The 53726-nt window shown below is 70.7% G+C and carries 56 protein-coding genes and 1 pseudogene (1 of these 57 running past the window's edge); 30 read left to right on the forward strand and 27 right to left on the reverse strand.

Going from position 1 to position 53726, the window contains the following annotated elements; all coding sequences use genetic code 11:
- Positions 1 to 336 precede the first annotated feature (336 nt).
- Positions 337 to 1367, forward strand: a pseudogene (locus FHS44_RS33685) (IS5 family transposase).
- A gap of 332 nt (positions 1368 to 1699) precedes the next feature.
- Positions 1700 to 1924, forward strand: coding sequence for a hypothetical protein (locus FHS44_RS33690; protein WP_184722435.1), 225 nt, complete (start codon positions 1700 to 1702; stop codon positions 1922 to 1924).
- Between the two features lie 113 nt (positions 1925 to 2037).
- Here FHS44_RS33690 and FHS44_RS33695 read toward each other — a convergent pair whose 3' ends face one another.
- Entirely contained in the window at positions 2038 to 2754 is a 717-nt protein-coding gene (locus FHS44_RS33695; RefSeq protein ID WP_184722438.1) for a TetR/AcrR family transcriptional regulator C-terminal domain-containing protein, read from the reverse strand.
- Between the two features lie 111 nt (positions 2755 to 2865).
- Between FHS44_RS33695 and FHS44_RS33700 the strand changes: the two genes are divergently transcribed.
- The 8 genes from FHS44_RS33700 (at position 2866) to FHS44_RS33735 (ending at position 10381) form a co-directional block, all read left to right on the forward strand.
- Positions 2866 to 3447 carry an NADPH-dependent FMN reductase gene (locus tag FHS44_RS33700; protein WP_184722441.1) on the forward strand — a complete coding sequence of 194 codons (582 nt, stop codon included), beginning with the start codon at positions 2866 to 2868 and terminating at the stop codon, positions 3445 to 3447.
- 6 nt (positions 3448 to 3453) lie between these two features.
- Positions 3454 to 4965 carry an MDR family MFS transporter gene (locus FHS44_RS33705; RefSeq protein ID WP_184722445.1) on the forward strand — a complete coding sequence of 504 codons (1512 nt, stop codon included), beginning with the start codon at positions 3454 to 3456 and terminating at the stop codon, positions 4963 to 4965.
- Positions 4962 to 5324 carry a hypothetical protein gene (locus FHS44_RS33710; protein ID WP_221461636.1) on the forward strand — a complete coding sequence of 121 codons (363 nt, stop codon included), beginning with the start codon at positions 4962 to 4964 and terminating at the stop codon, positions 5322 to 5324. Before FHS44_RS33705 ends, FHS44_RS33710 begins: the two co-directional genes overlap by 4 nt.
- A complete protein-coding gene (locus FHS44_RS33715; protein ID WP_184722448.1) occupies positions 5321 to 6430 on the forward strand; it encodes an epoxide hydrolase family protein in 1110 nt (369 codons plus the stop codon). The genes FHS44_RS33710 and FHS44_RS33715 overlap by 4 nt, the downstream gene beginning before the upstream one ends.
- Before the next feature lie 293 nt (positions 6431 to 6723).
- Positions 6724 to 7650, forward strand: a complete 927-nt coding sequence (locus FHS44_RS33720; RefSeq protein WP_312863918.1) for a tyrosine-type recombinase/integrase — start codon at positions 6724 to 6726, stop codon at positions 7648 to 7650.
- Positions 7651 to 8182: 532 nt separating this feature from the next.
- Positions 8183 to 8743, forward strand: coding sequence for a hypothetical protein (locus FHS44_RS33725; protein WP_221461637.1), 561 nt, complete (start codon positions 8183 to 8185; stop codon positions 8741 to 8743).
- Between the two features lie 601 nt (positions 8744 to 9344).
- Complete coding sequence (locus tag FHS44_RS33730) at positions 9345 to 9647, forward strand: hypothetical protein (protein WP_184722454.1); 303 nt, start codon at positions 9345 to 9347, stop codon at positions 9645 to 9647.
- 167 nt (positions 9648 to 9814) lie between these two features.
- Positions 9815 to 10381: an HAD domain-containing protein gene (locus FHS44_RS33735; protein WP_221461638.1), complete on the forward strand. Its 567-nt coding sequence runs from the start codon at positions 9815 to 9817 to the stop codon at positions 10379 to 10381.
- A gap of 18 nt (positions 10382 to 10399) precedes the next feature.
- On the opposite strand, the gene FHS44_RS33740 is transcribed toward FHS44_RS33735, so the two are convergent.
- A complete protein-coding gene (locus tag FHS44_RS33740; RefSeq protein ID WP_184722458.1) occupies positions 10400 to 10774 on the reverse strand; it encodes a hypothetical protein in 375 nt (124 codons plus the stop codon).
- Positions 10775 to 11010: 236 nt separating this feature from the next.
- Here FHS44_RS33740 and FHS44_RS33745 point away from each other — a divergent pair, with 236 nt between their 5' ends.
- Entirely contained in the window at positions 11011 to 12207 is a 1197-nt protein-coding gene (locus FHS44_RS33745; RefSeq protein WP_184722461.1) for a coiled-coil domain-containing protein, read from the forward strand.
- Here the strand turns inward: FHS44_RS33745 and FHS44_RS33750 are convergent.
- Positions 12196 to 12999, reverse strand: a complete 804-nt coding sequence (locus FHS44_RS33750) for an NmrA/HSCARG family protein (RefSeq protein ID WP_184722464.1) — start codon at positions 12997 to 12999, stop codon at positions 12196 to 12198. The genes FHS44_RS33745 and FHS44_RS33750 overlap by 12 nt on opposite strands.
- The gene (locus tag FHS44_RS33755) at positions 12996 to 13361 is read right to left on the reverse strand and encodes an SgcJ/EcaC family oxidoreductase (RefSeq protein WP_184722481.1); all 366 of its coding nucleotides are present in this window, start codon (positions 13359 to 13361) and stop codon (positions 12996 to 12998) included. The genes FHS44_RS33750 and FHS44_RS33755 overlap by 4 nt, the downstream gene beginning before the upstream one ends.
- An 88-nt stretch (positions 13362 to 13449) precedes the next feature.
- Between FHS44_RS33755 and FHS44_RS33760 the strand changes: the two genes are divergently transcribed.
- Together FHS44_RS33760 and FHS44_RS33765 are read left to right on the forward strand one after the other, a co-directional pair.
- Positions 13450 to 14091, forward strand: coding sequence for a TetR/AcrR family transcriptional regulator (locus FHS44_RS33760; protein WP_184722484.1), 642 nt, complete (start codon positions 13450 to 13452; stop codon positions 14089 to 14091).
- Between the two features lie 97 nt (positions 14092 to 14188).
- Positions 14189 to 14512 carry a hypothetical protein gene (locus tag FHS44_RS33765; RefSeq protein WP_184722487.1) on the forward strand — a complete coding sequence of 108 codons (324 nt, stop codon included), beginning with the start codon at positions 14189 to 14191 and terminating at the stop codon, positions 14510 to 14512.
- Between the two features lie 43 nt (positions 14513 to 14555).
- Here FHS44_RS33765 and FHS44_RS33770 read toward each other — a convergent pair whose 3' ends face one another.
- Positions 14556 to 14981 carry a MarR family winged helix-turn-helix transcriptional regulator gene (locus FHS44_RS33770; protein WP_184722490.1) on the reverse strand — a complete coding sequence of 142 codons (426 nt, stop codon included), beginning with the start codon at positions 14979 to 14981 and terminating at the stop codon, positions 14556 to 14558.
- Between the two features lie 108 nt (positions 14982 to 15089).
- On the opposite strand from FHS44_RS33770, the gene FHS44_RS33775 reads away from it, so the two are divergent.
- Positions 15090 to 15953: an MBL fold metallo-hydrolase gene (locus FHS44_RS33775; protein ID WP_184722493.1), complete on the forward strand. Its 864-nt coding sequence runs from the start codon at positions 15090 to 15092 to the stop codon at positions 15951 to 15953.
- Positions 15954 to 16159: 206 nt separating this feature from the next.
- Positions 16160 to 19357, forward strand: a complete 3198-nt coding sequence (locus tag FHS44_RS33780; protein WP_184722496.1) for an AfsR/SARP family transcriptional regulator — start codon at positions 16160 to 16162, stop codon at positions 19355 to 19357.
- A gap of 239 nt (positions 19358 to 19596) precedes the next feature.
- On the opposite strand, the gene FHS44_RS33785 is transcribed toward FHS44_RS33780, so the two are convergent.
- The 5 genes from FHS44_RS33785 to FHS44_RS33805 form a co-directional block, all read right to left on the reverse strand.
- Positions 19597 to 20355, reverse strand: a complete 759-nt coding sequence (locus FHS44_RS33785) for a MerR family transcriptional regulator (RefSeq protein ID WP_184722499.1) — start codon at positions 20353 to 20355, stop codon at positions 19597 to 19599.
- A gap of 10 nt (positions 20356 to 20365) precedes the next feature.
- Entirely contained in the window at positions 20366 to 21250 is an 885-nt protein-coding gene (locus tag FHS44_RS33790; protein WP_184722502.1) for a DUF2268 domain-containing putative Zn-dependent protease, read from the reverse strand.
- Between the two features lie 34 nt (positions 21251 to 21284).
- On the reverse strand, positions 21285 to 22508 hold the full coding sequence (locus tag FHS44_RS33795; protein WP_184722505.1) for a serine hydrolase domain-containing protein: 1224 nt from the start codon (positions 22506 to 22508) through the stop codon (positions 21285 to 21287).
- Positions 22509 to 22896: 388 nt separating this feature from the next.
- A complete protein-coding gene (locus FHS44_RS33800) occupies positions 22897 to 23703 on the reverse strand; it encodes a nuclear transport factor 2 family protein (RefSeq protein ID WP_312863919.1) in 807 nt (268 codons plus the stop codon).
- A 60-nt stretch (positions 23704 to 23763) separates the two neighbouring features.
- Entirely contained in the window at positions 23764 to 24729 is a 966-nt protein-coding gene (locus FHS44_RS33805; protein ID WP_184722508.1) for an NADP-dependent oxidoreductase, read from the reverse strand.
- Positions 24730 to 24778: 49 nt separating this feature from the next.
- Between FHS44_RS33805 and FHS44_RS33810 the strand changes: the two genes are divergently transcribed.
- Positions 24779 to 25414, forward strand: a complete 636-nt coding sequence (locus FHS44_RS33810; protein ID WP_184722510.1) for a TetR/AcrR family transcriptional regulator — start codon at positions 24779 to 24781, stop codon at positions 25412 to 25414.
- Between the two features lie 56 nt (positions 25415 to 25470).
- Positions 25471 to 26688, forward strand: a complete 1218-nt coding sequence (locus tag FHS44_RS33815) for an erythromycin esterase family protein (protein ID WP_184722513.1) — start codon at positions 25471 to 25473, stop codon at positions 26686 to 26688.
- Here the strand turns inward: FHS44_RS33815 and FHS44_RS33820 are convergent.
- The 8 genes from FHS44_RS33820 to FHS44_RS33855 all read right to left on the reverse strand — a co-directional run bounded on the left by FHS44_RS33820 (position 26645) and on the right by FHS44_RS33855 (position 33830).
- Entirely contained in the window at positions 26645 to 28972 is a 2328-nt protein-coding gene (locus FHS44_RS33820) for a penicillin acylase family protein (protein WP_184722516.1), read from the reverse strand. The two genes, FHS44_RS33815 and FHS44_RS33820, sit on opposite strands and share 44 nt — an antisense overlap.
- A complete protein-coding gene (locus tag FHS44_RS33825; RefSeq protein ID WP_184722519.1) occupies positions 28969 to 31260 on the reverse strand; it encodes an FtsX-like permease family protein in 2292 nt (763 codons plus the stop codon). Before FHS44_RS33825 ends, FHS44_RS33820 begins: the two co-directional genes overlap by 4 nt.
- The gene (locus FHS44_RS33830) at positions 31257 to 31967 is read right to left on the reverse strand and encodes an ABC transporter ATP-binding protein (RefSeq protein WP_184722522.1); all 711 of its coding nucleotides are present in this window, start codon (positions 31965 to 31967) and stop codon (positions 31257 to 31259) included. Before FHS44_RS33830 ends, FHS44_RS33825 begins: the two co-directional genes overlap by 4 nt.
- On the reverse strand, positions 31964 to 32491 hold the full coding sequence (locus FHS44_RS33835) for a PadR family transcriptional regulator (protein ID WP_184722525.1): 528 nt from the start codon (positions 32489 to 32491) through the stop codon (positions 31964 to 31966). The genes FHS44_RS33830 and FHS44_RS33835 overlap by 4 nt, the downstream gene beginning before the upstream one ends.
- 52 nt (positions 32492 to 32543) lie before the next feature.
- Positions 32544 to 32825: an MGMT family protein gene (locus FHS44_RS33840; protein WP_184722528.1), complete on the reverse strand. Its 282-nt coding sequence runs from the start codon at positions 32823 to 32825 to the stop codon at positions 32544 to 32546.
- Complete coding sequence (locus FHS44_RS33845; protein WP_184723347.1) at positions 32822 to 33022, reverse strand: hypothetical protein; 201 nt, start codon at positions 33020 to 33022, stop codon at positions 32822 to 32824. The genes FHS44_RS33840 and FHS44_RS33845 overlap by 4 nt, the downstream gene beginning before the upstream one ends.
- A 68-nt stretch (positions 33023 to 33090) precedes the next feature.
- On the reverse strand, positions 33091 to 33618 hold the full coding sequence (locus FHS44_RS33850) for a DUF488 domain-containing protein (RefSeq protein WP_221461639.1): 528 nt from the start codon (positions 33616 to 33618) through the stop codon (positions 33091 to 33093).
- A 2-nt stretch (positions 33619 to 33620) separates the two neighbouring features.
- Entirely contained in the window at positions 33621 to 33830 is a 210-nt protein-coding gene (locus FHS44_RS33855) for a hypervirulence associated TUDOR domain-containing protein (protein ID WP_184722533.1), read from the reverse strand.
- A gap of 114 nt (positions 33831 to 33944) precedes the next feature.
- Here FHS44_RS33855 and FHS44_RS33860 point away from each other — a divergent pair, with 114 nt between their 5' ends.
- From FHS44_RS33860 to FHS44_RS33870, 3 genes are all read left to right on the forward strand, one after another.
- A complete protein-coding gene (locus FHS44_RS33860) occupies positions 33945 to 34370 on the forward strand; it encodes a four-helix bundle copper-binding protein (protein ID WP_184722536.1) in 426 nt (141 codons plus the stop codon).
- A gap of 339 nt (positions 34371 to 34709) precedes the next feature.
- The gene (locus FHS44_RS33865) at positions 34710 to 35495 is read left to right on the forward strand and encodes a sulfite exporter TauE/SafE family protein (RefSeq protein ID WP_184722539.1); all 786 of its coding nucleotides are present in this window, start codon (positions 34710 to 34712) and stop codon (positions 35493 to 35495) included.
- Between the two features lie 143 nt (positions 35496 to 35638).
- Complete coding sequence (locus FHS44_RS33870) at positions 35639 to 36034, forward strand: Rid family hydrolase (protein ID WP_184722542.1); 396 nt, start codon at positions 35639 to 35641, stop codon at positions 36032 to 36034.
- A 61-nt stretch (positions 36035 to 36095) separates the two neighbouring features.
- Here FHS44_RS33870 and FHS44_RS33875 read toward each other — a convergent pair whose 3' ends face one another.
- The 3 genes from FHS44_RS33875 to FHS44_RS33885 all read right to left on the reverse strand — a co-directional run bounded on the left by FHS44_RS33875 (position 36096) and on the right by FHS44_RS33885 (position 38625).
- Positions 36096 to 36404 (reverse strand): hypothetical protein, encoded by a 309-nt coding sequence (locus FHS44_RS33875; RefSeq protein WP_184722544.1) that lies wholly within the window; start codon positions 36402 to 36404, stop codon positions 36096 to 36098.
- A 216-nt stretch (positions 36405 to 36620) separates the two neighbouring features.
- Positions 36621 to 37304 carry a response regulator transcription factor gene (locus FHS44_RS33880; protein ID WP_184722547.1) on the reverse strand — a complete coding sequence of 228 codons (684 nt, stop codon included), beginning with the start codon at positions 37302 to 37304 and terminating at the stop codon, positions 36621 to 36623.
- Positions 37305 to 37476: 172 nt separating this feature from the next.
- Positions 37477 to 38625, reverse strand: coding sequence for a HAMP domain-containing sensor histidine kinase (locus tag FHS44_RS33885; RefSeq protein WP_184722550.1), 1149 nt, complete (start codon positions 38623 to 38625; stop codon positions 37477 to 37479).
- Positions 38626 to 38712: 87 nt separating this feature from the next.
- Here FHS44_RS33885 and FHS44_RS33890 point away from each other — a divergent pair, with 87 nt between their 5' ends.
- Genes FHS44_RS33890 through FHS44_RS33905 form a run of 4 tightly spaced genes read left to right on the forward strand, consistent with a single transcriptional unit; the run spans position 38713 to position 42734 of the window.
- Complete coding sequence (locus tag FHS44_RS33890; protein WP_184722564.1) at positions 38713 to 39630, forward strand: ATP-binding cassette domain-containing protein; 918 nt, start codon at positions 38713 to 38715, stop codon at positions 39628 to 39630.
- Positions 39627 to 41162: a DUF1349 domain-containing protein gene (locus FHS44_RS33895; protein WP_184722567.1), complete on the forward strand. Its 1536-nt coding sequence runs from the start codon at positions 39627 to 39629 to the stop codon at positions 41160 to 41162. Before FHS44_RS33890 ends, FHS44_RS33895 begins: the two co-directional genes overlap by 4 nt.
- Positions 41159 to 41911 carry an ABC-2 transporter permease gene (locus FHS44_RS33900; RefSeq protein ID WP_184722570.1) on the forward strand — a complete coding sequence of 251 codons (753 nt, stop codon included), beginning with the start codon at positions 41159 to 41161 and terminating at the stop codon, positions 41909 to 41911. The genes FHS44_RS33895 and FHS44_RS33900 overlap by 4 nt, the downstream gene beginning before the upstream one ends.
- 49 nt (positions 41912 to 41960) lie before the next feature.
- Complete coding sequence (locus FHS44_RS33905; RefSeq protein ID WP_184722574.1) at positions 41961 to 42734, forward strand: SDR family NAD(P)-dependent oxidoreductase; 774 nt, start codon at positions 41961 to 41963, stop codon at positions 42732 to 42734.
- A 75-nt stretch (positions 42735 to 42809) separates the two neighbouring features.
- Here FHS44_RS33905 and FHS44_RS33910 read toward each other — a convergent pair whose 3' ends face one another.
- Together FHS44_RS33910 and FHS44_RS33915 are read right to left on the reverse strand one after the other, a co-directional pair.
- Positions 42810 to 43574: a methyltransferase domain-containing protein gene (locus tag FHS44_RS33910; RefSeq protein WP_184722577.1), complete on the reverse strand. Its 765-nt coding sequence runs from the start codon at positions 43572 to 43574 to the stop codon at positions 42810 to 42812.
- Positions 43571 to 44215 (reverse strand): cysteine hydrolase family protein, encoded by a 645-nt coding sequence (locus FHS44_RS33915; RefSeq protein ID WP_184722580.1) that lies wholly within the window; start codon positions 44213 to 44215, stop codon positions 43571 to 43573. Before FHS44_RS33915 ends, FHS44_RS33910 begins: the two co-directional genes overlap by 4 nt.
- A 103-nt stretch (positions 44216 to 44318) precedes the next feature.
- On the opposite strand from FHS44_RS33915, the gene FHS44_RS33920 reads away from it, so the two are divergent.
- Entirely contained in the window at positions 44319 to 44915 is a 597-nt protein-coding gene (locus FHS44_RS33920) for a TetR/AcrR family transcriptional regulator (RefSeq protein WP_184722583.1), read from the forward strand.
- Between the two features lie 13 nt (positions 44916 to 44928).
- Complete coding sequence (locus FHS44_RS33925; RefSeq protein ID WP_184722585.1) at positions 44929 to 45750, forward strand: NAD(P)H-binding protein; 822 nt, start codon at positions 44929 to 44931, stop codon at positions 45748 to 45750.
- On the opposite strand, the gene FHS44_RS33930 is transcribed toward FHS44_RS33925, so the two are convergent.
- Positions 45747 to 46964 (reverse strand): cysteine desulfurase family protein, encoded by a 1218-nt coding sequence (locus tag FHS44_RS33930; protein WP_184722588.1) that lies wholly within the window; start codon positions 46962 to 46964, stop codon positions 45747 to 45749. The genes FHS44_RS33925 and FHS44_RS33930 overlap by 4 nt on opposite strands.
- 175 nt (positions 46965 to 47139) lie before the next feature.
- Between FHS44_RS33930 and FHS44_RS33935 the strand changes: the two genes are divergently transcribed.
- Positions 47140 to 48420: an APC family permease gene (locus FHS44_RS33935; protein ID WP_184722591.1), complete on the forward strand. Its 1281-nt coding sequence runs from the start codon at positions 47140 to 47142 to the stop codon at positions 48418 to 48420.
- Here the strand turns inward: FHS44_RS33935 and FHS44_RS33940 are convergent.
- The 3 genes from FHS44_RS33940 to FHS44_RS33950 are packed head-to-tail and all read right to left on the reverse strand — an operon-like array spanning position 48413 to position 49892.
- Positions 48413 to 48862, reverse strand: coding sequence for an SRPBCC family protein (locus FHS44_RS33940; protein ID WP_184722594.1), 450 nt, complete (start codon positions 48860 to 48862; stop codon positions 48413 to 48415). The genes FHS44_RS33935 and FHS44_RS33940 overlap by 8 nt on opposite strands.
- Positions 48859 to 49194 carry an ArsR/SmtB family transcription factor gene (locus FHS44_RS33945; protein WP_184722597.1) on the reverse strand — a complete coding sequence of 112 codons (336 nt, stop codon included), beginning with the start codon at positions 49192 to 49194 and terminating at the stop codon, positions 48859 to 48861. Before FHS44_RS33945 ends, FHS44_RS33940 begins: the two co-directional genes overlap by 4 nt.
- Before the next feature lie 50 nt (positions 49195 to 49244).
- Positions 49245 to 49892, reverse strand: coding sequence for a nitroreductase family protein (locus tag FHS44_RS33950; RefSeq protein WP_184722599.1), 648 nt, complete (start codon positions 49890 to 49892; stop codon positions 49245 to 49247).
- Positions 49893 to 50038: 146 nt separating this feature from the next.
- Between FHS44_RS33950 and FHS44_RS33955 the strand changes: the two genes are divergently transcribed.
- From FHS44_RS33955 to FHS44_RS33965, 3 genes are all read left to right on the forward strand, one after another.
- Entirely contained in the window at positions 50039 to 50491 is a 453-nt protein-coding gene (locus FHS44_RS33955; protein ID WP_184722602.1) for a MarR family winged helix-turn-helix transcriptional regulator, read from the forward strand.
- An 801-nt stretch (positions 50492 to 51292) separates the two neighbouring features.
- Complete coding sequence (locus FHS44_RS33960) at positions 51293 to 52855, forward strand: pyridoxal phosphate-dependent decarboxylase family protein (protein ID WP_184722604.1); 1563 nt, start codon at positions 51293 to 51295, stop codon at positions 52853 to 52855.
- A protein-coding gene (locus tag FHS44_RS33965) for a phenylacetate--CoA ligase family protein (RefSeq protein ID WP_184722607.1) crosses the window boundary here: on the forward strand, positions 52852 to 53726 show its 5' portion. The gene runs 667 nt beyond the window's last position; 875 of the gene's 1542 nt are visible here — the first part of the coding sequence; its start codon is at positions 52852 to 52854; its stop codon lies off the right edge, out of view. The genes FHS44_RS33960 and FHS44_RS33965 overlap by 4 nt, the downstream gene beginning before the upstream one ends.

Below are 53726 nucleotides of genomic sequence, written 5' to 3' on the forward strand. Positions count from 1 at the left end.
GGGGCCGACGACCAGAGAGATTCAGCAGCGGCGGCCGCGATCTCGCTGCCCGGTGTGCGGGCGAACATGGTGGGCGGGTCTGCAAAAGCGCGCCGATGCCAAGTACTGCAGCCGGCGTTGCCGCACCGCGGCCTGGCGGGAGCGGCGAGGCGAGGTGCCCAAGTGGCTGGCCGATCTGCGGGCGCGCGCGAGCCGGTAGCGTTCGTGATCCGTCACGCGTTCAGGAGGCGTCACGGTGTGACGCCCGGACGTAACGGCTATCTCCTAGGAGCTGTTTGGGGTTCGGATCTAGGTGAGGCCGGAGAGCGGGCCGGCTGTGGCTGGTAGAACTCGGACGTGGCGCGCTTTGATGTGACGGATGCCGAGTGGGTGTTGATCGAGCCGTATCTGCCGGTGGCGGCTACCGGGCCGTTGCCGCGGCGGGTGCGCGATCAGTTCAATGGGATCCTGTGGCGCTTTCGCACCGGATCGGGCTGGCGTGATGTCCCGGAACGCTATGGGTCTTGGTCCACGCTGTATTCCCGGTTCAACGGCTGGGCCAAGGCCGGGGTGTTCCAGGACCTGATGGACGCGCTGATCGCCGAGGCCGCCTCGCGCGGGCAGGTTGGGCTGGAGGTGGTCAGCGTGGACTCCACCATCGTGCGGGCCCATCAGGACTCGGCCGGGCTGGCGGTGGCCGGGGAGACCCTGGATGCTCTGGAACAGGCACTGACCGAGGAAAAAGGGGCTCCCCTTCCGGAGCAGCCGCCGGTGCTGCGGGTAATGCGCCGCAGGTCACCTCCAGCGCGGACGATGCGGATAATGCGGACGCGTCGCCGGGCCGGGATCGTGCCGCCGTACGGCGACGCCGCAGGGCCCGGGCAAAGGCTGCCGGGCTTGGCCGATCCCGGGGCGGGCTGAGCAGCAAGATCCATGCCGCAGTCGATGCCACCGGGCTGCCGTTGGCCTTCATGCTCACGCCCGGCCAAGCCGCCGACTGCCCGCGCTTCGTCACCGTCCTGAACAAGATCCGTATTCCCGGCCGGGTCGGGCGGCCGCGTACCCGCCCTGCCGCGGTGGCGGCGGACAAGGCCTACTCCTCCCGCGCCAACCGCTCCTATCTGAGGAAACGCCACGTCAAGGCGGTCATTCCCGAGAAGAGGGACCAGGCTGCCAACCGCAGGAGGAAAGGCAGCCAGGGCGGTCGGCCCGTCAGCCACGACTCCGATCTCTACAAGGAGCGCAACACCGTTGAACGATGCTTCCAGAAGATCAAGTCCTGGCGCGGTCTGGCCACCCGTTATGACAAAGCCCCGGAAAGCTACGAAGCTGGACTCCACCTCCAAGGCTCGATCATGTGGCTGAAGCTCCTCACCTCAACCACATGATCCGAACTCTGAACAGCTCCTGGGTCCGATGCCCGAGCCGCCGGACGACGACGGCGCATAGAAGGTGGCGATCAGGCCGGAGCGGCTTCGGTCAGGGGGGACGGCCATGGTGAAGGACGCGGAGAGCCCGCGCTCCAAGTGGCGGGGATCGGTCGGCCTGAGCGAGTCGCCCTACCGGGCATGATCATCCGCGCACGGGCAGGCCATAGGACGCTGCCAGGCGACCGAGGGCCGCGCTCAGCGCGGTCAACTGGGATGAGGTGAGCTCGGCGGCGAGTTTCTCGTCGAGAGCGAGCGCCATGGCGGTGCATTCCGCAAGGAGGTCGCGCCCCTTGGCGGTGAGACTCAGGACCTGGCGGCGGCGAGGATGCCCCCAGGAGCGCGAGCCGCAGGAGCCCAGATCCCGCGGCTCTTCCCCTGCGGGCCGGGACTGGCGCGGCGTCGACCTCGGTGTCCGTGACGAAAAGATCGAGGATGTCCTCGATCTGTTCGCGCGGCTGATGACCACCAAGTTGATCGGCCCGGCCCGCTGCAAGTCCGCCGACAAGCGCCTGTGAATGCTGACGCAGGGGGCTGGAGCGGGCCTCCACGCTGGTGCCCCAAGACTGGACGCGGCCGGGGTCATCGCGGCGGGGTTGGTGGTGATGTCGGATTCGCCGTCGGGGGCACCTCAGATGCCGAGGCGGGTGGCGATGCCGTCGAGGAGGCAGTCGAGGCCGAGGTCGAACTGCCATGCGGCGTCGTCTTTACGGGTGGCGGTGCGCAGGTAGTCCTGGAAGGTCGGATAACGGCCGGTCCGCATGTGCCACATCATGAGCGGGGCGAGGTCGTCGCGCAGTTCGGCTCCGCCGGACAGGCTCTGCTCGCTCACGAGAGTGCTGACGGCGCTTTCGTGGCTCATAGCGCCGTGCACGTAGGCGTCCACGGCGCGAAAGACGCTCATCATCGTGTCGGCGTCCAGGCCGAGACCGTCGAGTGCCGCCAGAGCCTGTTCGGCCACGGTCATCCGGTTCGGCGTGAGGGAGAGTTTGGCCTGCGGGGGCAGCTGGGCCAGCCATCGGTGGCGGAGCATCAGCTCGCGGGTCAGCACGGCCAGGGTGCGCAGGCTCGGCCGCCAGCCGAGGCCGGAGGGTAGCCGCAGGTCGGCGTAGACGTGATCGACCATGAGTTCCAGCAGGTCGTCCTTGCCGGACACGTGACGGTAGGGCGCCATGGGGGCCACGCCCAGGTCGGTGGCCAGGCGGCGCATGGTGATGGCCTCCAGGCCCTCGGCGTCGGCGATTGCGACAGCCGTCGTGGCGATGCGCTGCGGCGACAGTGTCTGGCGGGGAGCAGGTGAGGGGCGCTCCAGCCGCTCCCAGAGAAATGCGTTCTTCTCAGCCGCCATACCGTCCGTCCCTTCCTCGCGTTCGTGTACAACGTATCAGCAGTAGACAATGTACACATCCATGTGTACGTTGTCTCTCGCTCGATACGTTGTACACATCTGAGGAGTGTCATGCTGAACATCGCGGTCATTCTCGGCAGCACCCGTGACGGCCGTTTCGGCCCCGCCGTGGCCGGCTGGGTCATGGATCACCTGGACCGGCGCGGCGACATGAGCGCCGACCTGATCGACCTGGTCGAGACCCCGCTGCCGACCGTCTTCCCGGTGCTCGGCCAGCCGCCCGCCACGCAGGAGGCCAAGGACCTGCTGGCGGCCGTCTCCCCGCGGATGGCGGCGGCCGACGCCTTCGTCATCGTGACCCCCGAGTACAACCACAGCTTCCCGGCAGTGTTGAAGAACGCCATCGACTGGCACACCACCGAGTGGCACGCCAAACCTGTCGCGTTCGTCTCCTACGGCGCCTTCTCCGCCGGGCTGCGCGCCGTCGAACACCTGCGGCTGGTCCTGGCAGAACTGCACGCCGTCACCATCCGCGACAGCGTCGGCCTGCAGCACCCCTGGGCGCAGTTCGACAGCGACGGCAAGGCCGTGGACCTGGCCGCCGACGCCGCCGCCAAGGTTATGCTGGACCGGCTCGCCTGGTGGGCGCAGACGCTGCGCGAGGCCAGGACCGCCCGCCCCTACGCCGCCTGAACCGCCATGACCCGTTCCGGTGTCTTCGGACTGCTCATCGGCATGTTCCTGGCCATGCTCGACGGACTGATCGTGGGCACCGCGCTGCCCACGATCGCCGGTGAACTCGGCGGCCTGGACCTGCTGCCCTGGGTGGTGACCGCGTACATGCTCGCCGGCGCGGCCACCACCCCCCTGTGGGGCAAGCTCGGTGACCTGCTCGGCCGCAAGGCCACCTTCATCGCCTCCATCACGGTCTTCCTGGCCGGGTCCGCGCTCTGCGGCCTGGCCCAGGACATGGCCCAGCTCATCGCCTTCCGCGCCGTCCAGGGCCTAGGCGCGGGCGGGCTCATGGTCGGCGCGCTGGCCATCATCGGCGTGCTGGTCCCGCCCCGCGACAGCGGCCGGCTGCAGTCGATGATCGGCGTCATCATGCCGGTCGCCTACGTCGGCGGGCCGCTGCTGGGCGGCCTGCTCACCGACCACCTCAGCTGGCGCTGGACCTTCTACGTCAACCTGCCCCTCGGCGCCCTCGCCCTGCTGCTCATCCTCACCCGCATCCACCTGCCGCCCGCCGAACGCCACCGTCCCCGCATCGACTACGCCGGAGCAGCCCTGTTGACCGTCGCCATCGTGGCCCTGACCCTGCTGGCGGGCGGGACCTCCTGGCTCCTCGGCGCGATCGGGCTGCTCGCCCTGGCCGCCTTCGTGGCCGTGGAACGCCGGACGGCCGAGCCGATCATCCCGCCCCGGCTGTTCGCCGACCGCGACTTCACCATTGCCCAGGTGCTCAGCTTCCTGGTCGGCGCGGTGATGCTCACCGTGACCACCTACCTGCCGCAGTACCTGCAGTTCGTCCAGGGATCCTCCCCGGCGGCCAGCGGCATGCTGCTGCTCCCGCTGATGTTCGCCATGCTCGGCGCCCAGTTGGTCACCGGCCGTCTCATCAGCGCCAACGGCCGCTACCGGATCTACCCGATCCTCGGCGCAGCGCTCACGGTCGCGGGTGCGCTGGCCCTGCTCCGGCTCGACGCCGACACGCCCGCCGCCCTCGCCTCCGCCCTCACCCTGCCCATCGGGGCGGGGATCGGCTTGGTGATGCAGAGCACCACCCTGATCACCATGAACAGCGCCGACCCCCGCGACATGGGCGCCGCCAGCGGCACGCTCACGCTGCTGCGCACCATCGGCGGCTCACTCGGCATCGCCCTGCTGGGCACCCTGTACGCCGCCCGCATGCACACCGGCCTGACCTCCCACCTGGGGTCGGCCACGGCCGACCGGCTGGCCGCAGGCGGCGAGCTCACGCCCGCCCTCCTGCCGGATCTGCCCGCGCAGACCGCCGACGCCGTCCGGCTCGCCGTCACCGACGGCCTGCACGTCATCCTGGCCGGCGTCGCCGCGCTCGCGGTGATCGCCTTCGCCCTCTCCTGGCTCATCCGCGAGACCCCGCTGCGGGCCGTCACCACCCCACAAACCGCCTCCGAGCATGAAGCGGACGGGCGCTCACCCGAAATCCGGCAGCACACCCCGAGATGACGAAACGAGACACCAACATGCGCGTGATGATCCGCTACACGGTCCGGGCCGACGCGGTGGACCGGAGCCTGGACCTGCTCCGCGCCGTCTACGACGAACTGGCGCAGACCCGCCCCCACGGGTTGCACTACGACACCTACCAACTCGACGACCAGGCAAGCTTCGTCGCCATCATCGACTCCGACGGTCACCCGGCCTCCGCGCCACACCATCGCCTGGCCTCCTTCCAGCGCTATCGGGCCGCGCTGTCAGCGATCTGCGTCGACGGCCCCACCGTGCACGTCCTCAGCGAAGCCGGCTCCTACCACTGCGACCGGACCGCGCCCACCGCCTCCAGCGACACCGAGAGAACATCATGATCAAGCCTTTCCGCATCGACATCCCGCAAGCCGATCTGGACGATCTGGCCACCCGACTGGTCCGCATCCGATGGCCCGACGAACTGCCGGACGCGGGCTGGGACTACGGCATCCCCCTGCACCGGGTGAAGGCACTGGCCGAACACTGGCGCACCTCCTACGACTGGCGCGAGCACGAGGCTCTGCTGAACCAGCACGCGCACTTCACCACGACCATCGACGGGCAGCACCTCCACTTCCTGCACCAGCGCTCGCCCGAGCCGGACGCGCTGCCGCTGATCCTCACCCATGGCTGGCCAGGCTCCTTCGTGGAATTCCTCGACGTGATCGGCCCGTTGACCGACCCGCGCGCCCACGGCGGCGACCCCGCCCAGGCGTTCCACCTGGTCATCCCGTCCATTCCCGGCTTCGGCCTGTCCGGACCCACCCTCCAGCGAGGCTGGGACGTCCATCGCATCGCCCGCGCCTGGGCCGAACTCATGCATCGGCTCGGCTACGACCACTACGGCGCCCAGGGCGGAGACTGGGGAGCCGCCATCTCCCGCGCGCTCGGCGCGACCGCCCCCGACCACGTCGTCGGCGTCCACCTCAACTTCCTGCCCACACCCCCACCCCCCGGCGCCGTACCCGAACTGTCCACAGCCGACCTCGCCCGCCTCGACCGGACCAGGCACTACCTCGCCCACCGGCCCGGCTACCACGTGCTGCAGTCCACCCACCCGCAGACCCTCGCATACGCGCTGACCGACTCACCCGCCGGCCAACTGGCCTGGATCGCCGAGAAGTTCACCGAATGGAGCGACCCGGCCTCCAGCATCAGCGACGATCGCCTGCTCACCAACGTGATGCTCTACTGGCTCACCGCCACCGCGGGTTCCTCCGCACGCATCTACCACGACAGCCCTGCCGGCCCACTGCCATGCCCGACACCGATCGGGGTGGCGGTCTTCGCCCACGACATCATCCTGCCCGTCCGCCCGATCGCCGAACGGACCTACCACGTCACGCACTGGAGCGAGTTCGACAGCGGCGGTCACTTCCCCGCCCTGGAAACGCCCACCACGTTCGTCGACGACGTCCGGGCATTCTTCCACGACCTGCGCTGACACGAAGGAGAGCCAGAGGACAGGCAGCCGTTGGCGCTGCAAATGATCGCGATACTCGCTACGGCGGCCGCGCTCCCTTTGGGGTAGGCGGGCCGCCCATCCTGTGCGCCTCAGCACACGTGCGATTCGACTCTGGAAAGTAGTGACTAGGGACGAGGCGATGAGTTCCTAGATAACCTTCGTTATCTGGCAAGAACAAGATCATATGGCGATGGTGAGCTGCGGATCGCCCCCTCCGTAAAGCCGGTTCGATTCCTGGTTATCTGGCAACTTGCTGAATGGGAGGCGTTGCGGTGGACCCGGTGATCGTCGAACAGCTCGGCAGGGAGCATCCCTTGTCGGTCCATCTGGACGACTTCCTCACCGACCAGAAAACCGCGGGCGCCTCCCAGCACACCGTGCGCGCCTACCGTGGCGACCTTCTCCAATTCACCGCGCACCACGATGGGGAGGTCGGCGAGATCACCACCGCGCCGATCCGGGCCTTCCTGGCAGAGATCGCTGAGCTGTCGGCTGCAACTCGCAAGCGCAAGCGCGCCGCCGTCTCCTCCTTCTGCAGATGGGCCGTGCGCCAAGACCGGCTCGACATCAACCCCATGGACAAGATCGACACCATCAAGGTGCCCAGGACCCTGCCGCGCCCCGCCAAGGCAGTCGATGTCGCCAAGGTCCTGGGCTCGATCTGCAGCCGGCGCCCCCGCAAGGACGTGCCCCTGGATCGGCTCCGCGACCGGGTCCTGTTCGAGACGATCTACGTGTGCGGAGCGCGGGCCGCCGAAGTCTGCGGCCTCGACCTGGACGACTTCGACCTGCGCCAGGACGACGAACATGTCCGCATCCACGGCAAAGGCGGAGCTGTCCGCACGGTGCTCCTCGATGACCGCGGCTATGTCGCGCTGCTCAAGCTCTACCTGGCCCGGGCCGGCTACCGGCACGGGCCCGCCTTCCGCGCCAGCATCAACGGCTCAGGCGGGTCGCTGTCCTACGACGCCGCCCACCACCGCTGGGAGAACTACTGCCACGCGGCCGGGGTTGAGATCGACATCCACCAGCTCCGCCACGCCCACGCCACCGAACTCATCAACGCCGGCGTCTCCATCGAAGCCGTCCGCCGCCGCCTCAGCCACGCCTCCACCGAGACCACCCAGCTGTACACCCTGCTGGCCGACGAGGTCGCTGACGCCGAAATTCGCGCCGCCCGCCGCCGGGACCGCCACTGACCTACACTCCACCGCGCACATCTCGCCCTCCTCAATCAAGATCAATCTCAGCGATAACTACTGTCCGTAGGTTCCCCAACCCCGGTTCACACACGGCTTTTCGCTGTCCAGCCTCTATCGCCTGTCCGTGACGTGTGGAAGGAAAGTCATGACTACCTCCGTACGTGCCCGTTCGCGCCGCCGCCGGCGTACGAAGAGATCCGCGAACAAGAGCCGGTCTCGCGGGTTTGTCTGCCCGACGGCGGGTGGGCCTGGGTGGTCAGCCGCCACGAAGACGTGCGAACCGTGTCGAACGACCGGAGGTTCAGCGCCGACCGGCAGCATCCGGATTTCCCAGCGCTGGTCGAGGGCGAGGCGGCGTCTCGGCGGCCGGGCGAAGAGCGCTTCCTGATCGCCATGGACCCGCCCGAGCACGGGCCGACACGCAGGGCCTGGACAGCACCCTCAGCCAAGAGACCGTTCGCGACTTCCTTCAGCGGGTTCTATCTCCTGACGGCAACCCTCCGAAATCAGCGTGACCTTCCATAGCGCGATGGCCCCGCTCGGAGTCTCCGACCTCCAGTCGGGGATTAGCGCCACCGGCAACGCCGGAAGGACCACCCCCATGCCGAAGAAGACCGGTGATGATCCATACGGCTATGACCCCAAGACCGACACCGTGCGGGTGAGGCGGCACGACCTGGCACGACTCCTGCTTGAGTTCCGGAGCCTGGCCGAACGTCAGGAGCCGCAGAGCTGGTCGCACATGCATGACTACGACCGCTCGTTCGAGCGCTTGGCCGACGCCGTCGATGCCGGAGACCAGGTGTTCCACGGCCACCGCTACAAGGGCCCTGACTACCGGATGCGGTGCAGCCTGTCCCCGGCCTACGAGTGGCCTGAGAAGGCGCCCTACGACGGTGGCGAGGTGAGCACGGTGCAGGTCATCGGCCACGGCTCGCACTATGTGCCCAACGCCGCCGGTGGCCGACACCAGGCCCTGTGCGGCTTGTGGTGGGCGCCGGAAGAAGGAAAACCGATCGAGGGCGAACCAAGCTGCCCCGAATGCCGCCGCGAGCCTCTCCTGGTCCGGTTCCTGCGCTCTCCGGCATAGCAGCAGGACACCGTCGGTGGGTGATGACCGCACCGCCCATGCACCGTCACCTCACCGGAGGCGATCGCCTCCGGCAAGGGATGGAAGTAGCGGCGCAGGTTCTCCGGCTTCCTGTGCCGGGACTTGGCCATCAGCATCAGCAGGCTCGCCCCACCCTCACCCAGGTGCGTCAGTGCCGAGTGGCGGAACTCGTGCAGATCCCAGCCGATGCCCGGCCCACCGAGCGCGGTGTGGGCGTCCAGCAGCGCGCGGGCCTGCCCGTACGACAGGCGGGCGAACCCGGTGTCCGGGCACACATCCCGCGGGCCGACGACCTTGCCCGGGCCAGGGCGGCGATGGGTGACGAACACCGACCCACGCGTACGGCTCTTCAACAGCCGGGCGGCGCTGGCGTCCCAGTAGACGGCCTCCAGCACGAAGTCCTCCCGTGCCTGGCCGCGTCGGCGTGACTTGGAGGTCGCTCCCTTCGCCTTCACCCGCCGTCGGGGCCTGACCGATCGCTGTATCGTCGTGATCGGGTTACACGTCTGGAGGTGATCACGGTGCATTCGATCTTGTGACGGCCCCAACCTGGGGCGTCGCGGAGCCGAAAGGTGACCGTATGAGCAAGACCGACAAGACCCGTCCCTGGTGGGTGCGGATGGCCGAGACGCCGATGGTGACCTGCCTGCCCGTGCACGACCACCGGTTCGGGCCGTGCACGCTGCCGGACAGGATCACCGCCGTCAGCGCTTCCAGGAGCGCCCGCACAGCCGGCTGTTACTGGGGTGCCCCCGCAGGCCGCTGGTTCGGCCACCTCGGCAGAGGCGGATACCTGGAGCGGTACCACCTCCTGCGGGAGGAGCGCCGCAGCAGCCGCCGCCTGGCACGCCGTGAGCTACGCGCCTATCTCGACACGGACTGAGGGCCGACGTCGCCCCTTCCGGTGCGAAGGCGGGACGGTCCCGGCCGTTCCGCCCCCACTCCCCCGGCCCTGCCGGTGAAGCCCCACGACCCCGCCTTCCCGGAGTCCTCAGGAACCTTCAGGAGACAGAACATGATCTTCGCCGCGCGTGAAGGACGCACCGGCTCATGAACCGGCCGGTGTGGTTACTCGATGTCGACGGTGTGATCAATGTCTCCCGGCCCGGCTGGGGAGACGCTCCACGCAGCGGGATCGCCTACTCCGACGGCGAGGCCTATCGCATGCGCTGGGCACCGGCTCTGATCAACCGTGTCCGCGCGCTGCACCAGGCCGACATCGTCGAGATCCGCTGGTGCAGCACCTGGTGTGCCGACGCCGATCAGGTGGAACGACTGTTCGGTCTGCCTTATTTGACCCGCGCCTGGTCAGACCACCTTTCCGGCACCGCCGCCGCGGCGGCCAAACTCGCCGCCGCACGCTTGGTTCTGGCGCGTGGGCGGTGGCTCATCTGGACCGATGACGTCGAGGTGCCCACCGACGGGCCAGTGCATGACGAGCTGACCGAAGGCGGCCGGGCCCTGCTGATCGCGCCGTCACCCCGCGAAGGACTGCGGCCCGAGCACATGGACACGATCGAGGCGTTCGCCTCTGCCGTGAACACCGCCGCGGTGGACGAAAGCCCGTCGGGCACCACCGGCCCGCTCGACGGACACCGTCCATTTGACCTGCGGTGATCTCGGAAAGTCAGGTGTTCACCGCTCGCGAGCGGCGGTCTGCAGTACCGCTCCGGTAGGAAAGAGGAGAGAGATCAGGGCACCGGTGAGGATGGGGGCACCGTGCTCGTCCCCGATCAGGGCAAGCACGGCGGCGGCAATCCTGGGGCTGCGGGGCAGTCCGGTCTGGCCGCGCACCACCCAGACGGTCAGTCCGCCGAGCAGGCCCGCAACGGCGACGGAGGAACCGGCGCTGTAGTCGCCCACGGCGTAGCTGTAGACCTCTCCGGCCAGGTAGAAGCGGCCGTACACCCGCTCGGCGTACGTGCCGAGGAGGAGCAGCGCGGCCCCGTTGAAGAGGATCTGGTACCTGCCCTTGGGGTGAGCGTGTCGGCGGGGCTCCTTGCGCGACAAGGCCGACCGGCTCCTGCGACTTCAGGTAGGCGGCGCAAGCTCACCGAGACCAAAAGTGCCTCTGAGCTGCTCACTGACGCCCCGGTGCGATGCCTCCGGTACCGGTTAGCCGGACCCTCATCCGCCTACTTGTGGGAATTGTCATTCCCGGTAGTAGGCGACATGTGCCGTCGGCGCAACGAAGCTTTATTTCTGATTTTGAATTTCTAGAAAATAGAAAATGCTACCCTGGAACGGTGAGCGAGAAGGCTGGTGTGGTCACGCCGTGCAAGCACTGTGGGATGCCGATCGAGCAGCGGCCGGGGAGGGGGCGTCCCAAGGCGTACTGTCCGCAGAGCGACTGCCAGGCGGCGGCGAAACGGGAACGGGAGCTGAAGCGCGCGACCCCCGGGCTGGAAGGCACGCTCGCCCGCGCGGAGGAGTTCTACGAGCGCATGGAGAAGGGCATGACGGCGGTGATCGCGCCGCTGGCGCAGATCCTGGCCGACGAGCTGAGCCCCGCGGGAGTCGAGGCGAAGCTGAGCGCGGTGCAGGCTGAGGCCCACACCCGCGTGGCGATCGCCCGCACCGAGCGTGAGCAGGCCTTCGAGCAGGTACGGCTGGCACGCGAGGCCACCGGACACGCCCGCCGCGAACGGGACGCGATGGCCCGCCAGGTCGAGGAGGCCAACGCCGAACGGGACATCGCCCTGACCGACGCCGAGACCGCCAGGGAACAGGCGCTGGCCGCCCTGCACGAGGCCGCGGCCACCGAACGGCTCGCCAAGCACGCCGAGCAGGAGGCCAGACGACGGGCCGACCAGGCGGAGGCCGCCAGGGACGCCACGCTGAGGGAGACGGCCGAGCAGATCGAGGCGGCCGAGACCGCCGCGGAGCAGGCGCGGGCGCTGGCCGTACAGGAACGGGAGCGGGCGGAGCGGGCCCGCGCCGAGCGGGACCAGGCGGAACAGGTCGCGGAGGTCGCGCAGCGGACCAGGACGGAGGCCGAACGGGCCGCCGCGGCCTCCGACGCCCGGGCCAGGGCGGCAGAGGCCGAGCGGGACAGGGCCCTGGCCAGGGCCGACACCGAGGCCCAGGGCCGGGCGCAGGCCCTGGCCGAAGCCGCCGAGGCCCGGGCACAGGCGACCCGTGCCGACCGGCAGGCGGCCCAGGCGGACAAACGGGCGACGCGCCGGATCACCGAGGCCGAGGAACGGGCTACGGCGAAGATCGCGGAGGCCGAGGAGCGCGCCGTGGTGAAGGTCACCGAGGCGCAGGCGGAGCGGGACAGGGCGCTCATGCAGCTGGCTATGGAGCAGATGAGACTTTCCGACCTTCGGGAACAGATCGAAGCCCTACGCCTGGAGGCCGCCCAGCTCAGGGAACGCGCGGTGACGGCGGAACTCCGCGCCGCCACCCCTCAGACACCAGATCCCCAGAGATCAGACACCTAGGAGCCAGTCCTCGAAGGTGAGCAGGCCGGGGAAACGGTCGCGGAGTTCGACGAGGTCGGCCTGATAGCCGCTCTCGGCGAACCACTCGAACATCCTGCCCTCGACCGGCAGGGGAACGAGGCGCGTGGGCACCCCGCTGACCTTCTCGTAGATCCGGGCCACCTCGGAGAAGGACAGCTCGTCACCGGCGATCTCGAGTTCCGCGCCCAGGTAGTCGTCGCGGTGGTCGATGACGTGGGCGGCGATACGGCCGATGTCGTCGGTGGCGATCAGCTGCATCGGCCGGTCGGGGAGCACCGGGAGCTCCATCACCCTTTCGCCCGTGGCGTCGGCGTAGTGCAGCAGATTGTCCATGAAGAACACCGGCCGCAGGATGGTCGCGGGCAACCCCAGGGCGCGGATGTAGGACTCGATCGCCGCCTTGCTCTCGAAGTGCTCGATCCCGGTGCGCCGCTCGGCACCGCCGACCGAGCTGTAGACCAGGTGCCCCACCCCGGTGTCCAGGGCGACGTCGGCGACGAGCATGCCCTGCCGTACCTCCGCCTTGAGGGTTTCCGGCTCGTAGGCGAGGGCCTGCATGCTGAACACGGCATCGACACCGCGCATGGCCCGCTCCAGCGAGGCGCGGTCTCCCAGGTCACCGACCGCGAGTTCGGTGCCGGTCAGGCCGCGTGCGGCGGGGCTCTCCGGGTCACGGACCAGGGCGCGGACCCGCCAGCCACGGCCGAGCAGGTGCCGTACGGTGGCCCCGCCCTGCTGACCGGTGGCGCCGACGACCAGGGCGACGCTCACGACGTCACCACCGGGGTGGTCTGGGCCAGCGCGATCCGCCAGGTGCCGTCGTCCTTGACCAGCACGAACGTCAGCGCTCCCGTCCTGCCGTCGTTGACGTGCTTGATCAGGCTGGCCAGTGCCACATCCGGTCGCAGGAACGTGACGTCGAGCAGCTCGTTCCTGGTCAGGACGTCCTTCAGCGGGGTGCGCAGCGCCTCGGCCATGACCTTCTCGACCTGGGCGCGGCCACGCAGCCGGATCCCGGTGAAGTTGACCAGGCTCACCTCCTCGGTCAGCAGCCCGGTGAAACCGGCGACGTCACTCTGTAGCGCTTCGGCGTCGCGGACGACCTGCTCGATCGCCTCGATATCGGGGTTCATGTCGTGTCTCCTCAACTCACGGAGCGATTCGCTCCGCTTTGAGACTATGCCGGAGCGATTCGCTCCGCAACTGGTAGGGTCCGTGGTGATGACCACACGCAGAGACATCACAGAACGCAACGACCGCGCGCTGCTCCAGGCCGCCCGCGACGTGCTCGCCGAGGACGGGGCGCACGCGTCCGTCGCGGCGGTCGCGGCCAGGGCGGGCGTCGGCATCGGCAGCCTCTACCGGCGCTACCGAACGAAGGAGGAACTGTTCCAGCGGCTCAGCCTGATGTCCCTCGACCACTGGAACGAGGCGGCCGAACAGGGTCTGGCCGATCCCGATCCGTGGGCGGGGCTGGCGACGTTCGTCCGCCGCTGCGTCGAGTTCGGGCAGGGCACGCTCGCGCCCATCGCCGGTGCCATCGAAGTGACCCGGGAGATGAGCGACAAGGCCCGCCACGGTGACGAGCTTCTCGACGAGCTGGTACGGCGAGCGCGCGAGGCCGGTGCCCTCCGCGCGGATGTGACCACGGTCGACATCTCCCTGCTCATCGAGCAACTCGGCCGTTTCCCCGCGGCTGACCAGCTCCGCAAGCAGGGCAGGGACGACCTGCTCCCCGGGGCCGCCGAGGCGCGTCGGCGGCTGATCGCCATAGCCCTCGACGGCCTGCGGGCGGGACACGCCCCGCTGCCCGGTTCTCCCCCGGACAACGAACTCTTCACGGGCCGCTGGTCGAACCCGTAGGGGTAAGGCTTATGTGTCCCCGGGGCCAGTAGGCGCGTCTCCCGTGGGTCTCGATCATGAGGCGATCACGGTCGATTCCGCACGGAAGGTGCAAAGTATGAAGAAATCAGTCATCGCCTTAGCCATGGGCGCCGTCGTCACCGGCGCCCTGCTCACGTTGCCCGCGACGTCGGCGAACGCCGCTGCCGGGTGTCAGTACAACTACGGCACTCCCACCCCCTCCGGCAGCACGAACGGGTTCGCCGCCAAGTGCGACGCGGTCGGCCCGGCGTACGAGTACCGCGCGTGGGTGCAGTGTGAGAACGGCCGTCGCGACGGGGGCTGGGCCCGCACCAACTCCGGCCAGTGGTCGACCGCCAGCTGCGGGCCGTACTACATCATGCGCCTGAGCTACGGCCTGGACACGCGTCCCGTCGCCTGACGACCGGAAGATCACCCGGCCCGCCATGCCGGGCCGGGAGAGGTCAGTGGACCACGGCGCGGGCGAGGAGATGGTGGAGGGCGTCCTGCTCCTGGGAGGACAGCGGCGCCAGCGGGGAGCCCTCGGAGAGCAGGCCCAGCAGGCGTTCGCGGAGCTCGGCGCCCGAAGGGGTGAGGACGAGCTGCTTGGCGCGGCGGTTTCCCGGGTGGGGATGGCGTTCGAGATAGCCCTGTTCCTCAAGGCGGTCGGCCACAAAGGTGGCGTTGGACGGCTCGCAGCTCATCCGTTCGGCCAGCTCGCGCAGGGTCATGGGGCCGGTGAGCTCACGGAGCGCGACCCCCTGCGAGGCGGTCAGGCCGAGGGTGGCCGCGCGGGCCCTGACGTGCGCCTCGATCTGTTTGGCCAGGCCGTTGATCAGTCCGCAGAGCTCGCGGTCGGCCTGGACTCGGTTCTCTCGCTCGTCGGTCACGGCAGGATTCTACTGCAGTTAGAACGATTGCAATTAGAACTATTGCAGTTGTAATGTTCCCTCCGTGCCGCCGCCCGGCGGCCTCCTCCCGAGCACGAGGTGGGAACCATGACCACGACGACCGACTTCGACCGCACGCGACTGAGCCGCACGCCACGCGTCCGCTCGCTCCGGCTGGGCGATCTGACGGTCACTTACGTCCCCGACGGTGCGGTACGGCTCAAGCCACACGGCTGGCTGCCCGCCGCCACCGCCGACGACTGGGCGGACAACCGTGACCACCTCGACCAGGACGGTCTCCTGGTGGCCGGGATCGGCGGGCTGCTGGTCGAGCGGGGTGACCGGGCGCTGCTCATCGACGCCGGATTCGGCCCCGAGTCCCACCCTGACGATCCGGGCAACCCGCTGATCGGCACGCTGCACGGCGGTGAGCTCCTGGAGAGCCTGCGACGGCTTGGCCGTACGCCGGAACAGATCGAGGCCGTCGCCATCACCCACCTGCACCCCGACCACCTGGGCTGGACCTGGAGCGACCTGCTTCCCTTCGCGCACGCCGCCCACCTGGTCGCGGCGCCCGAGTGGGAGCGGCGTGACCTCGCCGCCGAACCACGGCTGGCCGTCATGGCGCCCCGGGTCCGTACGGTCGAGGACGGCGAGGAGATCTTCCCCGGGGTGAGGGCCTCGTTCGCGCACGGGCACACCGTCGGCCACACCACCTACGTCATCACCGGAGGCGGACGGCGGCTCATCGCGTTCGGCGACGCCCTGCACACGCCGGTCCAGGTCACCCACCCCGAATGGTCCTGCGGGATCGACCACGACCCCATCGAGTCCGCCGAGCACCGCCGTCGGCTGGTCGAGGAACTGAGCCGCCCCGGCACGGTCGGCTACGGCGGCCACTTCGCCGACGTGGTCTTCGGCCGCGCGGAACCCCGCCCCGACGGCCACCTCACCTGGGTCCCCATCGCCTGACATGTCCCCCGGCGCCCGCTTCACCGCGACCACACGGCCTCCCCAAGCGTCGGGCCGTATGGCTGCTCGTCGTCGCGGGCATCGGGAACAGCGTCGTCCAGCCCGTCGGTGACGTTCGCGGTAGGGCCGCGCTGATCATCTTCGGTCCGTACGGTGCCGGGCGGTGAGGGACAGCCGGGATCGTGGCTGTTTGGCAGACTCTGGCCATGGTGAGTGGACGGGTGCGTGTCGGCATCCTCGGGCCCCTGGTGCTGGAAACCGACTCCGGCCCGGTGCGGGTGGGGGGTGTGCGGCTGCGGGTGTTGCTGGCCCGGTTGGCGCTGGAGGCCGGGCGTGCCGTACGGCCCGCGACCCTGGTCGAGGAGTTGTGGGACGAGGAGGCGCCGGAGGATCCCCAACGCGCGTTGCAGTCGCTGGTTTCCCGGTTGCGGCACGTCCTGGGTGATCCCGGGCTGCTCACTTTGGGTCCCGCCGGATATCGGCTGGCCGTCGAGCCGGAGGCGATCGACGTCGTCCGGTTCGAGCGGCTGGCCCGTGAGGGACGGCGGCTGCACGCGGAGTCCCGGCCCGTGGAGGCCGCCGCCGTACTGCGTGAGGCCCTGGGTCTGTGGCGGGGGCCCGCCCTGGCGGACGTGCGGGAGGCGCCGTTCGCCGAGGCCGAGGCAGAGCGGTTCGGGCGGGCCCGGCTGGCCGTTCTGGAGGACCGGATCGAGGCCGAACTCGCGCTGGGCGCCGACCCCGACCTGGTCGCCGAGCTCGAATCGCTGACCGCCGCGCATCCGCTGCGGGAACGGCCGCAGGCCCAGCTCATCCGGGCCCTGGCGCTGAACGGCCGGGGCGCCGAGGCACTGGCCGCCTACCAGCGGATCCGTGACCTGCTCGCGGACGGTTTCGGCAGCGATCCGGGACCGCACCTCCGGGAGGCCCACCTGGCGGTGCTGCGTGGCGCGCTCCCCCGGTCCCGCCGGTCGCACGGCAACCTGGACGTCCCGCTCACCAGCTTCGTCGGCCGTGACGAGGACGTGCGCCGGGTGGTCGAACTGCTCGGCGACGTACGGCTGGTCACCCTGGTCGGTCCGGGAGGAGCGGGCAAGACCCGGCTGGCCAACGCCGTCGGAGGGCGGCTCACCCCGTCGGGCGGGGTGTGGTTCGTCCCGCTTGCCCCGATCGGCGCGGACGACGTGCCCCGCGTGGTGCTCGACCTGCTGCGAACACGTCAGGAGGGTGGGCCGTCCCGGCCCGTCACCCCGGAGGAGATCCCCGGCCACCTGGTCGAGACGATCGCCGACGACGACCTGGTCCTGGTGCTGGACAACTGCGAGCACGTGGTCGAGGCCGTCGCGACGCTCGCCGCGACCCTTCTCACCCGCTGCCCGGGGCTGCGGGTGCTGGCCACCGGCAGGGAGCCGCTGCGGATCGACGGCGAGACCCTGCACCCGGTGCTCCCGCTGGAGCTGCCGGAACCGGGGGCGAGCGCCGAGCGGGCCCGCGCCTGCGCGGCGGTCCGCCTGTTCCACGACCGGGCCGCCGCGGTACGGCCAGGCTTCGTCCCCGAGGGCGGCGCGCTGACGGCGGTGGTCGAGATCTGCCATCGTCTGGACGGCCTGCCGCTGGCGATCGAGCTGGCCGCGGCGCGGTTGCGCGCCCTGCCGGTCGAGGCGGTCGCGGCACGGCTCGACGACCGCTTCCGGCTGCTCACCGGCGGCAGCCGTACGGCACTGCCACGGCACAGGACGCTGGGCGCGGCGGTCGCCTGGAGCTGGGACCTGCTCGACGCCGGGGAAAGGACGCTGCTGGAGCGGTTGTCGGTCGTGCCCGGCACCTTCGCCGAGGACGCGGCGGAGGCGGTCGGCGGGGTGGGTGACGTCCGGGAGACGCTGGCGGCGCTGGTGGACAGGTCCCTGCTGCATCCGGTGGAGCCGGCCGATCCGGTCGAGCCGCGCTACCGGGTGCTGGAGACTATCAGGGAGTACGGCCTCGCGCGGCTGGCTGAGCGGGGTGAGGCCGAGGCCGTACGAGAACGGTATGCCGCGTTCCTCCTCCGGCTGGCCGAGACCGCGGACCCACAGCTGCGCACGTCAGGTCAGCTGCGCTGGCTGGTCCGCCTGTCCGCGGAACGGGACAACCTGTCGGCCGCGATCCGGTGGGCGGTGGAGTCGGGCGACGCCGACCTGGCGGTCCGGTTCGGTGTCGCGCTGTGCTGGTTCTGGTTCCTGCGGGACCACCCGCCGGAGTCGCTGGACCTGCTTGGCCGGATACTCCGGGTTCGCGGTCCGGCCGAATCGCGAGCACGCGGGCTGGTGGTCGTCGCGCACGCGCTCGCCATGACCGAGGTCGTCGGTGAGCCAGACGAGGGGCAGGAGACCTTCGACCGGATCGGGAAGGCGCTCGGGGACGCCTCCGGGGACCACCCCGTCCTGGAGATGGCCCGGCTGGCGCTCGCCGTAGGCGCGGGCGCACCGGACATTCCCGGCTCCCCCGTCGAGGTGGCGGATCCGTGGGACCGGTCGCTGTCCCTGCTGGTCAGGGGTGTGCTGGCGATGAACACCGGGCAGCCCACGGAGGCGACGCGTCTGCTGTCGCGGGCGCTGGCCGGGTTCGAGGAGACCGGCGAGCGGTGGGGGCTGGGGACCACGCTGAGCACCCTGAACGCGGCGGCACAGCGGGCGGGCGAACCGGTCTCGCCCGCGCTGGCGGAGCGGGCCAGCCGCTGCTTTCAGGAACTCGGCATGCCCGAGCACACGACGGAGAGCGAGGTCGCCGCCGCGCTTCACCTGGCCCGGATCGGTGACGTGGACGGCGGGCGGCGACGGCTGACGGACCTGCTCGCCCAGGCGGCGCGGACCGGGTCGGCGGAGTCGCGGACCCAGGTGTGTCTCGGCCTGGCACGGCTGGAATGGCAGGCCGGACGACCGGAACAGGCCCGCGAACACGCCGAGGCCGGACTGACCGAGGCCCACCCCGGCCGGTCCACCCCGCACCTGACCGCGTTGCTGCTGGCCGTACTCGCCCACGTGGACGTCGCGGAAGGAGCGCCCGACGAGGCGGCGCACCGGCTCGACCACCCGGCGGTACACCTGACACTGGCCTGGCGCACACCGGTCGCGGCCTCGATCGCGGTCGCCGCCGCCGCGATCGAACTGTGCCGTGACCGGCCAGGACGGGCGGGACGACTGCTGGGAGCCGCCGCCGTGCTGCGGGGCCGGGACGATCCCGACGATCCCGACGTACGGCTGATCGCCCGGCGGGCCACGGCGGTCCTGGGGGTCGCCGGGTTCACGGACGTGTACGCCGTGGGCGCGGCGGCGCAGCGGGTCGAGGCCGAGGAACTGGTGGTCGCGGTCATCACCGCCTCGGGGGCGGACGCCGGGACACCCTCGACGGAGGCGAGGGGGCTGTCGTGAGGATCGGTGGTTGCCCATGTCTGCGGATTTCCGCTCGTTTCCACGGGCCACGTGGGTGTTATATCCGGGTTCACGGACGTGTACGCCGCGGGTCGAGGCCGAGGAACTGGTGGCCGCGGTCATCACCGCCTCGGGGGCGGACGCCGGGACACCCCCGCCGGAGGCGAAGGGGCTGTCGTGAGGATCGGTGGTTGCCCGTGTCCGTGGATTTCCGCTTGTTTCCGCAGGTCACATGGGTGCTACATCCGGGTTCGCGCGTACGTTCGCAGTGCGTCACGGACGAAAGCCGCCCCTGCGGCGTCGTCATACATGGCGGTGAAGCGGGGGTCGTCGACGAACATGTCCGCGATGCCGTTCACCATCTCGATCGAGCGTTCCCGGTCGCCCTCGGCGGTGGGGGTGCCCGGGATCTGGCTCAGCCACCGGACGTGCCGGGCGGCCAGTGACTGGGCGTGTTCCGAGGCCGGTGAGTCCCCGGCCTTGGCCGCGGCGACCCAGGCGGCGACGAGGTCGTCGGTGTCCCGCTTCCAGGCCCGCTGCTGGTCGAGGCTCTTGCCATGCCACCAGTCGTTGCTCACCTGGAACGCGTGCTCGCCCCACCGCGAGATCACCTCGTCCTTGTAGAGATCGTTGAACCCCGACAGCATGACGTCCATCCGCGGTTCGGCCCCCGCCTGCAGGGCTTCGAGGGTGTGACGCACCGACCGGATCCGCCGTTCGACGCGGTCGCGTTCCTCCTCCAGCTCGGCGATGTGGGCGCGCAGTCCCTCGCACGTGTCCACCTCCTCGGCCAGGACCTCGGCGATGGCCGGAAGGCCCATCCCGAGGCGGCGCATGAGCAGGATCCGCTGGAGCCGGGCGACCGCGACGGCGTCGTAGTGGCGGTGCCCGTTCTCACCGACCCGGGACGGGACCAGGAGCCCAACGTGGTCGTAGTGACGCAGGGTGCGGCTGGTGATGCCGGCCCGCGCCGCGAGTTCCTGGATCGTCCACTCCACGGTTCCAGTGTCACCTGAGGCGGAGCGTGGTCGCGATGATCTCCGAGGCGTCGGCGTGCAGGGCCTGCGCCGCCGTCTGCCCGGTCTCCGCCAGGTAGGTGTCGACCAGCCGGTTGCCCGCGGCGTACCCGGCGCCCATCGGCAGCCCCACCGGGGTGACGCCGAGATGCTCGGCGCCGGGGTCGCCGTGCACCCAGGCGGTGAAGTTCCGCATGCCCGTCACGTCGAGCCCGGTGAGCACCTTGTCGAAGACCGCGTCGTCGTGAAGGTGCGGCACGCCGATCCGGGTGGGGCCGAGCTCGTCGCCGTAGAGCTGACGGGCGAAGGCGTCGGCCAGGCCCTCGCCGACGATGTGCTCGCCGACCGTGACGGTCATCGGGTCCCACACGACCCCGCCCGGGCTCCACCGCAGGTTGTGATGGAGTTCGTGCACGGCGGTGGCCTCCAGCCGCTCCACGTTCTCGGGGAAGGGCCAGAACGTGATGGCGATGTTGCCCGAGATGCCGCCGAACCCGGTCAGTCCCAGGCAGGGGCCCATGAAGTGCCTGTCACCCGGATCGCCGAGGACGAACAGCACGGTGATGTCCGGGGCCTCCAGTCCCGGCGTGGCCTCCAGCAGTACGGCGAGCGCGTCGTCGAGCGCGCGTCGCATCCGCTCCCAGGCTCCGGCCGCCGCCAGGGTTTCGAGCGCGTCGAGGCAACGCTCCTCGTCGCGGTCGATGGGGAACCCGCACGTCGCGAGGTGCACGGCGACCAGGTCGAGCTCGCCGGGGTGGTAGCGGTACATGCCGCTGTTGAGCTCCAGCATCGAACGCAGCAGGTCGGCGCGGTCCGCGACCGGGGCCAGCAGGATCCGCCGCATGGCGGAGTAGGTGTCGAGGACGGTGATGGACATGGCGCCGATGCTAGAAGTTGACGCAGCGTCAACGTCAAACCAGCGGTTTGCCGAACATGGCGCAGGTCACCGCGCTCTGGAAGGCCTGGGTGGCCTTGGCGAGTTTGGGGTCGGTCTCGAACTCGGCCCAGAACTCCGTCGAGACGAGAACCGACGCCGTACGGCCACCGGCACGGTCGGTGATGTTGGTGGTGAGGTAGCCGGGGATGCCGCCATCATGACCCCAGAACGTGCCGCAGGGGGTGGCGGCCGTCTGGATGCCGAGCCCGTAGCCGGGGCCGTCCGGCTGCCGCGCGTCGATCGGTAGGGTCGCGCGCATCTGCGCGAGCTGGGCGGCGGGCAGCAGCTTGCCCGACATCAACGCCGTGGAGAACCGGGCCCAGTCCTGCGCGTTCGAGACCATCGCCCCGGCCGCCCCACCCCATCCGGGGTCGTTGCCCGAGACGTCCACGTGGCCGTGGCGGCGCGTCCCGGCGAAGTTCCTGAACCAGACGGGCACCTCGGGCGGCATGTGGGCGGCGTCCCGTTCGTAGCCGTGGGCGTACGGCCCGCGCCAGGTGGAGTCCGTGGCGTAGTAGGTGTGGTTGAGACCGAGTGGCCTGGCGATCCGGTCCCGGACCAGGTTCGCCAGGCTCGTCCCGGTGGCCCGTTCGAGGACGGCGCCGATCGCGGCGTAGTTGGTGTTGCTGTAGGACCACTTCGTGCCGGGTGCGAACAGCGGGTCGTGCTTCACCCCCACGGCGAGCAGTTTCGCCGAGGTCCACCGCTGCCGTTCCCTGCCGACTATCGACGGCCGGAGCGCGGGGTCCTCGGTGTAGTCGAACAGGCCGCCGGTGTGGTTCAGCAGCATGCGCAGCGTGATCGCCTTACCGTTGGGCACCTTGCCCGGCAGCCACTTCTCCACCGGGTCGGACAGGGTGAGCTTGCCCTCGGCGACCAGTTGGAGGACGAGCGTGGCCACCATGGTCTTGGTGTTGGAGCCCATCCGGTACTCGTCCGTCGCCGTGAGCAGGTGGTCCTGCCTGGTCCAGGGGGCCTGTTCGACGATCTCGACCGGGTGGCCGTGGCCGTCGTCGATCCGCGCGATCACGCCGGGCGCCCCGGCCGCGACCAGCTCGCGTGCCAGCCGCCGGAGTTGTTCGGTGTTGTCGCCGGTCGTTGAGGCGACAGCCGGGGAGGCCATGGCGACGCTCGCCGCCAGCGCGAGGGCCACGGTCCTGTGCGGGCGGCGCCGTACGACAAAAAAGGTTCGGGACATCGGCCTGTTCCTTTCGGAGGTGGTGGACGTCCCCACCCTCGGGCCCGCCGCTCACAGACCGCACTCAGCGCGCTGTCAGCCGTCCGCCAGGAGGACTGTGCACGCGGTGCCCCGCGTCCTCGACGGTCACCATCCCGCACGTCCTGGCCAGCGCGCCCGGCGAGACGTGGCTGCTCGGACCGCCGCTGACCAGCAGCGTTGACGCGCTGATCGCCCGCAGGCGTGAACTCCGTGATGATCGGTTCGAACAGACGCCAGTTTCGGTGACCGAATCGAGGGGTTCGCCCGGTGGCGCCTCATGGCCGTGGGCGGCGAAACCGTCCCGGGTGGCGGCACTGCTACCCAGCGCGTGGAGCATCCTGTGGGCCGGTCTCGCCGCAGGCGAGCGTCACCTCGCGGAAGGAACGGAGGGAACGGTGAGCGCCTCGGCGACGGTGAGGCTGTCCTCGTACACCGCGTACCGGACGACCAGCCCGTTCCGCACGGTGAGGTGGACCGCGCACAGGGCCGTGTACGGCCTGCCGGTGGCCCGTACCGTCTGCCGGATGTCGCCGAGGATCACCGCCTCCGTCCCGTCGACGACGATCCCCGACACCGTGCCCGCCGACTTCTCCGGGACGTGGAAGGCGGCGATCTCCCTGAAGTGGCCGGCGACGTCGGCGCGGGTCGAGCGGGGGCGGATCCACGGCACCGCGGGATGGCCCTCTTCCGGCCAGTCGAGCCGCCACTCGACGCGCTCGGCGAACAGTTCGGCGATCCGGTCCGGGTCCCCCTCCCCCAGACGGCGCAGGAACGCCTCCGCCGTGGCGCGGGTGACGGTCTCCTCGGCCGGAGCGTCCACGGTGAACTGGTACTCACGCAGGATGAGCCCGTTCTCCCCGAGGATGAGGAGGACCCGGCCGGTCCAGGCCACCTCTCCCCCGGCCTCGGGGACCATGTGGACGGTGAAGGCGAGCGCGTCGTGGTGGCCGGTCGCGTCGCCCTCGGCGCGGAAGACGAATCCGCCGTCGCGCACCAGGTCCTCGTACGCCCTGGTGACGTGGCTCTCCAGGGCGTCGTGGCCGTGGCGGGTCGCGGCCTCGGTGATCCGGACGCCGTCGGGATCCCACAGGCCGACGATGGCCCGCCGCCGCGCGACGGGGTCGGGCTCGTGCCACACCGCGACATATCGGTCGATGAGCTGATCGATGTTCACGACCAGGACGCTATTCCGCTTCCCTGCCATCCTGTGTCAGTGAACCGAGGCGGACTTTCGCTATATGGAGTCCTGGTTCACCAGGACGATCTTGCCTCGGGCGTGGCGGCTCTCGCTCAGTTCGTGCGCGGCGGCGGCCTCGGTGAGCGGGAACGCCGCCGCGACCGGTACCCGCAGCCGTCCCTCGTCCGCGAGAGCGACCGCGACGGCCAGCCCGTGCACCGCCATCGGGTCGGCGGGGGCTCCCACGGCCTCGCCCGTCTTGTCGTCCGGGGCGCTGTGCGACAGGTGGACACCGAGGGCAGCCGCGGCGGGGTCGGGGACGATCGTCACCACGCGGGCCGGGTCTCCGGCGATGGCGACCAGGTCGGGCAGCGCCCCTCCGGCGCAGTCGAACACCGCGTCCACCCCGTCCGGCGCCAGCGCGCGGACCCGTTCGACGAGTCCCGTCCCGTACGTCGTCGGCTCGGCCCCGAGGGAGCGTAGGAAGTCGTGGTTGTGCTCGCTCGCCGTACCGATGACGGTGGCGCCACGGGCGGCCGCGAGCTGGACGGCGAGCGTGCCCACCCCACCGGCCGCGCCCTGCACGAGCACGGTGTGCCCGGTGCCGACGGCGAGCCGGTCGAGGACCCGGGTCGCCGTCTCGACGCCGCCCGCCGCTCCGCCCGCCTCCTGCCAGGTCCACGCGGCCGGTTTTGGCGCCCAGGCGGACAGGATCACGAAGTCGGCGTTGGCGCCGCGCCTGGTCATGGAGGTCATGCCGAACACCTCGTCGCCGACGTTCACCCCCGTGACGCCCTCGCCGACCTCGTCGACCACGCCCGCGGCGTCGAATCCCGTCCGGTAGGGGAAGGCCAGGGGCACCATGTCCCGCAGCCGCCCCGCGCGGAGGGCGGTCTCCCCCGGCGAGATTCCCGACGCCCGCGCGGCGACGCGGATCTCGTTCGGTCCCGCGTGGGGCTCCTCGACCTCGGCGACGTGCACGACGGAGGCGGGGCCGTACTCGGTGAACTGGACTGTTCTCATGCGCCAGACCGTAACGGAGCACCCCGTCCGTTTGACTAAAGTGAGAGCGATGACGGCCCAAGTGGGAAAGCGGCTGCGCTCCGACGCCCGCGACAACCGTGACCGCATCCTTCTGGTCGCCCGGCTGGCCTTCGCCGCCGACGGTCTCGACGTGCCGATCCGGGAGGTCGCCCGGCGTGCCGGGGTCGGCGTCGCGACGGTCTACCGGCACTTCCAGACCAAGGAGGCGCTGCTTGAGGAGGCCTTCGCCGAGCAGATGGCCTCCTGCTCCGTGCTCGTCGAGGAGGGGCTCGCGGCGGACGACCCGTGGAGCGGGTTCCGTCTGGTGATCGAGCGGCTCATGGAGGCGCACGCCCTCGACCGGGGTTTCGCCCGCGCGTTCACCTCGCGGCTCTCCCAGGCGCCCGACTTCGCCGCCGACCGTGACCGCGCGCTGCGCATGCTTCATGAGCTGGTACGGCGTGCGAAGGCGACGGGTTCCCTGCGGGCGGACTTCGTGCTTGAGGACGTCTGCCTGGCGTTGATGGCCAACGAGGGCATCCGTGCCGAGACGCCGGGGATGCGGGTGGCCGCCTCGCGCCGGTTCGCGGCCCTGATGATCCAGTCGTTCCAGGCGGATCCCGTCTCGGCGCCACTGCCGCCCGCCGTACGATTGCCCCTCTCTTTTGAGGCTTTCGCCTCATAAATCCGCATAAATCGCGAAAAAGCCTCAAAAAAGGGTTCAACGATACCGTTGAGGCCATGGACATCAAGGATGACGCGCGTCCCGTCGAGGCCGCCTCCGTCATGGAGCTGTTCCCCTCCCGGCCACGGCTGCTCGCCCTGGGAGAGCCGACCCACGGCGAGGACGTCCTGCTCGACCTGCGCGACGAGCTCTTCTGGCAGCTCGTCGAGCGGGAGGGCTACCGGACGATCGCGATCGAGAGCGACTGCCTGGCGGGCCTGGTCGTGGACGACTACGTCACCGGGGGCGCGGGCACCCTCGACGAGGTCATGGAGCGCGGCTTCAGCCACGGCTTCGGCGCGTCCGCGGCCAACCGCGAGCTCGTCCGCCGGATGCGCGCCCACAACGACGGCAGGCCCGCCGCGGAACAGTTGCGCTTCGCCGGTTTCGACGCCCCGCTGGAGATGAGCGGCGCCGCGAGCCCCAGGGCCGCCCTCATGGCGCTGCGCACCTACCTCGCGACCCGGCTGGACGCCGACCTGCTCACCTGCACCGCCGAGACGCTCGATCGGCTGCTCGGCGCCGACGAGCGGTGGACCGACCCCGCCGCGATGATGGACCCCTCCCACTCGGTGGGGCGCTCGGCAGAGGCGGAGCGGCTGCGGCTGCTCGCCGAGGAACTGGTCGCCCTGCTCGACGCGCGTACGCCGTACCTGATCGCGGCGTCCTCGCGGGAGGAGTGGCACCGGGCGCGCCTGCACGGGCGCACCGCGACCGGGCTGCTGCTCTACCACTCCTGGATGGCCGACACCTCGCCGGGCCGGATGGCGAGGCTGCTCGGCCTGCGTGACTCGATGATGGCCGCCAACCTCCTCGCCCTCGCCGAGCGGGGACCGACACTGGTCCACGCCCACAACCGCCATCTCCAGCGGGAGCTGAGCACGATGCGGCTCGGCGCCCTGTCGCTGGAGTGGTGGAGCGCGGGCGCCCTGGTGAGCGCCCGCCTGGGCGGGGAGTACGCCTTCCTGGCCACGGCCCTCGGCACGATCCGGCACCGGGGAGTGGGCGTCCCTCCCCCGGACACCGTCGAGGGCCTGCTGTACGGGCTCCCCGGGGAGCGGCACGTCGTCAACGTCCACGACCTGGTCGCCGCCCTCGGGGACACGCGGCTCGTCCCCCGGTTCTCGCCCTACTACGGCTACTTCCCACTGGATCCCGGCCACCTGACCGACACCGATGGGATCGTCTTCGTCAGGGACGTAGCGAGGTCGTCGTCAGCCGGGGAAACGCCCTGATCTCGGCCTCGGTGAACCGTTCCGTCACCCACCCGCCGCGCGAGAACAGCTCGGTCTGGTCGGCGTGGTACGGCGAGGCCGGGTTGGCGGACAGGGAGTAGGTCAGCACGGTGCGGGTGCGTGGCCCGGCCGGGGTCAGCTCCACGGCCATCAGGAAGCTGGAGCCGGTGTTCACCTCCGGATAACGGCCGTCCTCGCCGAGCGGCTCACCGGTGCGGATCCGATCGAAACACCCCTCCCCCTCGGTGCACCCCGGCACGGGGACGGCGCCGTAGCGCTGGGCCTGTCCCGGCGTGAGCGTCAGCGGGATGCCGTTGGCCGTGAAGAACCGCACGGTGTCGGCCAGCGCGGTCGTCACCACGGGGTTGGCCGTGTCGAGCCCGCGCGGGGTGGTGAGCGGACGCTCGGGGTCGAACGGCACCTTCCACCAGCTGGTCGGCTTGTCAGAGCGCCGGTGCGGGCCGTTCAGCCGCAGGAAGAACTCGCGCCACAGGATCGCGCCACGGCTGTCGAGGCGGGCCCGCCCGTCCCAGGCCGCCAGCGTGGCGCAGGCCCCGCGCACGTCGATCCGCTCGCCATCGCTCGACGTCATCACGGGTCTGGTACGGCACAGCGCGCGCAGGCCGGGGCGGAGCAGTTCGGCGCCCAGGTTGCGTTTGCCGGTGGCCGTCCGCCAGAGGCTCTCCAGCGTGAAGCCGGGAGCGCCGAGCCCGTCGCCGCCGGAGAGCCGCCGGGTGATCATGTCGAGACCGACCCGGGTGCGCAGGTCCCGTTCGGTGTGGACGTCGCCGTAGACGCGGGGGTAGTCCGTGAGCGGGGCCTTCGGGTTGGTCAGCCAGGGGCTGGCGTTGGCGTTGGTCACGTAGTCGGCGCGGGTCAGCCTGGGCTGGGCGGCGGGGCCGAAGATCCCCGGCTCGACCGCGTCCGCGTCCCTGCCCCACAGGCAGGCCGACGTCGAGCCGTCCAAGACGAGCAGCTCGGGGTCGTCCTGGGCGCGGCAGCGCTCGGCCTGCTCGTCGGTGACGTGCGGCACGACCGAGGTGTCGGCGAAGTACGTCCCTCCCTTGACGTCGGCGGCGAGCGTGTAGACGAAGGGCGTGCCCTGGTGGGTGTCCTGCGCCCGGCGCAGTTCGGTGAGGTCGCGGGCGACGGCCATGGCCAGCCACTCGTCGGCGAAGCGCAGGTTGGCGGCGTTGGCGTCGGCCAGGGCGAGCGCCGTCCTGTCCGTCCACCCGCTGCCCAGCACCGGACCGTACCGGGAGGTGAACAGGGTGGTGGTGACGGTGCGGGTCGCGCCCCCGGCGTCCCTGACGGTGACCGAGACCTCCTGCCTGCCCATCGGTTCGGCCCGGCCGTCCACCAGGTAGGAGGTGCGCAGGCCCGGCACCAGTTTGAGCCGGTACAGCGTGAGGTGCTGGGCGTGGGAGACCGTGTGCGTCCAGGCCACGGTGGCGTTGTGACCGATCTGGACCATGGGCGTGCCGTACAGGCTGCCGCCCGACACGTCGAGCACGCCCGGGATGGTCAGGTGGACCTGGTAGAAGCGGCGGCTGCCGTTCCACGGGAAGTGGGGGTCGGCCAGCAGCATGCCGTGGCCGTCGCGGGTGGCCTCGCGCCCGATGGCGTAGGCGTTGCTGCCGGGCGCCGGGCTTCTCCTGACCGGTTGGTCCGGTGTCTGTCCCGCCGCGGCGATGGCCTCCTTGAACGAGGAGCTGCCGCCGAGGCGGCCGAGGTCGAGCAGGTTCGTCCAGACGTCCGTCGCCGTGATGGGGCCGACCCACTCCTTGCCCCGGCAGGTCGGGTCGGGCAGCCGGTCCACGCCCGTCTCGCTCAGGTAGCGGTTGAACCCGGCGACGTAGCCGTCCACGAGCGCCCGAAGCTCGGCGCCGGGGCCGTGCGGCGCGGGACGGGCGAGCACCCGGCGCAGCACGCCCGACGCCTGCACGCCCCTGTAGTACACGTCGCTGACCAGGTTGGAGACCGGATCGACGGGGTCGTCCGACATGGCCTCCGCGCCGAAGTACCGTGACCGCTCACCGCGCAGGGTGAGTACCCACGAGGCCATGACGCACAGGTTGTCCTGCGCGAAGGCGTAGCCGTACCCGTAACCGAGCCCGCCGTGGTCCTTCGCGAGGATGTGCGGCAGGCCGTACTCGGTGCGTCTGATGTCGGCGGAGTAGCGGTCCGCGGCGGCCCGCACCGGCGCGGGCGCCAGCACGAGGAGCGCGCCGACCAACGCGGTCACGAGCGGTACGGCCAGCCGCCGGGCACGGGTGACGATCATCGGGGGTCCTGTTCGAAGTGGGCGTCGTCGGGCGCGGTCACGCGCCTGAGCAGGGGAAGACCGGCGAGGATCACCAGCAGGGCGACCAGCAGCCCGCCCCCGACGGTCGCGAAGTAGGCGGGACCGGGCAGCGCCACCGACACGTTCCTGATCTCCAGCCCGTCGATCACCGGTTCGGCCACGCCGAAGCCCGCGACCGCCGCCACCAGGGCGGCCAGCACCACGGGGACCGCCGTCTCCAGCAGCACCACCCTGGACAGGGTCCGTGTCGGCGTGCCGCACAGCCGCAGCAGCGTGAACGGCCGTCTGCGCTCGACCACGCCACCGGCGACCGCGACCAGCAGGCCGCAGCCCGCGACCAGCAGGGTCAGCGCGACGATGGCCAGCGCGACATGCTCCATCTGGTCGAGCAGCACCTCACGGGCCTGCGCGACCTCGCCGAACGTCTGCGGCGTCTCCGTGCTTCCCGACGCGGCGACGTACGGCATGAGCAGCGTGCGGACCCGTTCACGGACGGCCGGGTCGTCCACGCGGATCAGCACCGCGGCGAGGGACAGCCCGGCGGAACCGGAGGCGGCGGGGTTGCCCGCGTCCACGAACGGCAGACTGCGATCGACGGAGAGCATGTTGTCGCTGGTCAGCAGCCGGTTGAGGTCGGCCTTCACCGTCCGGGAGCCCGGGGTGCACCGGCCGAGCGCCGGGAAGCCGGTCAGGGCGTCGCACTCGACCACGTGCCCGAGCAGGAAGTCGGGGCGGCAGCCGGGGCCGGGGTCGCACGGCGGCGGTCCCGGGGGCGGGGCCGTCGTGCCGGGCCTGCGGTGGATCGGCAGCACGGTGACGCCGGGCTGGGCACGGACCTTGGCCAGCAGTTCGGCCGCCGTGCCGGGTGGAAGCGGCAGGCCGTCGGCGGCGTCGCCGTACCCGAACGACGCCCGCATGACCTCGTTCAGCGTGCCGCCACCCGCCGCCCGCTGGCCGGAGACGACGGCGGGGACGATCCCGGCGACGGCCGTGCCGATGAAGACCGCCAGCACGATCCCGTTGACCGACCGGAAGGCGCCCTTCGGGTCGGCCGCGAGGCGCCGCGCGGCCAGCAGCGTCGCCGCGCCGGAGGTGACGCGGGCGGTCAGCCGGGCGGCGAGCAGCGTCAGCCACGGCCCGGCGACCACGAGGCCGACCATGACCAGCACCAGGCCGACGTCGAGGAGCACCGCGTTCGGCTGCCTGCCGTTCGCGAACACCGGGCCCGCGAACAGCCCGAGCCCCACCAGCAGCGGAATCACCCGCCACCAGCCGGGAGCGGAGGATCGTGTCCTGCGCGCCGCGCCGAGCGGCGTGACCCGCACCTGGCGCAGCGACCACAGGGCGGCACCGGCGGCGGCGAGCGGCACACCGACGACCACGGCGGCGTACTGCAGGGCGGTGGGCGCGACCACGCCGGGGAAGAACCGGGAGCCGGTGATCGTGACGTCCGCCAGGACGGGCCGCAGCGCCTGGAAGAGCACGACGCCGGTGAGCGCACCGGCCAGCGCGCCGAGCGCCGCGTCCACCGAGGCGATCACGTTGATCTGCCGCGCGGTCGCGCCCGCCAGCCTGATCGCCGCGAAGCGCGCCTCGCGCCGGGCGGCGGCCAGGCGGGTGGCGGTGCCGACGAGGACGAGCAGCGGGAAGATCAGGCCGATGGCGGCGATGCCGAAGCCGTGCTCGTACAGGGCCGTGGTCTCGTCCGTTGAGGGGGCGGTGGCGACGGTGTCGACGGCCACGGTTCCGGCCATGGCGGCCAGTTCGCCGGGGGTCCTGCCGACCACGGCGACCAGGTCGTCCGGCCCGGACAGCGCGGCCGTACCGACCAGACCGGCGCGGGTGCCGGGGAAGCGGTCGGCGAGCTGGTCGCGCGGTACGGCGTCCATCAGCTCGGCGAGCGCGGGCGAGACGTAGTAGCGTCCCGCGCCGGGCAACGCGGACAGACCGGGCACGGTCGGCGTGGTCGTTCCCGTGTCGAGGACGGCGACGTCGAGCCGCTTGATCGGGCGGCCCGCGTAGAGGTCCCCGCGGTGGTTCCACAGCACGGCGCCCTGGGTGGCGCCCAGCGCCCAGCCCCCCGGCGCCGAACCGGTCGTGCACTCCCAGCAGGGGCGGTCCGCGGTGGTGCGGAAGGCGTTGAACAGCGCGACCGTGCCCAGCAGCACCGTCACCCCCGTCGCCACGGCGGCGGTGACGAGCGCCAGCCGTACGACCGCCTCCCTGCCGCCGCGCAGTGAGAGCCGCAGACCCAGCCTGAGCGTCATCGCAGGACCTGGCCCGCGTAGGGGTCGGTGACCCTGCCGTCGCGCACCACGACCTCCCGGTCGGCGCAGGCGGCGACCCGGGCGTCGTGGGTCACCACGATCACGGTCGTGCCCTCCTGGCGGGCCAGGCCGACGAGCAGCTCCATGACCTCCTCACCGGCGAGCGAGTCGAGCGCGCCGGTCGGCTCGTCCGCGAAGATCACCTTGGGCCGCGTCACCAGGGCCCTGGCGATGGCCACCCGCTGCGCCTGCCCACCCGACAGCTCACCGGTGCGCCGTTCGCCCAGCTCCTCCAGCCTCAGCCGCCGCAGCATCTCGCCCGCCCTCGGGTAGGCCTGTCTGCGCCCGACCCTGCCGAGCAGCAGCGGAAGGGCGACGTTGTCGGCGACCGTGAGCTCCGGCACGAGCTGGCCGAACTGGAAGACGAAGCCGAATGCGGTACGGCGAAGCTCCGACCGTCTGGCGTCGTTCAGCAGGTCAAGCCGCCGCCCGTCGAACCAGATCTCGCCCGCGTCGGGGGTGAAGATGCCCGCGAGGCAATGCAGCAGCGTTGACTTGCCTGAACCACTCGGGCCCATGATCGCCAGGATCTCCCCCGCCCGCACGGACAGGCTCGCCTCGCGCAGCGCCGGGGTCCTGCCGTAGGAGCGCTCGACGGAACGGGCCTCCAGCAGCGGGCCGGGGCGTGCGTCGACGGTGTCGCTCATGCGTTGCGCACCGTTTCCGCGAGCGCGCCGAGCCTGGCCGTCGTCACGTCGATCCAGCGCAGGTCGGCCTCAAGGTGGAACAGGGCGTGGTCGGCCAGCAGGGCGTCCACGAGGGCGTCACCGCGTTTGATCTCCGAGAGCTCACGCATGCGCCGCATGTGCGTGGCGCGCTGGGCGTCGAGGTAGCCCTGCGCGTCGTGGCCGAGCAGCAACGCCAGCACGACCTTCGTGAACAGCACCGTCTGCAGGAACGGCTCGGCCGCCACCGGCTCGGCCAGCCACCCCTCGACCTCCTGTCTGCCGAGCGGGGTGATGGCGTAGCGCTTGCGGTCGGGGCCGTCGCCGGGTTCGCTCTGCCCGGCCGTGACCTTTCCGTCCCTGGCCAGGCGGCCGAGCGTCGCGTAGACCTGCCCGAACGGCAGTGGCTTTCCCCTGCCGAAGTGGGTGTCGTAGGCGCGTTTCAGGTCGTACCCGTAGCTGGGTTCGCGATCCAGAAGGCCCAGGAGGGCCAGGGGGACTGTCATGGCGGCGACTATACACCGGAGGTATATACGCGGTGCATAAGCTTCTCCGGGCTCAAGGCCGCCGTGCTCGCCTCATATCCACCCGGGTGCCGCGCATGGGCACTCCCTCGTCGTCGAGCAGTCCCTGGGCCCGGCCGCCGTGGCAGGTGGCAGGTGTTCCGTCGGCGTGGACCACCCGCCACCACGGCGCGGCCTCGTCGAGGAGCCCCATCACACGTCCCACCTGACGGGGACCGGTGCCGACCCGCTCGGCGATGTCCCCGTAGGACATGACGGAGCCGGGTGGGATGGCGACGACGACCTCACGGACCGCCTCGACGAGGCTCTCGTTCATGAACGAGGAAGCTGGGTCGCGTGGAGTTTCAGCACCTCTTCGGCGTACCGGTCGAGCTTGTGGGCGGAGGTCAGGAGCTTGGCCTCGTCGTGGCCGTGTTCGGCGCGGTTGGCCTTCTCCTGGTCCCGGTGACGGCGGATGTGCAGCTCTTCCTGGGCGTGTTCGATGAGCTTTTCCAGCGCGGTTTCGATGTTCATGTCCGGAAATATGCCCATCGTTGCGGTGGCTGGGCCCGGCGCACCGTCAAGATTTCCCCCAGCCGGTCTCACCCGGGAGGCGGGTAGACCAGGTGGCCGTCCTGGATCCGCGCGTTCTCGTTGAGGACCGCGGCCTTCGCCGTGGTCGGCGACAGGAGGTGCACGACCGGCACGCCCCTGGCGAGCAGCGCGTCGGTGATCAGCCTGCGATGGCAGCGCCACGGCACCGCCTCGCTGCACATGATCGCCGGTCGTTCGCGCTCGGCCAGGTCGAGCAGCTCGTCCAGACCTTCGGCGAACTCCTCGGTGGCCATGTGGTCGGCGTAGTCGCGGAAGGCCTTGACCCGCCAGGCCCCGTTCGGGCTCGGCACATCCCTGGGCGTGTGCCGACGGCCGCCCAGCCGCGGGATCCACCGGTAGCCGATGTCCGGCGGCAGCGCCTCGACGATCGCCGCCTGATTCCACCGTGGATGCTTGCGCGAGGAGGGAAAGGCCCGGACGTCCACCAGGCCGGTGACCTCGTTCCTCCGCAACATGGTGACCAGCTCGTCGAACTCACGCGTCGAGTGGCCCACGGTGCAGACGCGGTTCGTCACCCCTACACCTTCGTCAGCGCGCCACCCTTGTGCATGGCGATGTGATCGGTCTTGTCGCTCTTGATCTCGTACTGCGGATCGGCCTCCGAGCAGTGGCGCACGTAGCCCTTGAACTCCACATCCTTCGTGTGCTTCCTGATGATCACGCCTTCGACGTGCCCGGCCTCGGAATTCCATCGGACGTGATCTCCGACGGCGAACTGCTGTGCCATGTGGTCCCCCTTCCCTGCCCGGGCGAGCGGGGAAACCTCCTTTGCGGGTCGTCCGGTTTGTCGTGAGACGCGTGACGGTACGGGCCTAGCGACACCACATCACCGGGGGAACCAATGACAACCGTGGTTGAGGCCATGCTCGACACCTATCCCGCCGACCTGGGCGGGGTCGATCCGAACAGGCTCGCGGCCTGCATCGAGGCGTGCGTCACCTGCGCGCAGGCGTGTACGGCGTGCGCCGACGCCTGTCTGGCCGAGCCGATGGTCGGCGGGCTGACCCGATGTATCCGCACCAACGCCGACTGCGCCGTCGTCTGCGCCGCCACCGCGGCGGTTCTCTCCCGCCACACCGGGTTCGACGTCGAGGTCGCCCTGGCCGTCCTCAACGCGTGCGCGACCGCCTGCCGGGCCTGCGGCGACGAGTGCGGGCGCCACGCGGACATGCACGAGCACTGCCGCGTCTGCGCCGAGGCGTGCCGCCGCTGCGAACAGGCGTGCGCCGACCTGATCGCCTCCCTGAAAACCACATTCCCAGCCTGAGCCGCCCCCCGCCCGGGCCAACCATGGACAGCGGACGACTCCTTTCGGTTGCTCAGCGACCCCGAGCAGCTCGTACGGCTGACGCTCCACTCCCGATGAAGGTGTCGTCCTCCTTGTCACCCTTCATCCGTGCGCACGTGAACGTCCTGGGTCTCTACTCCTTCACCATGCCCGGGCTGCCCGGAGGATCACGGCCGCTGGGAGATCCAGGCGACGTCCACGACGATGGCCTGAACAACTGACAGCCCTTGGCTCAACCGGTGTGGGCCGCATGTCCTCTGGCGTCGGCCATGTCATCCTTTGAACGGACCCTTGAGACAGAGCAGAAGCGGTGAGCCCATGAGCTGGTGGCAGGGTCTGCTCGGATTCACCGCGGGCCTGCTGATCGCGGTGGTGACCGCCCCCGTCGGGGTTTCGGGGGCGGTGTTCCTGCTCCCGGTCCAGCTCAGCGTGCTGCAGGTGCCGAATCCGGCGGTGACGCCCACCAACCTGCTGTTCAACGTCGTGGCCACTCCCGGCGCGTTGCTGCGTTACCGCAGGCGCGGCCATCTGGGTGGCCCGCTGACCCGCCTGTTGGTGCTCGGCACCCTGCCCGGCGTCGTCATCGGCGCGCTCGTGCGGGTCTTCCTGCTGCCCGGCGCCCAGGTGTTCCGTCTCCTGGTCGCCTGCCTGCTCCTCCCGCTCGGTCTGTGGCTGTGCGTGCGCGCCGTACGCCCACCTCACCGCCACAGCGCGCCGGACGATCCCTCGCCGGGCGCCGTCACCGCGCTCGCGCTGGCCGTGGGGGTGGTCGGCGGGATGTACGGCATCGGCGGCGGATCACTCCTTGGCCCGATCCTGGTCGGACGCGGCCTGCCGGTCGCCACGGTCGCACCCGCCGCGCTGGCCTCGACATTCCTCACCTCGATCGCCGGCGCGCTCACCTACGCCGTCCTGGCGCTGACCACCCCCGGCGACATCGCACCGGACTGGACGCTGGGCCTGCTGTGTGGCCTGGGCGGGCTGGTCGGCGGCTATCTAGGCGCCCACCTACAGCCCCGCCTACCGGAAACCGGCCTGCGGCTACTACTGGGAACCCTGGCCATCGCCCTGGCCACCCTCTACGCCGTCCAAGCGCTCACCTGACGGCCGTGCGGAGCGGCGCAGCCTCCCTTGACCTGTCGAAGGGACGCGTTGCGATTCGCGGTTGGGTATGTGGCGCGGGAGCGGTGTTTGGGGTGGGCTCCGTGTTCTGCTGGACGTTCAGGATGGCGGAGGGGGAAGAGACGTTGGCGATCACAGAGGTCGGGCCGCGGGTGGTGGGTGGCAAGCTGATGTACAACCGCGCCGTCCGGATCGACGAGCCGCGCAGCTGGCTTCTCGTCTCCGGGCACGAGGCCCGGGACGACGACGGAACGATCGCCCACAGGGGCGACATGGCCGGGCAGATCCGGCTCACGGTGCGGCGGCTCGGGCAGACCGTCACCGAGGGCGGGATGACCATGGCGGACGTCGTGCAGATCCGCCTCTTCACCACGAACCTGGCCGAGTGCAAGGCCCACTACGGAGTCCTCATGGACGAACTCGCCGCCCTGCACTGCCGACCGACCAGCCTCCTGGCAGAGGTCAAGGCCCTCTCCGACCCCGACATGCTCATCGAAATAGAAGCCATCGCCGTACGGTGAACACGCCCGCGCCTTCCAACCCGGGGACGATCGCACAGAACGAATCCGGGTTGGAAGGCGGCTAAGAGCTCACGGTTTTCTGCCCGCCGTACTCGTCGGGCAGGCGGACGAGCCAGGATCTGGCGTAGGTGTGTGAACCGTCATCAGAGGTGTCGTCGGGCAGGCGGGTGCCGACCTGCCGCACGACGACGGAGGCGGTATAGGGATGCGGACTGTCCTGGACCAACGTGGCTTCGCCACTGACAACGCACACCTCGGCGTCGTCTCCGAAGAACTCCCAGCCGTGGCTGAGCGCCTCATGAGTCAGCTCCTCCAGGCTGTCTCCGACAACGGTGACCCGCAAGGTGATTGGAAATGACGACTCACTCATGGCTGTCGTTTCCTGAGCTCAGGAAGGAGATCACGGAAGGCATTTTAGTCTTCGGGAAGACTTGTCAGCCGAAACCGATGAGCCGCGTTCCGAGGACCGAGGTTGTCCACCGGCGCGGCCTGGGCGACTTCGGAACAGCCAACCCAACCCTGACTGACCCGGCCCCACGAAACTCGGCGCGGTTCAAGATGGCACACCGCCGAGCTTCGCCGGGATCTAGGATCCTCCCGCTCCCGTCGGGGGATCAGTGATCCGGTATCCCACGCCCGGGGTGGTGGTGATGGCCGGGGGGTCGCCGAGTTTGCGGCGGAGGCGGCCTATGGTGACCGTGACGGTGTTGGTCAGCGGGTTGGCGTGTTCGTCCCACACCTGTTCGAGCAGGTCCTCGGCGCTGAGGAACGCGGGAGCGGCCCGGAGGAGGGCTTCGAGCAGGGCGAACTCCTTGACCGACAGATCCAGGTGGCGGCCGTCGCGGGTGGCGGTGCGGCGCATCGGGTCGAGTTCGATGTCGGCCACGCGCAGCACGCGGGGCCGGGCGGTGGGCTGGCGGCGGGCCAGGGAGCGGATGCGCAGCACCAGTTCGGGGAAGTGGAAGGGCTTGGCCAGATAGTCGTCGGCCCCCAGGGTCAGGCCGGTGACCCGGTCGCCGGGTGAGTCGGCGGCGGTCAGCATCAGGACCATGACGCGGTCGTCACGTTCGGTGATCATCCGGCAGAGGGCGTCGCCGTGGATTCCCGGCAGGTCACGGTCGAGGACGACCACGTCGTAGGCGTTGAGGTCGAGTTTGGCGGCGGCCTCCAGGCCGTCGTGGGCCACGTCCACGGCCATGCCCTGGTCGCTCAGCCCTTCGACGAGCACGGCGGCGAGCGAGCGGGCGTCCTCAACCACGAGCACCCTCATGCCGGAACCCCTTCAGGCGCGACCGCTGTCGGCGATGAGATTCCGAGGGGTACGGCACCGCACGAACGAGCGTTCTCAACCACGAGCGTCCTCACGCCGGAATCTCCACAGGCGTCCTCATGCCGAATACCGAAATTTCCGGCGGGCGCCCCCATACCGAAGGCGGGCGCCCTCATGCCGGAACCTCCGCGGGTACGGCCGCCGGTAGTGAGATCTCGACGCGGAGGCCGCCCTCCTGCCGGGCCCGTAGGTCAAGGGAGCCGCCGTGTGCGGTGGCGATGGCCGCGACGATCGAAAGGCCGAGGCCGGAGCCGTCGCCGGAGTGGGTACGGTCGGCGCCGAGCCGCTGGAAGGGCCGTCCCAGCCGGTCGACCTGCTCCTGGCTGAGCGCGTCTCCCCCGGTTTCGACGACGAGCCGGGCCACCGTACCGTCCGTGACCGTGGCCAGCCGGATCCAGCCGTCTTCGTGGTTGTGGACGACGGCGTTGTCGATGATGTTGTCGATCATTCGGGTGAGGAGCGTCCGGTTTCCCCGCGTCCACGCGCCGTCGGCAACGGCGCCCGCCGCATCGACGGTGAGCCGGTCGGGGGCTCGGGCGTCCAGGGCGGCGGTCGCCAGATCGCGGAGCGAGAGCGTCGTGCGGTCGGCCAGGGCGCCGTGCTGGGTGCGGGCGAGCATGAGGAAGCCTTCGAGCAGCCGGTCGATCTGGTCGAGTTCGGTGCGGAGCCGGTCGGCGAGCGCGGTGGTCTGCGGGGGTACGGGCTCCGGCTTGGCCAGGGCCACGTCCAGGGACGCGCGCATGGTGGCCAGGGGGGTGCGAAGCTCATGGGAGGCGTTGGCGACGAACCGGCGTTGCGCGGCGAACGAGCTCTCCAGCCGTTCCAGCAGCTCGTCGATGGTGTCGGCGAGATCCTTGACCTCGTCGGCCGGGCCCCGCGCGGCCAGCCGTTCGTGCAGGTTGTCGGCGGAGATTCTGCGGGTGGCCGCGGTGATCGTCCGCAGCGGGCGCAGCACCCGGCCCGCGATGACCCGGCCGAGAACGACCGAGACCACGGTCATGACCGCGAGCGCCACCGCCGAGCCGACCAGGAGCCGGTGTGACTGGGCGTCATGGGCGTCCGCCAACTGGCCCTGGAGCCAGGCGACGCGATCGGCGGTGGGTGGGATCCCGACAGGGGCGGACTGGCTGATCCGCGTCCCCCCGAGCCCCACGAGATTGGTGATGACCAACAGCCCGACGGCGGACAGCAGGAACATGGCACCGTACAGGACGGTGAAGCGCAGCCGTACGGTATGCGCCGGTCGTCGCCACTTTCGCATGTGTTCCAGCATGCCGTGCCGGACCTAACAGCGATGTGACAGGCCCTGTTCGGCCCGTGTTATGGCCGGATCCGTACAACCGACCGCATGCAGGCAACCATCGAAGTCAACGGGCTGCGCAAACGGTTCGGCCCGACCCTGGCGCTGGACGGCATGTCGTTCACCGTACGGCCCGGCCAGGTCACCGGGTTCGTCGGCCCCAACGGGGCGGGAAAATCCACCACGATGCGGGTGATCCTCGGCCTGGACGCGGCCGACGAGGGTCACGCGTTGGTCGGCGGACAGCCGTACGTCAGTCTGCGCAGGCCGCTCACCCACGTCGGCGCGCTGCTCGACGCCGGTGCACTGCAGCCGGGCCGTACGGCGCGCGACCATCTGCTGTGGCTGGCGCACTCCCAGGGGCTGGACGGCAGGCGGGTCGACGAGGTGCTCCAGCAGGTCGGACTGCGGTCCGTGGCCCGGCGCAGGGCGGGCGGTTTCTCGCTGGGCATGCGCCAGCGGCTCGGGGTCGCAGCCGCGCTGCTCGGGGATCCGCCGGTGCTCATGCTGGACGAGCCGGTCAACGGCCTGGATCCCGAGGGCATCGTGTGGATGCGCGGCCTCCTGCGGTCGCTGGCCGCTGACGGGCGGGCCGTCCTGGTGTCCAGCCATCTGATGCGCGAGTTGGAGGACACCGCCGACCACCTCGTGGTGGTGGGCAAGGGCCGCGTCATCGCCGACGCCGACGTGACCGACCTGATCGCGGCCGCCTCCAAGGGACGCGTCGTGGTGCGTACGGCGGCGCGCTCTGCGGCGATGGAGGCGCTGGAGCGCGTCGGCGCCGCGATGGCCGTGACCGGTCTTGACGCGATCGTCGTCTCGGGGCTGCCGTCCGAGCGCGTCGTGGCGGTGCTCAACGCCGACGGAGTGCCGTTCTCCGAGGTGGCGAAGGACCGGGTGACGCTGGAGCAGGCCTACATGGACCTCACCGCCGACGCGGTCGAGTACCGGGGAGCGACGCGATGAGCGGCGGCTTCGGGCGGCTGCTGCGTGCTGAGCTGACCAAGTTCAGGACGGTACGCGGCTGGGTGGTCACCATGATCGCGGCGGCGCTGGTCACCGTGCTGCTCGGGCTGCTCTCGGCCTCCGGCAACCACGCCTCCTGCGGCTTCGGCCCGGTCGAGACCGCGTGCCCTTCGCCTCCGGTGGGACCGGACGGCGAGGCGGTCGACGACAAGTTCTACTTCGTGCACCGGTCGCTGTCCGGGGACGGCGGCATCACCGCCCGGCTCACCTCCATGACCGGCCAGATCCGTAAGCCCGACGTCGTCCCGGGGCAGCGCAACGTGGTCGCCGGGGTCGTGCCGTGGGCAAAGGCCGGAGTCATGATCAAGGAGAGCACCGAGCAGGGCTCCTCCTACGCGGCGGTGATGATGACCGGCGAGCACGGCGTGCGGATGCAGCACGACTTCACCCACGACGTGGCCGGTCGGCCGGGCGGCGTCTCCAAGCAGGCGCCGCGCTGGCTCCGGCTGGTCCGTTCAGGCGACACCCTCACCGGATACGAGTCCGACGACGGCACGACCTGGACCAGGATCGGCACCGCGACCCTGGCCGGACTCCCGAAGACCGTCCGGATCGGACTGTTCGCGACCTCCCCCGGCGACCTCACGGTCACACAGGGGGATCTCGGCGGGTCCGTCTCGGCGGCCCGATTCACCGAGGCCACCGGCGAGTTCGACCAGGTCGGGCTCCAGGGCGACACGTCAGGCGCGTGGCGTGACGACGACATCGGTGTCACCCTCGCGCCCGACGGGTCCGAACACCATCCCGGCCGCGCCAGGCGGTCCTCCGTGACCGATGTCTTCTCCGTCACCGGCGTCGGCGACATCGCGCCGACCATCGAGGGCTCACGTCCCGAACTTCCCCTCAGCGGCGCGCTGACCGGCCTGGTCCTGGTGATCGTGGTGGCGGTCGTGTTCGTCACCGCCGAGTACCGCCACGGCCTGATCCGCACGACCCTGCTGGCCGGTCCACGTCGCGGCCGGACGCTGGCGGCGAAGGCGCTGGCGCTCGGCCTGGTCACCTTCGCCGCCACCCTGCCCGCCGTCGCGGTCACGTTCACGGTCGGTGGGCGGATCCTGCGCGGCAACGGCAACGCCGTCCTCCCGGTGTCCCTGTTCACCCAGGTGCGCGTCGTGGCCGGTATGGCGGCGCTGTTCGCGCTGGCCGCCGTACTCGCCCTCGCCCTCGGCGCGCTGCTGCGGCGCGGGGTCGCGGCGGTCATCACCGCCGTCGTGGTGATCGTGGTCCCGCACGTCCTCGCGACCACCTCTGTCCTGCCCGACGGCGCCGCGCGATGGCTGTTGCGCGTCACCCCGGCTGCCGGTTTCGCCACGCAGCAGAGCATCCCGGAATATCCGCACGTGCTCGGCCACTACGCGCCCATCGCCGGGTTCTACCCGCTGCCGCCGTGGGCGGGTCTGGCCGTACTGGCCGGATACACCGCGCTCTTCCTCGGCCTGGCCATCGTCCGGCTTCGCGGGAGGGACGCGTGAGAGAGCATCTGCACGCGGAGTGGACGAAGCTCCGTACCCTGCCCGGCACCGGCTGGCTGCTGCTCACGATCGTGGTGCTGACGGTCGCCGTCGGCGTCGCGGCCTCCGCCGTCGTGTCCTGCTGTGACTACGATCCCGCGAGGATCGGTCTCTTCGGGGTCCAGGTGGGTCAGGCGGTCGTCGCGGTCCTGGCCGTCCTGACGATCACCGGCGAGTACGGCACCGGCATGATCACCCTCACCCTGACCGCCATGCCGCGCAGGACCGGCGTCCTGGCCGCCAAGGCGATCGTCCTGGCCGGGCTGACCCTGGTCGCCGGGAGCGTCGCCGTGCTCGCCTCCGCGCTGGTCACCCGGCCCGTCCTGTTCGGCAACGGTTTCCCCGCCGAGACGCTCGACCTCACCGGCGGTCCCGTGCTGCGCGCCGCCGTCGGCTCGGTGCTCTATCTGGTGCTGATCGCCCTGTTCAGCCTGGGGGTGGCGACCGCCGTACGGGACTCCGCGACCGCCATCGGGGTCGTGCTCGGCCTGCTCTACCTCTTCCCCAGCCTGATCCTCATGGTCTCCGACGCCGACTGGCAGCGGTTCCTGTGGCGGATCTCCCCGATGAACGCCGGGCTCGCCGTCCAGGCCACCACCAACCTCACCGCCCTGCCCCTCAGCCCGTGGACCGGTCTGGGGGTGCTCGGCGCCTGGACCGTCGCGGCACTCCTGGGCGGAGGACTGCTCCTGCGGACGCGCGACGCGTAGTCCCCGATGATGCAGACTCACTACGGGCGATTCGCAGGAGGAGCACGGGATGGGTGACACGGGCGGGTTCGGGCTGGCCGGTCGGCGGATCGTCGTCACGGGCGGTTCACGCGGGCTGGGCGAGCGGATCGTGCGCCGCCTCGTGCTCGAAGGCTGCTCGGTCGCCACCTGCGCCCGCGACGAGGAACACCTACGCCGACTGGCCGACTCCCTTGAGGTCTTCACCCGCCCCCTGGACGTGACCACGCCAGAGCTGCTGGAGGAGTTCGTCGCCGAGGCGGCCTCTGAGTTCGGCGGCCTGGACGGCGTCGTGGCGTGCGCGGGCGGCTCCCGAGGCAGAGCACTCGACACGGCGACACCCCAGGACTGGACGACGACCTGGGAACTGAACGCCGGGCACACCGCCCGTCTCGTCGCGGCCGCCGCCCCACACCTGCGCGCCGTGGGCGGCGGGTCCGTCGTGATCGTCTCGTCGATCTCCGGCTGGAAACCCGGCCCCCAAGCCCAGTACGGCGCGGCGAAGGCGGCCCAGATCCACCTGGCCACCTCGCTGGCCAGGGAACTCGGCGCGGACGGCATCCGGGTCAACGCCGTCTCCCCGGGCTCCATGCTCATCCCGGGCAAACGCTGGGACCGCATGCGCCTCGAAGAGCCCGACCGGTTCGCCACCTTCACCCAGGAGTTTCCCGGCAGACGCCTGGTGGACCCGGCCGAGGTCGCGGCGGTCGTCGCCTTCCTGCTCTCCGACGCGGCAAGCGGCATATCCGGGGCGAACATCCCGGTGGACAGGGCGCAGAACGCCCCCACCCCGGACGGCTACTGAGACCTGCCGCTCGAAATATCGACCTGGGTCGACGAACCGCACTGAAGCCGGCCTCTCACCGGCCGAACGAGCGGATCACGGATGCCCGACGACGAGCCTGAGGGAGCCGGAGAACTCGGGCTGCTCGCGCAGGTGGCCGAAGCGCTCGTCCCAGGCGCCGCTGTCGAGGTCGTGCCGCAGCCTTTCGACGGCCCGGGCCTCCACTGCGTCGTCCACGAAGCCCCACGCCGACTGCGAGGCACGGACCCCGGGGTCGAGGAAGCACTCGGGGCGGGCGTAGTAGGCCTCGATGAAGCCGTCCACGCAGTCGACGGGGATCGCGACCGGCAGCACCTCCACACGGGTGCCGACGTGGGAGGCGATCAGGTCGATCGGCGGGAAGCGGCGGCGTTCCACGGCGACGAACTCGGGGACGTACTCGGCCAGCCAGATCAGGTCGAGGGCGTCGCGGTCGAAGGTCAGGACGACGACCGGACCCGCGCTGACCCGGCGCAGCTCACCCAGGCCTCGTTCGAGGTCTCCCCACTGGTGGACGGTGACGGTCGCCATGGCCGCGTCGAAGGCGTCGTCGTCGAAGGGCAGCCGCTCGGCCGCGGCGTCCACGGCCGGTGCCAGGTGGCGGGGGCGCTGGGCACGCATCGCCGCCGACGGCTCGACCGCGACCACGTGACGGTCCGGCGGCTCGTAGGAGCCCGCGCCCGCGCCGACGTTGACGACGGTCCTGGCCTGCCCGAGCGCGGCGTGGACGTGGGAGGCGATCCGGGGGTCCGTACGGCGCCGTCCGGCATAGCCGTGTCCGTGGCGCTCGTAGTCGAAGTCCCCCGCGGGGATGGCGGTCAAGAGACCTCCTGGAAGGTGAGAGAGGCGGTGATGTCCTGGACGGAGCGCAGACCGACACCGATGCCGGTCACCTCCGCGCGTCCGATGTCGTGCAGACCCGAGACGGCGTCCTCGGCCAGGACGACGCGGTAGTCCCGCTCGCTGGCCTCGACAAGGGTGGCCCGCGGGCAGTTGGGGAAGTTGCAACCGGCGACGACGACGGTGTCCACGCCCCAGCCGCGCAGGAGTTCGTCCAGTTCGGTGCGGTAGAAGGCTCCCCAACGCGGCTTGAACAGCGCCACCTCGTGCTCGCCCAGCGGCTGCGGCCTCCCGGCGAGCAGCAGGTCGGGGTCCAGGGGCGGCGCGCCGGGCGGCAGCAGGTCCGCGGCGACGGCGCTGCCCGCGCTGCCGGGCGCCACGATGGCCGCTCCCCCGGCGAGCAGCGTGCGGCGCACGAGGTCGGCGTCCTGACCGTCCCGCCGGTACAGCCGCACGATGGGCCGCCGGGCCGTACGGAAGGCGGCGGTCAGTCTGGCCAGGGCGGGCAGCACCTCGGTCGTGCCCGGCACGCCGTACGGCGCCTCGGACAGGAAGTCCCGCTGCACGTCGATGGTGAGCAGCGCCGAGGTGGACCAGTTCGGCGTCAGGTGGGGGTCGCTCATGAACGGCCTTTCGCTGTGGATCTCCCCCAAGAGCATCGCATCCGCCACGCGGCGGCTCGAACGAGGGTTTCATTCAACTGAATGATTGAATATTGTGGGCCGCATGACCCCACCGAGGAAACCCGGGCGGACAGCGCAGGAGACGCGGGAGCGCCTTCTGGACGCGGCCGCCGCCGAGTTCGGCGCCAAGGGCTACGCGGGAGCCCGTACGGCGTGCATCGCCGCGCGGGCCGGGGTCAACCAGCAGCTCATCTCCTACCACTTCGGCGGCAAGCGGGGTCTGCTCGACGAACTGCGGCGCCGGTGGCAGGAGACCCAGGCGACGACCGTCCCACCGGGGGCGTCGTTCGCCGACGCGCTCCGCGCGCATCTCGACGCGACGCTCGACCGGCCCGACCGGGCCAGGCTCGCGGTCTGGCAGGCGCTGGGCGACTGCCCGTTCACCGACGCGGAGGCGGACCGGGACCTGGAGCGGGAGGCGACGGCCGAGGCGGTGGCCGAGGCCCGCAGGCGCCAGGAGAACGGCGAGATCCGCGCCGGGATCGACCCGGCGTTCGCGCTCCTGGCCGCCTACGCGATCGCCCTCGCGCCCGTCACGATGCCGCAGTTCGTCCGGGACATCCTCGGCGGCGACCCACTGTCGCCGGAGACCCGGGAGGTCCTGCGTACCCAGCTCGTCAAACTGCTCACCGACGATTAGAGAGGCTCACGCGATGGTCACGGTTGTCTTCGGCGCCCGGGGGAACGTCGGTCGTCACGTCGCCGCGGGTCTGGCCGCCCTGGGCGTGCCGGTTCGGCTGACGAGCAGAACACCGGATGACTCCCACGTGGCGGCCGACCTGGAAGCGCCGCACACCCTGCCCGCCGCGCTTGAGGGCGCCTCGGAGGTCTTCCTCTACGCGAAACCGGAGGGTATCGACGGGTTCGTGACGGCCGCGCGTGCGGCCGGGGTGCGGCACGTGGTGCTGCTCTCCTCCGCCGCGGTCGTGCAACCCGGCGCCGCCCACAACCCCATCGCCCGCGACCACCGGATCGTGGAGTCGGCCCTTGAGGAGTCCGGGCTCTCGTGGACCTTCGTCAGGCCCGGGATGTTCGCGACCAACACCCGCTGGTGGTGGACGGAGCCGATCAGGAACGGGCAGGCCGTGCGGCTGCCGTACCCGGAAGCGCTGGTCGCCCCGGTCGGCGAGCGGGACATGGCCGCGGTCGCGGTGACGGCGCTGACCGAGCGGGGTCACGGACGACAGGCCTACACGCTGTACGGCCCGCGGGCGCTCACCCTGCGCGAACAGGTCGGGCACATCGGCGCGGCCCTCGGCAGGCGGATCCCCATCGAGGTGGTGACCCCGGAGGAGGCACGGGCCGACCTGGGCAGGACGATCCCCGCCGTGGGCGCCGAGGTGATCCTCCGTGCCTGGGAGGCGGGCACCAGGATCACCCCGGAGACCTCGGTCATCGTCGAGAGACTCACCGGAAAACCAGCCCAGACCTTCGCGGAATGGGCCAGGGAACACGCCGACGACTTCCGTTCCTAGGGTCGGGCCGCCTCGACGAGTGCGGTGGCCGCCGTCTCGATCTGGGCGGCTGTGCTCCAGCGACCCAGGGACAGACGGACGGCCTCCAGGGCTCGGCGCCGGTCCAGGCCCATGGCGGTCAGGACCGGGGAGGGGGTGTGGGCGCCGCTGTGGCAGGCCGAGCCGGTCGAGGCGGCGATCCCCGGCGCCGCGGCGAGAAGGGCGTGGCCGGGGATGCCATCGACGCCGAGGTTGAGCGTGTTGGGCAGCCGCCGCTCCGCGGGGCCGTTGAGGCGTGTCCTGCCAGGTAGTTCGTCGGCCAGTCTCCGGTGGAGGCCGTCGCGCAGCGCCGCCAGGCGGGTGGGTTCGCCGTCGGCGAGGGCTTCGGCGGCGAGGTCGGCCGCGGCGCCGAGGGCGACGGCCAGGGCGACGTTCTCCGTGCCGGAGCGCAGGCCGCGTTCCTGGCCTCCGCCGTAGGTGACCGGCTCCAGGGTCACCCCGTCACGCACGTAGAGCGCGGCGACACCCTTGGGCGCGTACATCTTGTGCCCAACGACCGTCAGCAGGTCCACGCCCAGTTCCCGCACGTCCACGGGGACCTTGCCGACGGCCTGGGCGGCGTCGCAGTGCGTCAGCGCGCCGTACTCACGGGCCAGGGCGGTCAGTTCGGCGATCGGCTGCAGGGCGCCGGTCTCGTTGTTGGCGGCCATCACCGACACCAGCGTCACGTCCGGTACGGCCCGCAGCGCGGTCCTGAGTGTCGCCGGGTCCACCAGCCCGTCGCCGTCCACCGGCAGCGTCGTGACCCGGACACCGTGCAGGCGTTCCAGCGCGCGACAGGTCTCGAGCACCGCGGGATGCTCGGTGACCTGGGTGATCACATGCGGGGCACGGGCACCGGAGGCCAGGAGAGCGCCCCGCAGTGCCAGCAGGTTCGCCTCCGAACCGGAGGCGGTGAACACGATCTCCGGTGGGTGCGCGCCGACCAGGGCGGCGACCCGCGCGCGGGCCGTGGCGAGTGCCCGGCGCGGCCGGTCGGCGTAGGGGTGGGCGCTGGAGGGGTTGCCGAAGTGGGTGGTCAGGTACGGCAGCATCGCCTCGGTCACACGGGGGTCGACGGGCGTGGTGGCGTTGTGGTCCAGATAGACCGGGCCGGGTGGTTCCTGGCGTGGGAAGACGGTCGCCGCCCAGGCGAGCGGGCCGGATGATTCCGGGTGGGTGGGGACGGGCGCCATGGCATCCTCCGTGGCCGTGTGACGGTGCGAGACGGCGGACGTGACGTCGCCTCGCCGTACCGGACCCCGGGTGGGGTGCGCTGGCAACCACCTGATCACATCGCGTGACGAGGGGTCGGGCGACACGACCCACCGGCTCCTGTCCGCGTGCCGTGGTCGTTACGGTTGGAGCGGGATGTCCCGACCGAACGATCCGCTGGAGGTCGTCATGGCCCGCACCGAACAGGAGCGGCTGGCACGGCGCCTCGGGCCGGGGGACGCGGTGGTCGTCGGCCTGGGGTCGATGATCGGCGCCGGGGTCTTCGCCGCCCTGGCCCCCGCGGCGCGTGCTGCCGGGGCCGGGCTGCTGGTCGGGCTCGCGGTCGCCGCGGTGATCGCCTACTGCAACGCGATCTCCTCGGCGCGGCTGGCCGCCCTCTATCCGGACTCCGGCGGCACCTACGTCTACGGCCGTCAGCGGCTGGGGGATTTCTGGGGATACCTGGCCGGGTGGAGCTTCGTGGTCGGCAAGACGGCCTCGTGCGCGGCGATGGCGCTGACCGTAGGTCTCTACGTGTGGCCGGAGCACGCGCACGCGGTGGCGGTGGCGGCCGTGGTGGCGCTGACCACGGTCAACTACACGGGGATGCGCAAGACCATGTGGCTGACCAGGGCGATCGTCGCCGTGGTCCTCGCCGTGCTCGCCGCGGTCGCGGTGGCCTGTCTCACCTCCGGTGCCGCGGACGCCGCCCGGCTCGACCTCACCTCCGGTGTCACCGTCACCGGGGTGCTGCAGGCGGCGGGCCTGCTGTTCTTCGCCTTCGCCGGGTATGCCCGCATCGCCACGCTGGGCGAGGAGGTCCGTGATCCGGCGCGCACGATTCCCCGGGCGATCCCGGTCGCCCTCGGTCTCACCCTGGTGGTGTACGCGGCCGTCGCGGTCGCCGTCCTGGTCGTGCTGGGCGGTGACCGGCTCGCCGGGGCCACCGCTCCGCTGGCCGACGCCGTACGGGCCGCCGGGCTGCCCGCGCTGGTCACGCCGGTGCGGGTGGGTGCGGCGGTGGCCGCGCTCGGCTCGCTGCTGGCGCTGATCCTGGGCATCTCGCGGACCGTTCTGGCCATGGCCCGTGACCGGCACCTCCCGCATGCCCTGGCCGCGGTCCACCCCCGGTTCGCGGTGCCGCACCGCGCCGAGCTGGCCGTCGGCGTGGCCGTCGCGGTGCTGGCCGGTACGGCGGACCTGCGTGGCGCGATCGGTTTCTCCTCCTTCGGCGTGCTGGTCTACTACGCCATCGCCAACGTCAGCGCCTGGACCCTCACCTCGGCGCAGGGGCGTCCGCCACGGGTGGTGCCCGTCCTCGGGGTGGCCGGGTGCCTCGTCCTGGCCTTCGCCCTGCCGCTCCCGTCGGTCGTCGCCGGGTGCGCGGTGCTCGCGGCCGGGGCAGCCGTCCACGGCCTGCGCGGGAAGCTCACCTGAGCAGGAACGCCTCGATCCGGTCGAACGCGCCCTGCCAGACCTCCGTGGTGAAGAAGTCGCGGGTCTCCTCGGTCGGGAAGCCGGTCTGCACGACGGTCACCAGGGTCTGACCGTCGGCCTGCTCGGTGAAGGTGACCTCGACGCGCGTCGTCAGGGTCGCGCCGTCGGGTGAGCTGCCGGTCGCCTCGGACACCAGCCGGTTCGGGCGCTCGACCACCAGGAAGGTCTGCCGCTCGTGGAACAGGTTGTCCTTGTCGGGTCCCCACACGGAGGTCTGCACGCCGCCGACGCGCAGGTCGACCTCGATCTCGACGATGCCGGGGCGCTCGTCGAGGATGGAGAACCAGATCTTCTGCTTCTCGGCGTCGGTGTAGGCGTCGAAGACCTCCTCGGGGGTGGCGGGGAGCACCCGGGTGATCGTGAGCTGGGAGGTGTCGGTCATTTCTCGGTGCCTTTCCTCAGGGTGAAATAGAGGTCCAGGCCGTCCATGCGGCGTTCCCAGAGCCGCCGGTAGAGGTCGATCCAGGCCGTCACGTCGGTGAGGCGTTCGGGGCCGAGGCGGCACTGCCGTACTCTCCCGACCTTCTCGGTGGCCACCAGACCTGCCTCTTCGAGCACCTTGACGTGTTTGGCCAGTCCCGTGACCGTGATCCCCGCGCGCTCCGCCAGTTGGGAGACGGTTGCGGGTCCCTCTCCGAGCCGGACGAGGATGTCGCGCCGCGTCCCGTCGGAGAGCGCCGCGAACGCACGGTCAAGAACCTCTCGCTGAACCATGTGGTTCACCATATCGTCACTGAACCATATGGTTCAACGTTTGTACGGGCTCACCACCGGTCCCAGTGCAGGACCTCCTCGCGCGGGATGCGGGGCGCGGGCTTGAAGTCGGTGCCGATGGTGAAGGCCAGCGGGACGAACGCCGCCAGCATGACCTTCTCGTACGGCACGCCGAGCACCCCGGCCAGTTCGCGTTCGAGGGGCGCCTGGGCGGTGGTCCACACCGTGCCCAAGCCGCGTGCCCGCGCAGCCAGCATGAAGCTCCACACCGCGGGCAGGATGGATCCCCACGTCCCCGCCTGCGTGACCACCGGGGCTCGGTCGGTCCGCCCCTCGACGGCCGGGATGACGAACGCGGGCACCCGGTGGATGTTGGCGGCCAGGTGGCCCAGGCCGTCGAAGACCCGCGCGGTCGAGGCGGAGTTGTAGTTCATCCGCCACATGTCGCGTTCGGTCAGCGGCTCCCCGGTGCCCGCCGACAGGGCGCGCAGGAAGATGTCGGCCACGGCGAGGCGCTGCTCCCGCTCGGTGACGACGAGGAAGTGCCAGCGCTGCCGGTTGCGTCCGGTCGGCGCCTGCACGGCCAGGTCCACGCACTCCTCGATCAGCTCGCGGGGCACCGGGCGGGTGAGGTCCAGGCGTCTGCGCACCGCGCGGGTCGTGCTCAGCAACTGGTCGGGGGTGAGGTTCAGGGTCATGGCGTGCCTCCATCGGGTGCTCTCTGGCCGCCCCGGGGAACGGCCGGTGGGGCGCTAGAACCGTATGGCCGTCAATCATCTACTGTCAAACTATCTTTGAGGAGACGAAGCGTCGATAGACTGGCGGTTCACCGAGGAGGAGAACGATGGCGCGCACGAGCAGGGTGGCGTACTTCCCGCGTCTGGCGACCGAACGGCTGGACATCGCACTGTGCCGGGCCTCGGCCGCCGTGGCCCGAGCCGCCGACGCGCACGCGACCGAGGAGGGTCTCGGCGTCGGGCAGCACCTCGTGCTCCAGATGCTCCAGGCCGTCGGCCCCTGTTCACAGCAAACTCTCAGCGAGGAGCTGCGCATCGACCGCAGCGTCATGGTCACGATCTGCGATGACCTGGAACGGGCTGGATACGCGCGCAGGGAGCGCAACCCCCGCGACCGGCGCTCCTACGCCGTCACCATCACCGAGCCGGGCCGCGAACGGCTGGCCACGGCCCAGGCCGCGGTGCCCGCCTTCCTCGACGCGACCTTCGACGCGCTGACCCCCGGGGAGCGCGACCAACTGGGCACACTTCTCGGCAAACTCCTGGGAACCGACGCCTGAGAACCCGCATTCCGGTACGGCGAGGCCACATCCCGGCCATGGCCAATATCCTCCCACATTCCCGACATGGGATCCCAAGGACAGCATAGATGTCCCTTTTATGACTAATGCACGAAAAATGTTGACGTATCGTATGGCGGCAACTTCTAGTGGGTTTTGGGAAATTCGGCCAAATACAGAGAGAACGTCCGTTTGAAACGGCCGCCAGCCGGGGCCACGCTTTCAAAAGCCGAGCTTGATCAAGGTATGCGAGAAAAACTCACGTGTACCGAACGGTAGGAAGTTTCCAAACTTCCCACTAACTCCGTCACAATGCGTAACGGTGTCAAAAATCGGCCAGACCGCCCGTATCCTTGGACTTGCGCCACTCCTGCCGTTAATGATTAGGTCTGCTGCATGAGGGGCGTGCCAACGTATGCGACGGATGAAATTCAAGCCGGATCAGTCGTCTTTGAACGGAAACAGAACCCCATAGGGTTCTAAGGCCCGGAACAACCAGCACCAGCCGAACGGAAGACTCAGGAAGCAAACGCTTTCCGAGTCTTCTCCTGTGCCTTCGGTCGGTGCTCTTCCTCCGCGTTGGACCGTTCTACCCCCCGGGACGGACCTGCGAAGACACGAACGACGCCACTCGCCTCCAGGCGTCGTGAGTTCCTTTGTCGCTCAATGCAACACCGCAGAGAACGCATTTGTCCGTGAGAGCCTCACGCGCTCACAGGAAGTTCGAGAAGTCATTTTCGAATTCTGGCCCGAGTGTGACGTGTGAGCGTTCTCGAAACCGGATCAGTTGGAGCATCATTCGTGACGAGTTCTCTTTCCGATGTCCAGAGTCCATTTCCCGAGCCGACGACCGACGAGGCCATGTCCGGCCTCACCGCGGCCTTCGACCCGGGGCGTTTCCACGACGACGCCATGGACATCGTCAACCGCCTGACGGCCTACCTGGGTGACCGGTCGGTCCGAGGGCTCGACCTCATCGACCCGGCGGTGCTGCTGAAGGCCGCGCGGGGACTGATGACCCCCGAACGGCAGCACGTCGCCGACTTCGACCCCGACCGGGTGAACCAGATCGTCAACCTGTACGCCGAGACGGGGATCCCGGTCCACTCCCCCGGCTACATGGGACGGCAGTTCTCCGGGGTGGTACCGCTGGCCGGTCTCATCGACCTGGTCAGCTCGGTGGTCAACCAGCCCTCCTCCTTCTACGAGGCCGGGCAGCTCCCCAACGTCGCCGAACGGCTGATGGCCGACGAACTCAACCGGTTCATCGGCTGGGACCGCGACCGGTTCGCCATGGTGACGACCTCGGGAGGCTCGCTGGCCAACCTGACCGCGCTGCTGGCCGCCCGCAACCGTGCCTTCCCGCAGATCTGGACGCGTGGCGCCGGTGACACCCCGGGGCCCCCGGCCATCGCGATCAGCGAGGACGCCCACTACAGCGTGACCAGGGCGGCCGGGGTGCTCGGCATCGGGGAAAGGCAGATCATCAGGCTGCCCGCCGACCGGACCGGGCGGATCCGTCCCGACCTGGCCGAACCCGTGCTGGAGGAGGCGCGCGAGCGCGGCCTGCGGCCGTTCTGCCTGGTGGCCTCGGCGGGAACCACCTCGATGGGCGCCTTCGACCCGCTGGAGGAACTCGCGGACCTGGCGCGCCGCCACGAGCTGTGGCTCCACGTGGACGGGGCGCACGGGGCGAGCCTGCTGCTGTCGGACCGGCACCGGGACAAGCTGCGCGGCATCGAGCACGCCGACTCGCTGACCTGGGACGCCCACAAGATGCTGTTCATGCCGGCGCCGTGCACGCTGCTGTTCTACCGCGACAAGACGGCGGCACACGGCGCGTTCAAGCAGCGCGCCAGCTACGTCTTCGACGAGGAACCGGACATCTACAGCGCCTACGACAGCGCCGACAAGAACTTCGAATGCACGAAACGGCCGATGATCATGCCGCTGTGGACGGTCTGGTCGGTCTACGGCCAGGCGCTGTTCGCACAGAAGATCGACCGGCTGTGCGAGATGACCCGGCAGGCACACCGGATGATCTCCGCCGAACCCGACTTCGCCGTGGCGCACGAACCGGAGTCCAACATCCTGTGCTTCCGGTACCTGCCGGACGGCATGGACCCGGCGGCCGCGCACCGGCTGCAACTGGAGATCCGCAACCGGATCCGGGGCGGCGGACGCTTCTTCATCTCCAAGGTCGACATCCACGGGGTGGCGGCACTGCGGGTGGTCGTGATGAACCACCTGATCGAAGCCGACCACCTGGCCATGCTCATCGCCGAGATCAGGGACATCGGGCAACAGGTGCTGCGCGAGAGCGCCACGGCCCGGCACGACCAGCGGAACGGGAGTCACTCATGACAATCACAGATCTGGACATCGCCGCCTCCGCGCGGCTGGCGACGCAGCTGATCCCCGAGGAGGAGCTGCGGCCCCGCTCGGTCGACGACGTCACCCGGCTGACGTCGTTCGCGGACAGGCTCGACGAGTGCGCGCGGCTCACCGGCGTGCCGTACTCCGAGACCCCGCTCGACCTGCAGAACGCGCTGGTCTTCCGCCGTCTGCAGCAGCTCGTCGGGATCTCCCTGCTCAACCCGCTGTGGCGCGAGCGGCTGCACTACTTCGGCATCCGCGACGTCCCCGCCGACATGTCCGAGTGGGAGCGGATCCCGCTGTCGGACAAGATCGTGCAGCGGGACATGTTCATGGGCCCGAGGGCCGGGATGGTCGTCCCGCTCGACCGGGGCGGATTCGAGGTCGTGGCCAGCGGCGGCACCGGTGACGGCACGCCCCTGGAGATCGTCTACTCCCTGCGGGAGCTGCGCGACACCTACCGCATCTCCGGGGCGTTCATGGGCGCCTACCAGCTCAACCGCTACCTGCGCGGTCCCGCGCCGCGCTGGCTGTTCACCACCCTGGCCGACTACCAGATGTGGAGCAGCGGGACCATGGTCGGCGGCGTCCTGGCGAACGTCCCGGGGGTCAACTACATCGGCGCGGGGCCGGTGAGCGCGCCGGTGCTGGAGCACATGTTCTCCTACCCGGGCCACAAGGCGCTGATGGGCATCACCGCGGGCATCGCGATCCTGCCCGAGCTGGGCGCGAACCTGTCCCCGCAGGCCAGGGCCGACTTCAGGGTCGCCATGTACGGCAGCGGCTCCCTGCCGCAGCGCAAGCGCGACGAGCTGCAGGCGTTCTTCCCCAACGTGTCGATCCTCAGCTACTTCGCCGC

The sequence above is a fragment of the Streptosporangium saharense genome (assembly GCF_014203715.1).
Lineage (GTDB): Bacteria > Actinomycetota > Actinomycetes > Streptosporangiales > Streptosporangiaceae > Streptosporangium > Streptosporangium saharense.

What these genes read in the sequence shown, in the direction of transcription:
- FHS44_RS33695 (WP_184722438.1), bottom strand. Translation starts at nt 2,754, where the DNA reads ATGGCGGCTGAGAAGAACGCATTTCTCTGGGAGCGGCTGGAGCGCCCC.
- FHS44_RS33700 (WP_184722441.1), top strand. Translation starts at nt 2,866, where the DNA reads ATGCTGAACATCGCGGTCATTCTCGGCAGCACCCGTGACGGCCGTTTC.
- FHS44_RS33705 (WP_184722445.1), top strand. Translation starts at nt 3,454, where the DNA reads ATGACCCGTTCCGGTGTCTTCGGACTGCTCATCGGCATGTTCCTGGCC.
- FHS44_RS33710 (WP_221461636.1), top strand. Translation starts at nt 4,962, where the DNA reads ATGACGAAACGAGACACCAACATGCGCGTGATGATCCGCTACACGGTC.
- FHS44_RS33715 (WP_184722448.1), top strand. Translation starts at nt 5,321, where the DNA reads ATGATCAAGCCTTTCCGCATCGACATCCCGCAAGCCGATCTGGACGAT.
- FHS44_RS33725 (WP_221461637.1), top strand. Translation starts at nt 8,183, where the DNA reads ATGGCCCCGCTCGGAGTCTCCGACCTCCAGTCGGGGATTAGCGCCACC.
- FHS44_RS33730 (WP_184722454.1), top strand. Translation starts at nt 9,345, where the DNA reads ATGAGCAAGACCGACAAGACCCGTCCCTGGTGGGTGCGGATGGCCGAG.
- FHS44_RS33735 (WP_221461638.1), top strand. Translation starts at nt 9,815, where the DNA reads ATGAACCGGCCGGTGTGGTTACTCGATGTCGACGGTGTGATCAATGTC.
- FHS44_RS33755 (WP_184722481.1), bottom strand. Translation starts at nt 13,361, where the DNA reads ATGAACCCCGATATCGAGGCGATCGAGCAGGTCGTCCGCGACGCCGAA.
- FHS44_RS33760 (WP_184722484.1), top strand. Translation starts at nt 13,450, where the DNA reads ATGACCACACGCAGAGACATCACAGAACGCAACGACCGCGCGCTGCTC.
- FHS44_RS33765 (WP_184722487.1), top strand. Translation starts at nt 14,189, where the DNA reads ATGAAGAAATCAGTCATCGCCTTAGCCATGGGCGCCGTCGTCACCGGC.
- FHS44_RS33775 (WP_184722493.1), top strand. Translation starts at nt 15,090, where the DNA reads ATGACCACGACGACCGACTTCGACCGCACGCGACTGAGCCGCACGCCA.
- FHS44_RS33780 (WP_184722496.1), top strand. Translation starts at nt 16,160, where the DNA reads ATGGTGAGTGGACGGGTGCGTGTCGGCATCCTCGGGCCCCTGGTGCTG.
- FHS44_RS33790 (WP_184722502.1), bottom strand. Translation starts at nt 21,250, where the DNA reads ATGTCCATCACCGTCCTCGACACCTACTCCGCCATGCGGCGGATCCTG.
- FHS44_RS33795 (WP_184722505.1), bottom strand. Translation starts at nt 22,508, where the DNA reads ATGTCCCGAACCTTTTTTGTCGTACGGCGCCGCCCGCACAGGACCGTG.
- FHS44_RS33805 (WP_184722508.1), bottom strand. Translation starts at nt 24,729, where the DNA reads ATGAGAACAGTCCAGTTCACCGAGTACGGCCCCGCCTCCGTCGTGCAC.
- FHS44_RS33810 (WP_184722510.1), top strand. Translation starts at nt 24,779, where the DNA reads ATGACGGCCCAAGTGGGAAAGCGGCTGCGCTCCGACGCCCGCGACAAC.
- FHS44_RS33815 (WP_184722513.1), top strand. Translation starts at nt 25,471, where the DNA reads ATGGACATCAAGGATGACGCGCGTCCCGTCGAGGCCGCCTCCGTCATG.
- FHS44_RS33820 (WP_184722516.1), bottom strand. Translation starts at nt 28,972, where the DNA reads ATGATCGTCACCCGTGCCCGGCGGCTGGCCGTACCGCTCGTGACCGCG.
- FHS44_RS33825 (WP_184722519.1), bottom strand. Translation starts at nt 31,260, where the DNA reads ATGACGCTCAGGCTGGGTCTGCGGCTCTCACTGCGCGGCGGCAGGGAG.
- FHS44_RS33830 (WP_184722522.1), bottom strand. Translation starts at nt 31,967, where the DNA reads ATGAGCGACACCGTCGACGCACGCCCCGGCCCGCTGCTGGAGGCCCGT.
- FHS44_RS33835 (WP_184722525.1), bottom strand. Translation starts at nt 32,491, where the DNA reads ATGACAGTCCCCCTGGCCCTCCTGGGCCTTCTGGATCGCGAACCCAGC.
- FHS44_RS33840 (WP_184722528.1), bottom strand. Translation starts at nt 32,825, where the DNA reads ATGAACGAGAGCCTCGTCGAGGCGGTCCGTGAGGTCGTCGTCGCCATC.
- FHS44_RS33845 (WP_184723347.1), bottom strand. Translation starts at nt 33,022, where the DNA reads ATGAACATCGAAACCGCGCTGGAAAAGCTCATCGAACACGCCCAGGAA.
- FHS44_RS33855 (WP_184722533.1), bottom strand. Translation starts at nt 33,830, where the DNA reads ATGGCACAGCAGTTCGCCGTCGGAGATCACGTCCGATGGAATTCCGAG.
- FHS44_RS33860 (WP_184722536.1), top strand. Translation starts at nt 33,945, where the DNA reads ATGACAACCGTGGTTGAGGCCATGCTCGACACCTATCCCGCCGACCTG.
- FHS44_RS33865 (WP_184722539.1), top strand. Translation starts at nt 34,710, where the DNA reads ATGAGCTGGTGGCAGGGTCTGCTCGGATTCACCGCGGGCCTGCTGATC.
- FHS44_RS33875 (WP_184722544.1), bottom strand. Translation starts at nt 36,404, where the DNA reads ATGAGTGAGTCGTCATTTCCAATCACCTTGCGGGTCACCGTTGTCGGA.
- FHS44_RS33880 (WP_184722547.1), bottom strand. Translation starts at nt 37,304, where the DNA reads ATGAGGGTGCTCGTGGTTGAGGACGCCCGCTCGCTCGCCGCCGTGCTC.
- FHS44_RS33885 (WP_184722550.1), bottom strand. Translation starts at nt 38,625, where the DNA reads ATGCGAAAGTGGCGACGACCGGCGCATACCGTACGGCTGCGCTTCACC.
- FHS44_RS33890 (WP_184722564.1), top strand. Translation starts at nt 38,713, where the DNA reads ATGCAGGCAACCATCGAAGTCAACGGGCTGCGCAAACGGTTCGGCCCG.
- FHS44_RS33895 (WP_184722567.1), top strand. Translation starts at nt 39,627, where the DNA reads ATGAGCGGCGGCTTCGGGCGGCTGCTGCGTGCTGAGCTGACCAAGTTC.
- FHS44_RS33905 (WP_184722574.1), top strand. Translation starts at nt 41,961, where the DNA reads ATGGGTGACACGGGCGGGTTCGGGCTGGCCGGTCGGCGGATCGTCGTC.
- FHS44_RS33915 (WP_184722580.1), bottom strand. Translation starts at nt 44,215, where the DNA reads ATGAGCGACCCCCACCTGACGCCGAACTGGTCCACCTCGGCGCTGCTC.
- FHS44_RS33920 (WP_184722583.1), top strand. Translation starts at nt 44,319, where the DNA reads ATGACCCCACCGAGGAAACCCGGGCGGACAGCGCAGGAGACGCGGGAG.
- FHS44_RS33925 (WP_184722585.1), top strand. Translation starts at nt 44,929, where the DNA reads ATGGTCACGGTTGTCTTCGGCGCCCGGGGGAACGTCGGTCGTCACGTC.
- FHS44_RS33930 (WP_184722588.1), bottom strand. Translation starts at nt 46,964, where the DNA reads ATGGCGCCCGTCCCCACCCACCCGGAATCATCCGGCCCGCTCGCCTGG.
- FHS44_RS33935 (WP_184722591.1), top strand. Translation starts at nt 47,140, where the DNA reads ATGTCCCGACCGAACGATCCGCTGGAGGTCGTCATGGCCCGCACCGAA.
- FHS44_RS33940 (WP_184722594.1), bottom strand. Translation starts at nt 48,862, where the DNA reads ATGACCGACACCTCCCAGCTCACGATCACCCGGGTGCTCCCCGCCACC.
- FHS44_RS33945 (WP_184722597.1), bottom strand. Translation starts at nt 49,194, where the DNA reads ATGGTTCAGCGAGAGGTTCTTGACCGTGCGTTCGCGGCGCTCTCCGAC.
- FHS44_RS33950 (WP_184722599.1), bottom strand. Translation starts at nt 49,892, where the DNA reads ATGACCCTGAACCTCACCCCCGACCAGTTGCTGAGCACGACCCGCGCG.
- FHS44_RS33955 (WP_184722602.1), top strand. Translation starts at nt 50,039, where the DNA reads ATGGCGCGCACGAGCAGGGTGGCGTACTTCCCGCGTCTGGCGACCGAA.